This window comes from Ferdinandcohnia sp. Marseille-Q9671 (assembly GCF_976954385.1).
The window spans coordinates 57,672-115,342 of the sequence record NZ_CDRJTA010000004.1 but is presented as its reverse complement, the minus strand read 5'-3'; the positions used below and the strand labels follow the sequence as shown (position 1 = coordinate 115,342).

Sequence of the window (57,671 nt, the reverse complement as noted above, 5' to 3'; positions counted from 1 at the left end):
GTTTCAAACGTCAATGGAATATCAGGTAGTAAAAAGAATGGTAATGTTGATGGGAGTTCACCCATGTCCCCAATCGTACGTACACCGCTATTGGTCATGACTGCAATGACAGTCATAACAATAATTGCTACTAAAGGTGATGGAACAGCCTTTGTTACACGAGGGAAAAGATAAATAATCGCTAAAGCACCTGCTACCATTGCATACATTTGCCATGTTTCACCTACAAAGTGCGGCAATTGGGCAGCAAAAATAAGAATCGCTAGGGAATTTACAAATCCAGTCATTACGGAACGCGGAACAAACTTCATCAATCTTCCCAGCTTTAAAACACCCATAATAATTTGGATAACCCCAGTTAAAATTGTTGCAGCAAGTAGATATTGGAGACCATGATCAGCAACCAATGTAACCATTAACAGTGCAGTTGCACCTGTAGCTGCAGAAATCATCCCAGGTCTTCCTCCAACAAATGCAATCACAACTGCAATACAGAAGGAAGCGTATAACCCAATCATCGGGTCCACTCCAGCAATCAGTGAGAAGGCAATTGCCTCAGGTATCAATGCAAGTGCAACTACAATACCTGCAAGAACATCTCCCTTTACATTGCCAAACCATTCAGTTTTAAATGTTGATACGTTCAAATCAGCACCTCTTTCTTATTTGATTAATATTTCCTTTTGATAACGTCATGCCAAAAAAATCGAGAAACTTCAATTTCTCCTACAAAGGCTAACTACGCCTCTTTGTCGGAATATCCAGTTTTCGTTCCTGTGCAAGGCTTTCGCATTTCTATTGACTTTCAACTCTCATGAAAGTCGGTCCGTCGTGAACATAACAAAGTATATCTGAAAGTGACAATTCTGTGAAATTCTAATGTAAACGAAAACATTTTACTTTTTCTTTGTTTTTCACCTGTTTTCTTCCTATTACTATCTAACTCACTATCAGCTTAAAATCTTTCTAGAAGATTTAGGAAGTAAAAGGACAAAAAAAACAGAAGGAGAATTCCTTCTGTAAGATCGTTATTTAACAATTAAGACTGGACAATTCGCCCGCTTTGCAACCTTATGGCTTACACTTCCAAGTACAAATTCCTGTAGTACATTTAATCCCCGACTCCCAATGATAACGATATCGAAGTGATTTTTATTAGCATAATCTACAATTGTAGGACCAGGTTCACCATGAAGAAACTTTACTTCATAGTTTATACTAGAGTTCTTTGCTAATTCTTCTATCTCTCTTAATCGCATTTTTCGTTTATCAGAAGTATTAGCAGCATTCCAACTCTCTAATACATCTGATTTCGCCTTATTGTGATCGACTACATACACAACTTCAATTCTTGCATTGGGACTACTCATTGCAATCATACATGCATTTTCTGCTGCTCTCTTCGAGTGCTCAGAACCATCCGCAGCTAGTAGGATTTTTTGGTACATGAATGAACCCCCTATTATATAGCGCTAGTTATTAAATTCTTTATAGGTTCCCAATATTCCTTTAAACTGCTTTTTCTTTGTCTGAACGTTGCTTCATCTCATTTCAATAACCTATAAGCTTTGGTGTAAATAAATAACATTTATAAAATTAAATTAAAAAACGGTCCTAAATGCTCAGAATTTGTTATACTTCCAAAGTACCAGATTACTAGTTTATCATCAGAATTATAAAATAAGTTCAAATAGATTGAAGTGCAAGGGAGAAAGGTATGAGAAAAAAGGATCAATTATTATCACAACAGCTGGAGAGTGTATTAAAAGAAATTAAAGATGGCAGAGAAGAAACTGCTGCTGCCGCTACAGTTGGACATAGAGGTAGGGGATTTAGTTTTTCTGGAGCATTATTTAAGCTATTTTTTAAGTATTGGGGCATAAAAATTATACTTATTACCGCTCTACTTGTATCAAGTATAGCAGGAGGTATTTGGTTTTTTTCAAGTAGTTCATTTAAGCAAGAAAGTACGACATTCGTAGAACAGGTTCAAGAGTTAGCAACCCTAGCTACCTCAGAAGCATATGTAAAAGTAATAATAGAACAAGAGGATAACAAGATATTTGGGAAGGATATTCAGGTAAATTTCCCAGGAACAAAGCGTGAAATACTATTGGTTGTGCCAGCAACTGTAATTGCGGGAGTTGACTTGAAAGGAATATCAGCAAATGATATTACACTACATGAAAAAGATAAAGTATTAGAAATCGTCCTCCCTCCTGCTACTCTTATTCAAGAACCTGCAATTCAAATGGATAATGTACGAACATTTTCTGACGAAGGATTATTTCGCGGAAAGATTGAATGGGCAGAAGGGTTTAACCTTGCTGCAGAAGCTCAAGAGCAAATCAAAGAAGAGGCTCTAGAAATAGGACTATTGCAATCAGCAGAGACTAATGCTGAAAAAGTTCTGAAAGAGTTTTTTAGTAACCTTGGCTACTCAGTGAAAATATCCTTTGAATAGCAACAACCTTTTTACTAAATCCCCCTTTTAAAAGGGGGACTTTTCTATTGTTGCAATCCTCTTCTAAATTAAAGCTTTTTATACATACTTCCTATGCACAGCTTTCCCATCATACGTAAACACAACTGTCTTATTCTCAAGAATAGTCTCCATGTGAACAGGTCTTCCCCACAGTTGGTGAATATACGGCAACACTTTTTCAAGGTATTTCAGATCTAATTCAATGTCCTCAAACCAATGCTTAAGGTATAACTCTCCACTTTTCAAATGGTCCCCATCATTTACAGTGATATATGGGAACCCTCCATTTACCCGCATACTGACTAGTTGGTCGCGAACCTGGGTCCATTGCTTATCGATAATTTTGTAATCGCGACCTTGTTTCTGGAACAAATACATATCCTCACGTAGAACTAAATCCTTCGTTAAATAATTTCGAATGAATGAAATGTCTGATTCAACTTCACGAACTTCAAACATTTTATCTCGACCAGATCCTGGCCTCACTCCACGTTCCATCATGTCTTTCGTTGGATTATTATAGCGTTCTTCAATATCCTCAAAAATTTTCAATCCTAAATAATATGGATTAATACTTGTTTTGGATGGTTGAACAACACCTGCATTGAGTTTTGCAAACTCGATTGCTTCGTCCGAAGAAAGATCCATTTCCCTAATGATCCGTTGATGCCAATACGAAGCCCAGCCTTCGTTCATGATTTTCGTTTCAAGCTGTGGCCAGAAATAAAGCATTTCTTCACGCATCATTGTCAAAATATCACGTTGCCAATCTTCTAACTCACGGCTGTATTGTTCAATAAATAGTAAAATGTCTTTTTCTGGTTGAGGAGGAAACTTCTTTTTCCTACGGGAAACTGGCTTAGGCTTTGCTGATGTATGATCTAGATTCCATAGATCATCATAAGGAGTAGGATTTTTCTTTATTTCTTCTTCCTCATCCTCCATACTCCATGTAAGCTTTGGTCTCATAAGTGAAGGGTCGATATGCTCTTGGATTGCCAAGACAGCATCTAAAAAATCCTCAACCTCTTGTTTTCCATATAGGTGCTCGTAATGCTTCACTCTTTCAGCTGTTGCTGCCATACTTTCAACCATATCACGTTTTGTATTACTAAATCGGAAATTATTTTTGAAAAAATCACAATGGGCAAGTACATGGGCGACTATGAGTTTATTTTGAATGAGGGAATTTGAATCGAGCAAAAATGCATAACATGGGTCAGAATTTATAACGAGTTCATAAATTTTGCTTAGCCCTAAATCATACTGTAGCTTCATGCGGTAAAATTGCTTTCCGAAACTCCAATGTGAAAAACGAGTCGGCATTCCATATGCACCAAATGTATAGATGATATCTGCGGGACAAATTTCGTATCTCATTTGATAAAAATCGAGCCCAAAGCCCTCTGCTATTTCCGTAATTTCATCAATTGCATATTCAAGAGCTTTGCGGTCAGAATCTTTCACAGTTGATCTCCCCCTTTTCGTCCTTATTCCAATTTATGAGTAATTGGCCAAAATGATGAAAAGGGATTTCATTCTTACTTGTTTTTGATAAGAAAAGGCCACATCTTACTCAAAAAACTTGATAAGAAGTGGCCAAAAGCAGGTTTATTTAACTTCTTCAATACTTAATGATAATAGTGATTCTGTCTGTGGGTTAAATAAAATCATGACTTTTGCTGTAAAAGTTCGCTCCTTTGTTTGAACTTTTAACTCAAATGTATCCTTTGATTGGGTATCAGTGAGTTCTTCCCTTCCTCTATATTGATAGTCACTGATTTTACTATCCGGATAATTTAATTTTGCGACATCAACTGCAATCTTTCCCCATTTTTCATAATCCGTAGGAAGTTCTTGTTCTTGTTGTGGTGGTTTTTGTGGCGGTTTTTGCTGCGCATTCCCTATTGATCCACCGCTAAGCAAAATCAAACTGCAGATTATTGTCATGACAATTCTTTTCTTCAAGATAGCATTACCTCCTATGTAAAAATCAATTGTAGTTTACACATTTATGAAAGGCATTACTCTTTTTATTTTTACCAAATTTACCAAGTCCTGCGTGAATTCATATTTATTTTTGATACAAAATTGTTTTGGATTCTTGCCCAAGATTTACAGTGAAATATATCTCACTTTCTCCATAAACTATAATCAACTCCTATAAAGGAGGTTAAAAGCAGTGAATACTGTAGATTATGACAAAGCGCTTTATTACACACATCGCTCACAGTGGGATAACCTACTTATATTAATGGTTCGAACAAAGGATGATTTCCTTTCAAAAAAAATAGAACACTTTTTACATGCATATAATTTTGAAAAAGACTATTCCATCATCGAACGTCAGTTGTATTCGTTATTGCGTTATATAGACCATGCCTCTACAGAAAGCATGGAAGATTTAGCAGCTCATATGTAAGTGGGACTAGATTTCACTTTTAACAAAAAAGACAAGGCCTAAAAATTGGCCTTGTCTTTTACATTTGTAATTATTTGGCATTAATGCGCAACCATAGCGTTTAGGAGTCCGCAAAAGCCCTTGTGTTATTTTAGGATGGTGTGAACTTGTTGCATCACATCTGTAGAAATATCCTTTAGAACACTTTGACTATCTTCAAGAGAGTTTCCTTTAACACCAAAATAGAATTTCACTTTCGGTTCCGTACCAGATGGACGTAGGCAGAACCATGTCCCATCTTCTAAGAAATATTTTAATACATTAGATTTTGGCAAGGTGATTGTTTGTTTTTCGTTCTCGTCCACAAGAGTGCGTACACTCTCCTTATAATCCTCAATTCGAGTTACCTTTCGACCTGCAACAACTGTCGGTGGCTCACTACGGAACGTTGCAAGAAGATTATTGATCTTCTCAGCACCTTCCTTCCCTTTTAACGTTAGGGACTCAAGACCTTCGCGATAATATCCGTACTTTTCAAATATCTCCATTAGGCCTTCATACATAGTCATACCTTTGTTTTTATAAAACGCACAAACTTCAACAGATAATAATGCTGCTTGGACGGCATCTTTATCACGTGCGAAATCACCGATTAGGTAACCATAGCTTTCTTCATAACCAAACTGGAATTTATATTCACCAGTTTCTTCATATTCCTTGATCTTTTCACCAATAAATTTAAAGCCAGTTAAGGTATCAATTGTTTCCAGATCAAAGGACTTTGCAATTTCACGACCAATTTCAGAAGTTACAATCGTTTTAAGTACTATTCCGTTTTTAGGAAGCTTTCCTTGCTTTTGTTTTTCAGACAAAATGTAGTGTAATAAGATTGCACCTGTTTGGTTTCCAGTTAATACAACGTATTCACCTTTGTCATCTTTTACAGCTACTCCTAAACGGTCTGCGTCCGGGTCAGTTCCAATTAATATGTCTGCATCAATTTGCTTACCATCTCTAATCGCCAATTCAAACGCAGCATGCTCTTCTGGATTTGGAGATTTTACGGTAGAGAAATTTGGATCTGGAAGCTCTTGTTCTTTTACAACTGTAACATTCTCATAGCCTAATGCTTTTAGACCGTTTCTAACTGGATTGTTGGCAGTTCCATGCAGAGGAGTGAACACAACCTTTACTCCAACCTGTGATAGCTCTGGATTAAGTGAGATGGTTTTTAGTTTTTCTGTGTATGCATTATCAATTTCTGTACCGATAATTTTGATGAGACCTGAAGCCTTAAGTTCTTCTTCGCTACCCACTTGTAACTCGAGTTCATTTCCAATTGCATTTACTTTTTCAATTACAGTATCAGCAGCCTCAGGGGGAAGTTGTCCACCATCTGAGCCATATACCTTATAACCATTATATTCTGGTGGATTATGGCTAGCTGTAACAACAATACCTGAAAATGCATTCAAATGACGAACTGCATAGGAAAGTTCAGGCGTTGGTCGAAGCTCATCAAATACATAGGTTTGAATTCCATGTGTTGCAAGAGTTTTTGCAGCCTCCATTGCAAACTCAGGGGATTTATGACGAGAATCGAAAGCAATTGCAACACCACGACGTTTCGCATCTTCCCCAAAGGACTCAATAAAAGCTGCAAGTCCTGCAGAAGCTTTTCGCACCGTGTATATATTCATACGATTTGTCCCTGGTCCAATTTCTCCTCGCATTCCACCAGTTCCAAACTCAAGATTTTTATAAAAACAATCTTCTAGTTCCTTTTGATTTTCTTTTTTTGCCTCTAACTCATTTTTCATTTCTTCATCTAACCCAGGTGTATTTACCCATTGGTTATACTTTTCCATCCAATTCATGCTGATGAGCCTCCCATATTCTGTTCTAAAACTGTTTGTCTTTATTTTGTCTTTATTTTATCTTCTACTTATTCTAATAAAAATCCTGTTCTTTTCCAATTATTTTATGTAAGTTTGTCCTTTTTCAATAAAATACTAAAGAAAAGGCTATATAGAACAATAAAAAACCACGACGAAATCGTTCACTAAGATACGTCGTGGTTTTTTTACAAAATAATAGGCTTCAAAATGTGGAATATCTTTACAGATATGAGCCTTTCCGAAGCTAGTATTTCCTTATTCTGGATCTTGCGAATGATTTATGGCCTGCTACCCTACCAAATGCATGCGTATCTTTCATTTGCTCGCTTTACCCTAAATAAACGACTCTAGCCATTCAAGTGCTTCCTCTTCATCGGGTCCATCAACCTTGACCGTTATTGTTTGTCCTTCTTGGATGGCAGCACCCATTAACCCTAAAATACTTTTGGCATTATAGGATCTATTTTTCAACTTAAATTCCACTTCACTCGTAAACCTGCTCAAGTTTTGAACCAGTTCTCCAGCAGACCTTGCATGCAATCCTTCCTTAATTGTAACAATAATCTCTTTTTCAATCATAACGAATCACTCCCTAAGAGTTTGATGAAAGAACAGAACGACCATTATTACATTTATTCACAATCATACTTTTTAGACCTTTTCACTCTTTCCTTTACTAAATTTAATATCACCTTAATAATTGTAACGTCTCTCGTTACAATACTTCTCAAAAAAAGACGGATTCCTCCGTCTTATCTTTTAAAAAACTTTTCTTTCGTCACTCGCCAGTGTGAACAATTGTACTTGATTTCCTTATGCATCGCTGGGTTCGGTAGCATCCTTTATGTGGGATTCCAGTTCTGCCACATAGCTTTGTTGTTCATCGGTGGTCCAATTAAAACGTTCAGACATGTATTCTACAATCTGCTGCTTCCATTTATTTACCCATTCGATATCGAAAAACATGGCACCTGTACGTCGAATTAGGAAATCAATAGGTTTGGTAACCATTTCATATTGTATTCCATATTCCAGGGCTGCAAAGATAGGCAATGGGAGGTGCGCCTCAACTGCCTTTTGGCCAGACTCTTGCATAATCCCTCTTATAATATCGATGTTAGAACCATATAATCGAGTCAATCGTTCAGCCTCTCTTTCTGAAAGGTGATAATCCTTCATAAGCTGTTCGACTTTTTCAGTTACAAACGCAGGATAGTTTTTGGAGCCTCCCACATTGCCTCCAGATACGGCAATCGTCTTTGTTTGACAAGGTTTAAGTGCAATCTGTCCTTCTTCTTGTAAAAGATTTGCGACTTTGTCTACTACAATTTCAGCCATTTTTCGGTACCCAGTTAATTTTCCTCCTGCAATGGTGATAAGTCCGGAATCTGACACCCAAATTTCATCCTTTCGGGAGATTTCTGATGGGTCTTTCCCTTCTTCATAAATTAGTGGACGAACACCTGCCCAGCTAGATTCTATATCTGAATCCTTCACTTGAACCGATGGAAACATATAGTTAATGGTTTGAAGCAGATACGTTCTATCCGCAGCAGTGACAGTCGGCCGAGCAGTGTCTTTGTCATAAAATGTGTCCGTTGTTCCCACATATGTTTTCCCATCTCTAGGAATCGCAAACACCATACGTCCATCTGGAGTATCATAGTAGACCGCCTGCTTTAACGGAAAGTTGGATTGATCAATCACAATGTGAACTCCTTTTGTTAAGCGGAGAACCTTCCCTTTTTTCGAACGATCTGCCTCACGCATTTTATCAACCCATGGTCCAGTTGCATTCACGATTTTTTTAGCATAGATTTGATATTCCTTACCTGTTAGTTGATCAACAACGTTTACACCCTTTACCTTTCCGTTTTCATAAATAAAGGATTCAACCTTTGCATAGTTCACTGCTTTTGAGCCCTTTTCAATAGCTTTCTTCATAACTTCAATTGTTAAACGTGCGTCGTCTGTTCGATATTCAACATAGTAGCCCCCACCTTTGAGGCCATCCTTTTTTATAAGCGGTTCCTTTGCTAGAGTTTGTTCCACATTCAACATTGATCTTCTCTCAGCTTTCTTTACACCTGCTAAGAAGTCATACACACGAAGTCCAATCGAGGTTGAAAATTTGCCGAACGTTCCTCCTTTATGGAGCGGTAACAGCATCCACTCAGGAGTTGTAACGTGAGGGCCATTCTCATACACAATAGCTCTTTCTTTCCCGACTTCGGCTACTAAGCCTACCTCAAATTGTTTTAAATAACGAAGACCACCATGAACAAGTTTTGTGGAACGACTTGAAGTTCCTGCGGCAAAATCCTGCATCTCCACAAGAGCTGTTTTTAACCCACGTGTCGTTGCATCTAGAGCAATACCTGCTCCTGTAATTCCTCCACCTATAATAAATAAATCATGAATTTCTTTCTCCATCTCGGCTAAAATCGAATTTCTCTCTATACTTGAAAATTTTTTCATTTTATCTCCACCCCTCAAAGGTAGAAAAAAAGAGACCACAAAAGTCATTGTATATTTTCATACAATGCTCCTGCGGTCTCTCCCTGTCTCCTACCGGATTATTAACTTACTTTTAGTTTAACATATCTTTTATTTGAAAGCCATAGCTGCATGTACAGCCTTTTTCCATCCGCTATATAATTCCACTCGTCTATCTTCAGTCATGGTTGGTTTGAATGTTTGATCAATAGCCCATTTCTTTGAGATTTCAGCTTGGTCTTTCCAATATCCCACTGCTAAACCTGCAAGGTAAGCTGCACCTAACGCTGTCGTTTCATTAATAACGGGACGCTCAACGGGTACACCTACTATTCCACTTTGGAAATCCATAAGGAAGTTATTTTTCACAGCTCCACCGTCTACTCTTAACGTTTTTAATGAAATACCTGAGTCAGCCTCCATTGCTGTTAAGACATCCTTCGTTTGATAGGCCAATGCTTCCAAGGTGGCTCTCACAAAGTGTTCCTTTGACGTTCCGCGTGTCAGACCAAATACCGCACCGCGAACATCACTATCCCAATAAGGAGCACCAAGCCCTACGAAGGCTGGAACAACGTAAACACCCTCTGTTGACTCAACCTTCACCGCGTATCCTTCGCTATCCTTTGCATCGTTAAACATCCGTAGGCCGTCACGAAGCCATTGAATGGCGGAACCTGCTACAAAAATACTTCCTTCTAATGCATATTCAACCTTTCCATTCAAGCCCCATGCGATTGTTGTTAACAACCCGTTCTTCGAGGATACTGCTTTTTCCCCGGTATTCATTAACATGAAGCAACCTGTGCCATATGTGTTCTTGACCATTCCCTTTTCATAACAAGCTTGCCCAAATAGGGCCGCCTGCTGGTCACCTGCTGCACCTGCAATGGGAACCTGTTGACCAAAGAAATGGTAATCGGCAGTTTTTGCATAAACCTCTGAGGAAGGCCGTACCTCTGGAAGCATCGACTTTGGAACAGTTAAATATTCTAATAACTCATCATCCCATTTTAGGTCATGGATGTTATACATTAAGGTTCTAGAAGCATTTGAATAATCCGTTACGTGGGCTTTCCCACCTGATAATTTCCAAATTAACCAAGTGTCAATCGTTCCAAATAACAACTGACCGTTTTCTGCTTTTTCACGTACTCCTTCCACATTGTCTAATATCCATTTCACTTTTGTTCCAGAAAAATAGGCGTCAATTAGAAGGCCCGTTTTCTCACGAAATGTATCATTTAATCCTTTTCCCTTTAAATCCTCACAAATTTCTGCTGTTTGGCGAGATTGCCACACAATCGCATTGTATACTGGCTTACCGCTTTCTTTGTCCCATACAACCGTGGTTTCACGCTGATTTGTAATACCAATCCCCGCCACTTGTTCTGCCTTGATATTGGCCTCGGATAAAACCGATGCCATTACCGATAAAATGGAGCCCCAAATTTCATTGGCATTATGTTCAACCCAGCCTGGCTTCGGAAAAATTTGTGTAAATTCCTTTTGTGCAGCATGGACGATTTCTCCTTCTTGATTAAACAAAATGGCTCGTGAACTTGTTGTGCCTTGGTCTAGTGAGAGTATGTATTTATCCATTCCGATTGCACCTCCTACGTAATCCCTACTAAAATTAAAACACGTCTGTTTGCATTTATCTACCGATAGATTAAGATTTATTCCCAAGATGCACGAAAAAACACCACCTAGGAAAAGGTGGTGTCAGACTGTTGACAAACGCTCGCATACTGCGTTGCTTGCCTCTCTCGTCCGCTCATGAAGGTAACTTCTATTCGCGTCTTCTATCGACTGCGCGCCTTGTCTGACAAACGTTTTCAAGACAGTCTGGGGAAAGTAATTTCTTTTTAGAAGTACTGCGAAAAATCGTAAGACAAAGTCAGTGCTGACTTTATCTACACTCTGTCACCACCTAGGAAAAGGTGGTGTTTGTAGGTTGTTTAACCTTCGATCTTCTGAATTAGCTCATTTAATTGAACAGAAGCCATCGATTCCAATCGATGATCGACCTCACAAAATTCCAAGTCCTTTGTAACCTCGTTCGGTATAATGACGCAATACATTCCAGCACGTTTTGCTGCAAGTGCTCCATTTGCCGAGTCCTCAAAGACAAGACACTCATTTGGAGTTACCCCTAAGCATTTTGCTGTTTCTAGATATAATCTTGGGTCTGGCTTAACCTTTTCTACATCATCCGAAGTACGAATACACTCAAAATAATCAAATAAACAAAGATTCTTCAGATGAGTAGATACCCATTCGTATGTAGAACTTGAAGCAAGGCCAATTTTCAAGCCAGCCTTCTTTGCAGCGGTTAAGTAGTCTTCTACTCCAGGCAATGGACCTTCGTTCTTCATTCTCTCTTCAAATCGTTGACGCCTTATTTTAGTGAGTTGGTCTTGATCTACTTTCTTTCCAATTTGTTCTTCTAGATATAAAAAGGCATTAAATCCTGCTTGTGTCCCAATTACCTTCCCCCATACGGATAAAGGAAGTTCAGATCCGTGCTCCTGAAAGATCTCATTTAAGACGTTATATTCATTTGTTTCCGTATCATATATTAGTCCATCAAAATCAAATATGACTGCTTTTATCATCTCGTTCATCTCCTGACTATCGGAATTCTATTCCTATTATAAAGATTTGCCTAGCAAAGTCCATTTTTCAAGTTCTCTGCTGACACAAAATATTCACAGAAAAGTCTTCATTTCAAGATTTCCTGTTTTACATTCACCTCATAGGATACTATAATTTTGATATATAATAGTGGAGTGAGGGAAAAGAGTGGACACTAAAAAAAATGAAAAGGTGCTAGAAACATATTTATTTATTGCATTTGCTGCAGCATTAATCTCAACTCTAGGCAGCCTTTATTTCTCTGAAATACAAAAATATATTCCTTGTGAATTATGTTGGTACCAGCGTATTTTTATGTACCCTCTTGTCATCATTTTAGGAATTGCCATTTACAAAAAGAACTATACGATTGCACTTTATACATTTATTCTATCAACAGTCGGTGGCATGATTTCAATCTATCACTATCTAGTTCAAAAGGTCCCTACAATTGGTGAAAATTCACTTGCATGTGGAGTTGTACCATGTACAGGCCAGTATATTAATTGGTTGGGTTTTGTAACGATTCCTTTCCTAGCCTTGATTGGTTTTACCATTATTGCGATTACTAGTTTTATGACTCTTAGAAAATTGAAAGAAGGGAAATAATTTGAAAAAGCTAATTATTTTTACAGTTATTATTGTTGCTATCTTTGGCGCACTTGCTTATGTTACAACCACACAAAACAAACAACAAGCAGAAGGAAATCCCTATGGTAAGGATAATCTCGACCCAGCAACAATTAAACAATTGGATGATCCTAACTATGGGAATCAAATTCTGCCAGACGAATTAGAATCAAAGTTAGAAAATGGCGAAACAATGACTGTTTATTTTTACAGTCCAACATGTGTACATTGTCAAAATACAACACCTGTTATTGTTCCAATGGTTGATGAAATGGGTCTTGATCTAAAGAAATTAAATTTACTTGAATTTAATGATGCTTGGAACAAGTATGGAATCGATTCAACACCGACACTTATTCACTTTGAAAATGGTGAAGAAGTATCTCGTCTTGTAGGTTATCACCCAGATCATAACGAATATAAGACATGGTTTGAAGGTGCATTAGCTAGTCAGGAATGATAAAAATCCCTACTCTGATAAAAGGAGTAGGGATTTTCTTTACGCAAAGGCTGCTTTCGCCTTTATGTATTATGCCAGATATTGATTGGCAGGCTTAGAATATTTACTTAAAGCTTCTGAATGATTATGGCATTGAAATTCCTCAATCGTAAATGGGAACAAATAGCCATAGTCATTTAAGATTTGTGCATTTTTCTCGAATATATCCTCATGATTTTTTTGGAAGCCCTCTTCTTGAATCGTTTCCAGAACTGCAATAATCGCTTGAAGGCTCGAAATTACCTTAAATGCCTTATCTAAAGTCCTGTTATAGTAGACTTCTTCCTCTTTCGGCGCTAACACATTCCACTCTTCTAGCTTTCCAATATACTCATCTTTGAAATAGACTGGAAAGATGGAAGAATACATGTAATCTATTAGTTCCGTAATGTGATGCTCCTGCTCCGGAGTTGATGCTACTACTATTTTCAATGTAAACCCACCCTTATATCTCCATAGTAATAAAACTAGGATAACATAGCGTACTATGAATTTGGTAAGGTAAGTCTTTCCTCCATATCCACCTTACTCTTCCATTCATTTTAATGATTCGTTATACTTTAAGGATAATAATAGTGTGAATGAATGAAGTAATAAGTACTTTTTCAACAATAAAGATAAACGAGGTACTGCTATGTTAACAACAAGATTGGGCGAATGGTTTGAAGTCTCTGTTCCTAAAAACTGGGAAGGCATGACGATCGAACAAGTCCTTAAGAATGTATGGGGAATGCCGAAGCAAATGCTTCATCAATTCCGTATGGAAAAAAGGACAAAGGTTAATGGGGAGACTTTGCCGTGGAAAACTGTACTGACATACAATGATAGATTTCAGGTTCACCTTTTTAGTGAGGAAGATTTAGGGGTCGAACCCGAGTACAACTCAGATCTAAACATTCTATTTGAAGATGATCATATATTGATTGTGAACAAACCCGCTGACATGGATACTCATCCGAACGAACCAGGACAGCTTGGGACGTTAGCAAATGCTGTCGCCTTTCACTTTCAGGCAAGTGGTGCTCAAATAAAGGTTCGCCACGTTCACCGCCTAGATCGTGACACAACAGGGGCTGTTCTGTTTGCCAAGCATAAACTTGCTTCTTCGATTTTAGACCGCAGACTGGAGCAACGCGAAATCAAGCGGACCTATCAAGCCTTGGTTCATGGGATTATCAAACAAAAATCTGGTACCATTGATGCGCCAATTGGGCGAGACCGGCATCATCCGACACGGCGAAGAGTATCTCCATCAGGTCAAAAAGCGGTAACAAAGTATAAGCTCATCCGATCGTTTGCTCATGAAAATATGTCTTTTATTGAGCTCGAGCTTCTATCAGGAAGAACTCATCAAATACGTGTACATATGAGCCATCTAGGCAACCCGCTAGTCGGTGACACATTATATGGTGGACAACCAATTATACCGCGGCAAGCACTACATGCCGCAAAATTGAGTCTCTTACACCCTATGACTCATGAACAAATCGTATGTGAGGCACCATACTTAGATAATCCTCCCATATTTGAACGTTATCATAGCTTGAAACCATTCTAGCTGAAAATCACTTAGGTTGACTGATCAATTATCATCAGTATGGGTCTTGTACACATGCAGAAGTTGGAATTTTCCAGTATAATGAGTGAAAGCATAAGTGACATTTTCGGAAAGGAGTACACCATTGCAGGATTTAGTTATATACGTCATATTAGGCTTAGGTATCGGAGTAATGTCTGGCTTTTTTGGAATCGGTGGTGGATTTATACTTACACCAACTCTTATCCTAATGGGATTTTCTCCTGTAATTGCTATAGCTACAAGTTTGTTATATACAGTTGCAACTTCACTTTCTGGAGTGGTTGCACATTTTCGACTTAAGAATATTAAATGGGAGACATCTCTTATTTTAGGAATGAGCGGTGTCATTTCCACACAACTCGCACACCCATTTGTGATTTTTCTTGAGCGATATCAGCTTGAAAATACCGTAATTCCAATTATGTACTTAGCACTAATCTTGTATTTCTCAATATCGATACTCGTAAGTAAACCACCAACTAGGGAACAATCAAATAGTAGAACGAAGTATTCATATGTAAAAATTGTAGCCATTGGTTTATTTGCCGGTTTTATTTCCACAGCGTTAGGGGTAGGTGGAGGATTTATAATCGTTCCATTATTAATGAGCGTACTATCGTTCCAGCCTAAATATGCAGTTGGTACAAGCTTGCTAAGTGTTCTACTGATTGTGGTGGCTGGTTTTACAACCTATGCATCTACTATCCAACTAGATTACGGGGTAATTGGATGTCTGATTGTAGGTGCACTAGTAGGTGGGCAGCTGGGTGCATTAGTAACCAATGTGTATGAAGACACTCAGGTACGACACTTTTTGGCAGGACTTTACATCGCCACCGGTGTAAGCTTAGTACTCAAGCTGGTTCAGTTAGATTTTATTGGTCTTCTCATTCTATTTACCTACTGTTTTTACATGCTCGTTCACTTTTTATTTTATATCCTAAGATCCCGTTTAAAAGAAAAAGAAGCTGGATAAAGACAACATCCCTATGTGCAGAGGATGTTGTTTTTGTTTTGATTTGGATTAGAAGTTTTGCCTATTTTAGGATTCACTGTGGAGCATGATCATAAAAAAATATGAACGTATTTCCACTGTAGATAGCTTGCGGTACATGCTTTGTGATAGATTGTGTGAGCGTGTACCCTGAAATTGATCTCTACTCAGATGCTTTGCCGAAAATTAAGCGAGCATGTACCGCTAGACTGCTCTTGACTGACATGCTTTGCGACATATCAAACCAGCATGTACCGCTAGTTTGCTCTTGACTGACATGCTTTGCGAAAGGATTTTCATCCCTCATAAGAGTCGTTTTCCCCCCTTCCCTTCTTTTGGTATGATGAGAGTATCGATATTTCCAAAGAGGTGACATTGTGAACTTTTATGAAGAGGTACTAAAAAGAAAAGATGACTTGCTACATGATCTTCAAACCATTTTACGGATTGAAAGTGTAAAAGACCTTACTAGCCAAACTGACGAGCGTCCGATGGGAGATAATATTGGAGAAGCATTAGAAACAATGCTTTCCATTTCAGAAGATGCAGGCTTCTTCACTACTTCAATCGAGGGAATGGTTGGGTATGCTGAATACGCTCCATCTGATGCAAAGGATTATATTGGCATCTTATGTCATTTGGATGTAGTCCCCGCAACGGGAGAATGGACAAGCCCTCCATTTGAACCTACAATTCGTGATGGAAAGTTATATGCAAGAGGTGCAATTGATGATAAAGGGCCTACTTTGGCTGCATTCTATGGATTAAAAATTGTCAAAGAACTCGGTCTCCCTTTAAAGCATGCTATTCGTATCATATTTGGTACTGATGAAGAGAGTGGCATGAGTTGTATGAAAAAATACGTAGAGGTCGAGGATATGCCATTGGCTGGCTTTGCCCCTGATGCAGATTTTCCAATTATTCATGCTGAAAAAGGTCAAATCAATGTGAAATTGAATCTTCAAAATATGTCCCACGAAGCTCAAACAGGAGACTATTCTCTACTCTCTTTTATGTCCGGTGAGAAGGGGAATATGGTACCAGATACAGCAGAAGCCAATATTGATGGATATAGTGAAACTCTAATTCAACAATTTGTACGTTACTGTAAAGAAAAAGGCGTTGAATATTCCTATTCACAAGAAGAGCATCAAACCAAGCTAACTTTGATTGGTACCTCCGCACACGGGATGGAGCCTGAAAAGGGGGTAAATGCTGCGTTTGTTTTAGCATCATTTCTCAAACAATTTTCATTTGAGCCGAATGCAAATAATTTCATTCAATTTATTGATCAAACACTTACGAATCAATTCAAAGGTGAAGGATTAGGAATTAATTTTTCAGATGACATTACGGGGCCTCTTACCGTCAATGCGGGGATCTTTTCTTATAGCAAGTATGATTTAGCCGAGGTTCATCTTAATATTCGATGCCCTGTGCTAACAAACTACGATGAGACAATTGAGACATTAACCAAGACTGTTGAATCCTATCATTTTACAATTACTTCCCTTACAAGGAAAGAACCACATCATGTCTCAAATGATTCACAATTAGTTAAGACCCTTCAAGAGGTATATCAACAGGAAACTGGAGAAGAGCCTACCCTTTTAACAACCGGTGGTGCTACATATGCCCGCTTCATGAGTAACGGTGTTGCCTTTGGCGCTGTTTTTCCAGGTAAACCAATGACTGCTCACCAAAAGGACGAATATATTGAAATTGAAGACTTATATAAAGCTACTGCCATTTATGCACATGCAATCTATCGTTTAGGAAATTTATAAATGAACGAGGATTCCTCCCTATAAATTAGGTTGGAACCTCTTTTTTAATTTCTCCATGTTTGTCCATTTCAAATACTTTCCTCCCCTCATAATCTATAGTAACTCTAGGGTAAAGGAGGTGCGATATTATGAGCTATAATGGAGGCGGAGGCAACAACAGCGGATTTGCGTTAATCGTCGTTTTATTCATCCTATTAGTTATTGTAGGTGCGTTTTACTACAACTAATGGATGACAATTGAGCTGATCCACCACGTATCCCCTATAATATCTCCTCTTTTTTGTGCCCCATGGACGTCACACTATGGGGCACTTTTTTCTTTAAGACGAGTATCGAGCCAGTTAATAACATCCTTGAATACTTCCTCTTTATTAAGTTCATTTAAGATTTCATGTCTGCTATTTTCATATAACCGTACAGTTACATCGCTGATCCCAACTTGCTTATACATCTTTGCAGCTTGAAGGACACCTTTTGAAAAATTACCGACCGGATCCTGACTACCTGCAATAAAATACATGGGCATGCTAACTGGAATCTGAGTATTCTTCTTCCGGTCATTTATCATAGCTACACCTGTAACTAAGTCATAGAAAAATCCTGCTGTAAACACTCCCCCACAGTAAGGATCACGAAGATACTTATCAACTTCTTCATTGTCTCTTGTTAACCAGTCAAACTCTGTGCGACCCGGACTAAATATTTTATTAAAACCACCAAACGTGAGTTTATTCATGAATGGACTCTTTGTCTTCTTTCCTACTCGCTTCATTTCCAACTTAGCGATACCTATGCCAACCTTACCAATGAATCCAGGATCTCCTCCCGTTCCTGAGACAATAACTCCTGCAACTTTCCCAGCGTGTGATTGTATATATCTTCTTGTTAAAAATGAGCCCATACTATGTCCAAATAGAAAAACTGGTAGGTTGGGATACTCTTTTTTGATAAACTCCGTTAGTAGTACCATATCTTCAACAACTCGATCAAACCCATTATCCTCAGCAAAAAATCCAAATAAATTAGCGTTATCACCTGTTTTTCCATGACCTCTATGGTCATTCCCGTATACTACATAGCCTGCTTTTGTTAATGCTTTTGCAAATAAATCATAACGACCTATATGTTCTGCCATCCCATGGGATATCTGTACAACCCCTTTTGGAGTTTGAGTACCTTCTTCTGACCACTTTTTGCAAAAAATAGTTACTCCGTCTTGTGTCAATAATGTAAAATCCGTACAACTCATGATACATCACTCCTTTTTCTACTATTATATTCGTATTAGGAGAACATTAGAAATAGGCAGCCATTCCTCGTTCAACCAATCTTGGTAACAACCACCTATTTTCATTCACCTACACTTTTGATAGGATACATACATAAGCAAATGCTGTGATGTTCGTTTCCTTGTATTGTTTCAACCGAATACTAGAATTGAGGGAGCTCAAGAGATTACTTTGCAACACCATGCCATCCATGTGTATGGAAGGTGAAGCAAATTATGCGAGCACCCACCTGTGAGACTGCAGGTTGTGAAACAATATGGGGACGGCAATTGTGGCATTCCCTTCGTATTCTAAGTTGGTTTTCGTTTATCGGAACCAGCTTTTTGTTTTATAAATGAAATACTTTCTTGTTTGCGATTAGTCTGCATATAATAGAAGTAGTCTCATAAAAGTTGAAGGGAATGAACGTTATGGCTTCTTTTACAGTCAAAGGTACTTGGAATGGTAACAGAAACGGTGAAGGAACTATTACTACAAATGGTCTAAAAACAGCCGTTTCAGCCCCAAAAGAACTCGATGGACCTGGTATTGGTGCTAATCCTGAGGAATTGCTAATTGCCTCTGCTACAAATTGTTATATGATTACACTCGCTTCTATCCTTTCAAATCGTGAGATTACGTACACTCAACTAGAGGTGGAATCTGAAGGGACAGTTCTAAAAGAAGGGAATCGGTTGGTTTTTGAAAAAATAGTACATAAAGCCGTCATCTCTGTTAAACAAGCGGATGGTGAGGTAATGGAAAAAATAGAAAAGCTTGCTCACCGTGCGGAAAAAGCATGCTTTATTTCACAGACTCTTAAAGGCAATGTAGAGGTAACGGTCGAACCTTTGATAAAAGTTGTTGAATAATATTTTGAGACACCTCTTGTTTTAGAGGTGTTTTTAGTATTTCGGGAGTAAAAGCAGTAAATTTCAATTAAAAACAGTATCTTTCGGATTAAGGATAGTAACTGAACCAACCGACTAATTTTTAGTAGAGTTCCGCATATAAATTTACTTGTCTTTCGGCTATAAATCCAAATTAGTGGTCACCCTCAAATTCTTTATAAATAGCAAAAGGCAGTGCAATACACACTACCCTTCCTCAAAAAACTATCCTCTTTGTGCTTGGTAAACCTTTAAATTCGAATAAATCACTTCTAGCAATGGGGTTTCAATATTGTGTTTTTGTGCAACGTGATATAAATAGCCCTGTAATTGGTCAGCTTCTACATCTAGACCTTTTTCCATGTCACGCTGCATCGATGATTTCATTTCATATGTCATTTGATTCGTAGTATGTAAATGCTTCTCCTCGATGTCATCAGCAATTGGAGCATGAATCGCTCTCATCACGGATCCAATTTCCTTGTATAATTGTAAAATAAGCTTTTGCCCATTTTGCTCCTCTCTTATCGGTCCGATTGGTGACCTCATGAGAGTTGTAATGCCTGACAACCCTGTAATAAACATATATTTATGCCACATATCTTGAATAATATGATCACTTAGTTTAAAGTTCGTCTTAGTACCAGACAAAACTTCGGCTAACTTTTTGATTCGCTCCGTTTTTTCTCCTGAAAATTCTCCAAATAGTGCATGGTGGTTTGGGCTTGTCTGAACGACCTTCCCCTCTGAATCCAATGTTGATTCAATGAAGCATAATCCACCAATTACATTTTCTGATGAAAATTTTGACTGAATAACCTCAACATGACTAAATCCATTTAATAACGGAAAAATGATTGTTTCTTCTCCAACGTATGGTTCCATACTCTCCAAAGCAGCATCTAGATGATATTGCTTTGTGGAAAGGATAATTACATCAAACGCTCCTACTTCCTCTCCCGTCTTAATTGTCTTTGGATAAAGTGTTACGTTTCCATGTATGCTTTCAATCTGAAGTCCCTTGTCCTGTAATTGTTTTTGTCTATTTTCACGCACTAAAAAGGTTACTTCTTCCCCTTTTTCAAGCAGACGTCCGCCAAAATAACCGCCTATTGCACCTGCTCCAACAACTAGTATTCTCATATTCTTGAAACCCCTTTCATAACTTACTACTCTCATTATATAGTTTTACTATAAAAAATAGCCAGCACAAGGCTGGCTATTCTTAGTTTGATACATAATTCGCTGCAGAACGAACCTCGATTTGAAGTGCCCCGCCTTTTACATAGCTTTTTAATACAACTGGATATGGGCGATTGTTCGCGAATTTAAAATCCAAGTATGGATAAGCAACCGTTGCATCCTGTCCAAGCGGTACATAACCAACTGGCTTAGAATGGTGATGTAACTCTATAATTTCAAGACCTGCTTTAGCAACCGCATTATATAGGGTACTAGAGGTTTGACATACCCCTCCCCCATATCCAGGCACAAATTCTTTGTTCACAATAACCGTAGAAAGTGCGTAGCCATTTTCCTTAGAAGCATTTCCTACAACCGTATTAAAATAAAAATGATCCCCCGGTCCTAACACAGTATTATTAATTTCATTGGCTGACTTTTCGATATTAAAGCTTCTTCCCTCAACAGATGCATCAAAATAAGTTGTAAAGTTTCCAAGTACAACTTCATCAATTCCCTGAACTGCTTCCTGCGTGACGTTTGGACTCACTTCTTCAATCGGAAGTAACACTTGTTTATTAAAAATAGAGTCATTTAGTATACTAGTAACAAGTTCAGCTTCTTTTAAAATCATTCTACTTTGGCCTTGTTCTAATTCACCATTTGAACTAAGCTTTACGGGTTTCATTGGTCGATCAATCGAAGCAGCCAATTCACTTGCTAATTGAGTAGCTTTGGCCTTTAGCTCCTCTTCATTTTTGAAATCATCTGGGTTTAGGACTTCAACTACACTATTGTCCCTCGGGTCAATAATAGAAATTTCATGTGTAGACACTTCTTGCTTTGTTTCAATCATTTTAACAGGTGCTACTTGATGTAACTCAACATTTACTGGTTCTTTCTTTTCGATGAGACTACATCCACCCAATAACAAAACACCTACTAATAATGGCAAAGTTGTTTTTTTCCTCAATTTACTCTCTCCCATGGTTACTTATTTAGAAGTGATTTGGACAATGTAACAATTATTAAATCGAAATTACAAAAGTACTTACATAGGAATCTTATTAAGTAAAAATGAATATATTCCTATTTATTTCCAATTAGTTTTTTACCTTCTTAAAGCGGGAATATGAACAAGATGTCTGTAGAAATTAAGCGAGTTGTAGTTTTCTATAATCAAATAGTAGTAGATTCAATGAGAAGAAGGATTTATAGCACATTCATATCATTAGACGTGACAAGGCTTGTATATGTTACCACCTTTTGTAATATTTGTAATTTTATTATACGTTCTTTTTAAAGAACAAACAACTAAAAAAACCTGCAAACTACATTATTTGGTTTGCAGGCTGGTACTTATTATTCTTTTCAAAGCTCTTTTGATCTTTTTGTACAGTTTTCCATTGCCTCAATGACTGCTGCACGGAAACCATTCTTCTCCAACGTTGCAACTGCTTGAATTGTTGCTCCACCAGGAGTACATACATCGTCCTTCAGCTCGCCGGGATGTTTTTCTGTTTCAAGCACCATTTTTGCAGCCCCTAGCACCGCTTGAGCTGCAAGCTTATACGCCTTACTTCTCGGTATTCCTTGCATAACAGCTCCATCAGCTAAAGCCTCAATAAACAAATATGCATAGGCAGGCGACGATCCACTAACCGCTGGAATGGCATCCATAAGGTTTTCATCTACTATCTCCGCCTTTCCAAAACCTTCAAACAGGCGAACAATTTCAGATGTTTCTTCAGTAGTCACAGATGAATTCACACTTAATGCACTCATACCTTCACCTACTAAAGAAGGTGTATTTGGCATTGAACGTACTGTTTTAATAGGTCGTTCAAACATTTCCTCGATAAAATCTAGGCTTATTCCTGCCGCAATTGTGATAATGATAGTGTTGACCTTTACATTTTCTTTTACCTCATTAATTACTTCTGTATACAAATTAGGCTTTACTGCCAAAAATAAAATGTCTGCATGTGCAGCTACTTCTTTGTTTGAAGTCGTAGTTCTTATTTTATATGTCTTTTCTACATATTGTAGTGTTTCGTTTGTCTTTGCACTTACTATAATCTGCTGTGGTAGGACGATTTTAGATGAAATCATCCCTTGAATCATAGCTTGTGCCATTTTGCCACACCCAATAAAACCAATATTTTTGTCCATGACGAATCCTCCTATCCTTATCATTATAAAGAAACAAGAAGGATAAAAAAACTCATACTTCTTATACATAGTATGTAATATCATGGACAAACTATTTCCAAAAAGAGGTGAAAAACATGCATCGTTTCGAAAGGCTGCTTGACACTGTCTTTGGATATACAGGTTGGCATGATATAACAAATACCGGAATGAGTAGAGAACAAGAAATGGGAAATCTTTATAATGAAGAAGATGAGGACGACCCGACAGTATAGGTAAAAGGGATGTGCAACAACACATCCCTTTTTCTATGTATTCTTATAACAACAACAGCTTTCTATATGGTCATTAACCATCCCAACAGCTTGCATAAATGCATAACAAATAGTAGAACCTATAAATTTAAATCCGCGCTTTTTCAGATCTTTACTCAACCTATCACTTATGTCTGTCTTTGTAGGAATATCAGCTAACGTCTTAAAATGATTATGAATTGGTTTTCCATCTACAAATGACCAAATGTACGTTTGAAAACTTCCGAATTCCTCAACAATCTTAAAATACGCCTTGGCATTGGTTACTACTGCGTTTACCTTTAGTTTATTTCGTACGATTCCTTTATTCGTTAGGAGTTCCTCTATCTTCTTTTCATCGTAAGTAATGATCTTTTCAGGTTCAAAATTATCAAATGCTTTACGGTAATTTTCTCGTTTTTTTAATATCGTATACCAACTTAAACCTGCTTGAGCTCCTTCTAAATTCAAATACTCAAATAGCAATCGATCATCATATATAGGTACGCCCCATTCAAAATCATGGTAATTTATGTATAATGGATCTTCATTCACCCAACCGCATCTATTCAAATCTCTCCCACCTTTGACCAATATATTTGAATTATATCAGAAGAGAACAAAAATGGAGGAGTAATGAAGGAATGGTCCATTACTCCTTTTTCGGTATTTTATTCCTTAATCCCCTCAAGCCATTCCTTGTAACAATCCTTGCATAAGGTTTCTTCACGTTCACCGTCTATATTTACAAAAGCAACATAATGAAATCTTTCGTTGTCAAAAGAATCTTGGCAATAAAAGCAATTAGTCGTCATGCCATTTACCTCCTATATAGAAAATTTGTTTTTCTTATTTTTATCAATCTCCTCATTGTTTTTTCACGTTAATAATATCCAAATAGCAAATCTCGATTTATCTTCCTGAAATAAAGAAGGCAAATAGATGAGCACATGCAATTAAGTGATGGGCATAAAAAAAGAGCCAGCCTAAGCTGACACTTTCTTACATTTCTTGATAGGTATCCTTCGGAACATTTGTGAAAAATACACTTCTCTCCCCAACAGAAAAAATATCTAGTTCATGCATTGCACGGGTACACGCTGTATAAAACAGCTTTCTTTCGTATTCTCTTCCATACACTTCGTTCGATCCATTATAAATAATAACGGCATCAAATTCGATTCCTTTTGCCAAATAGGTTGGTAACACAAGAATTCCTTTATCAAATTGATACGTCTCCTGATCCATGAGACGTACATTTATATGATGTTGTAATGCCTGATAGGCATCAAGACTTTCCGAAGTAGTTTTACAAATAACGGCAATCGTTTCATGTCCAGCTTCTAGGAGCTCATTAATACGCTGTAAAATTTCCTGATGTAGAACTTCTTTTGTTGTTGCCTCCTTGTACCTTGGAAGGGATCCTGAGCGGTTAAATGGTTCAATTTCTTCTCCCCCGACTACAATTCCTTTCGAAAATTCCACAATTTCTTTTGTGGAGCGGTAGCTCTTCATCAGTTGAACCACTTCAACACTTGCCTCCTCATACAATTCTGGAGACAGCAATGTTGGAGCATTCATTGTGTGTGCGTAAATTGCCTGATTGTAATCCCCGAGAATTGTCATTCGACAATTTGGAAAAAGCTGTTTCAAGTATTCGAATTGAAAAGGAGAATAGTCTTGAGCTTCGTCAATAAACAAGTGACGAATGCTTGTGTTTGATTTTCTTCCTTCTATACGATCTTGAAGGTATAAAAATGGAGTTCCATCCTCATAGTTCAACTGACCCTGCTTCAGACTTTCAATTGTATACGAACAGATTTCTCTCCATCTATCAGTAAAATTTCGATTTTGAGTGGATGAAAACATCTGCAGGTATATCCCTTTTATATCTATATACGCGAGCTTTTTGATTGCTATTTTAATTGGTTTAAAATGCTTTCGCACAATTTCCTTCGCAATCAACTTTTCCTCACGGTCATAATCATCAAATGTATCCTCGGAAAACTCTCGCTTTTTCTGTAATTGCTTAAAGATTTCGAGATGCTCTTCCTTATCCATAAGTTCCGCTTCTCGAATTACCCAATCGTTTTTACGTTCTTTTCGTTCAACCTTAATGATTTCCTTTTGTAGCCACTCGGTAACCTTAGTCAGTCGATTTGGAATGGAGATAGACGAATCTAATGAATAAAAGTACTTTTGAATGTCATGCTTTGAAATAATGACTTTCTTTTTAAATCTAATATCTTTAAAAAGTAATCCATTTGTTTCAAGCTCACTTACATATCTATCAATTAGTGTTTTAAAATGGAGACTTGCTTTAAATGAAATTGCATGAAGTCTAACATCATAATCTGAAGAATTCATCTCTGTTAGCAAGTATTCCATTTGAGAAAATGGATCCTCTACCTTATAAAGCTTCCCTAATCGGTATTCGACATACTCTTGAAACGTTGATTGTTGCATATTATCTTCTCCAAGCTCAGGCAGTACAGTTGCAACATAACTATTAAAAAGAGGGTTTGGAGAGAACAACATGATATTGCTTGAATTCAACTGCTCTCGGTACCGATATAGTAAATAGGCAACTCTTTGAAGAGCTGCAGAGGTTTTTCCTGATCCGGCAACCCCTTGCACAATTAGATATCGACTTTTCTCATTTCGAATAATTTTATTTTGTTCTCTTTGAATCGTTGCAACAATGCTTTTCATTTGTGTGTTTGAATTATTACCTAATACCTCCTGGAGCATCTCATCACCAATTGTCACGCCGGTATCAAACATACTTTTCAATTGACCATTTTTAATGATAAATTGCCGTTTTAACGTCATTTCACCTTCAACTGTTTCAAAATTAGTGTCATACTTAGCAGGTCCTGGATAGTAATCATAATAAAGACTTGAAATCGGGGCTCTCCAGTCAAAAATTAAGAATTCTTCTTCCTTTTTGTCTAATAATGAAGCAATACCTATATATACTTTATCAGTTGTGGACTCGCCATCTTCAAGAAAATCGAAACGGCCAAAGTATGGAGAATATTTTAATCTTTCAAGTACTTTTATCTGTTTATGAATTTGACGGTGACTTCTTTCACGTTCACCTACTAACTCGGACTGCTGTTTTATACTTTGAAATGTTTCAATAACATCATCAGGTTCATCAAGATTCACGGTTACATCTTCCCAAAATGTGTTTCGAAGGCCAACAATTTCACCCTTGATACTACCTACCTTCTCCTCCAGGGCTTCCTTCTTACTGTCAATCTCCGTTAACACATCCTCAAGTCTAGCTTTTTCCTGATGCAATTCTACATTTCTTTTTTCCACGAACACCACTCCTCAAATAAGTGAACTACTGACTCTAGAATCATCCCAAGTATACTTTACAGTCTCTTTTTCTTAAAATTTAGTTTATGTTTCGTCCTAACAGTTTTTGTTATTCTTATTGCATTCCTACCACTTTTCTGAGAGCGATGAAATTTTGCAATAAGTTATTGACAAAACACTCCTTTATGGTATAAGATTAAAATAGAGATAATCTAAACAAAAACAAACGATACATATAAAAAAAGGCAGAACAGTGATATCTTATCATGTTGTTCTGTCTTTTTCAATGTTTTTTAATTGCCTTTGGCCATAAAATCCAATGTTCTTTTTATTCCTTCTTCATAAGGTGTTGAAGGTAATGGACCGATCTCCTGCTCATACTTTGTTCCGTCTAGTACCACAGGTTCCTCTGTCAAATACAGCATTTCAACCACCTCTTTCATCTGCTTATCAAATATCCCTAACATTCGAATCATTCCCTTTGTAACGGTTAAAACTGGCTTATCATACTTCAATTGGGCACCCGCTATTTTGATGATTTCTTTGCCAGTAATTACTCCAGCACCAGGGATATTCCAATGTTGGCCGTATGCCCCATCACGTAAAGCAAGTTCAACAATTGCTTTTGCTCCGTCTGGTGTATAAATATATTCACGTGCATTTTTTTGATTGCCTACAAACATCGCCTTCTTATTTTGAATCATTTTATCTAACGTATAATGGAGCATGGCACTTATTGCATTAGGTCCATAAAAATCCGGAAAGTGAGCAATTAGAACAGGAATTCTTGCTTGATTTGCTATGTTCCCAAGCTTCACTCGGATTTTCCCCTTCTTTGTATGCGGATTTTTAGGATACTCTTCATTTATCTTACTTCCATTCCCTTTCCCATATGCATAAATATTGTCAACAATAGCCAGCTTACATTTTGCAGCTTCAGCTGTTTCTACAACATTCCTCATCAAGGTAGGTTGCTTTTCATACCATTCAGCATAGGGAATGTTTATCGCATGGAAGATGACATCTACATCATTTGCCGCATTCGCCAAATCACTTTTGTTAAATACGTCTCCAGTCCGGATTTCGACTTTTTTTCTCGACTTGAAGAGTTTCTCTAATTTAACTCTCGAGCGAGCAAAGGCAATCACTTCAATACCTCGTTCAATCAATTCACAAACGATTGCGTACCCCATACCACCTGATGCACCTAAAACCAATGCTTTTTTCATATTCTCATCTCCTTACTTTTTATTGACCGGTGTTCAATTACAAATAAAAAAATAACCTCCCCTTAAAAGTAAATCGAATTCACCTTGGCATAATGGGCCAAGACTTTTTAGATCTTGGGAGATAAATTGAAACTACAATCTTTGTAATCAGATTAGTTAATGCTCACTGATGTGGGTTACAGAGATGTTACAGCAGGTCATGATGTCGAATTATTATAGCCTTATATGAATTCTTCTCACCAATTTATAGTAACGGAGGACTTCTGTCGAATAAAAGTTATACTTTTCCTTCAGATAAAATGGGTTTTATTAAATATTCTACATGTGCTTCTGCCATGGTTTTAACATTTTCAAACGTTTGCTCACTTCGAGTATAATGTGTAACAAAGCCATGAATGGATAAAAAAATGGACCAGATGTCCTGTATAGTAGCTCTTTGTTTGCTTAATTTTGCAATAGCATCTGCAAACATTCCATAGCTCTCTAGTGGTTCCTGCTGAATACAGCTTTTTACCTCATCGTCATTGATTAAAAACATCAATTCATACTGATTTTTATTGGTTAGACCAAATTCAATATATCCTAATAAGACTTTTTTCAATTTCTCTACTGGTGGCAGATCGAGATTCATGATCTGTAGGAGAACAGTATTAAGCATTTCAAAATCCTGAACAACCATTGCATAAAACAAATCAGCTTTATTTTTAAAATGATAATAGATAGCACCGTGGCTATAGTTTAATTCCTTTGCTATTTGGCGCATCGATACAGATTGATATCCTTTTTGAACAAATAAATCATGTGCGATATCCATTATCTTTTCTCTCGTTAATTCTACTTGGACTTGTTTTCTAGGTGACATTTAATAAGTTCTCCTTTTATTAACCACTGTTCAATAATACTATATTCAAAATTAAATAAGTTGTCAATTTATTCATCACATTTTTTCAAAAATGTCTATACAATATAAAAACGGACCCATAACGAGTCCGCATTCATACTATTCAACTTTACGTAATACTTGTTTCTCTTGTTGCTCTTCAACATGATTTGCAGCATTTTTCTGCTTTAGGTAGCCAAGCCCTACAACTGCAGCAACTACGAGTATCTCAAAACCATATTTCACAAATCCATTACTAAATACTGAGCTTAAGAATGGTTCCGCAACAATCATCTTTGATGCAGTCCAAGCTAAAATCGCGGCACCAATAGTAATGATAATTGGGAAACGATCAATTAGCCTTATGAACAATGTACTTCCCCAAACCATGATTGGTACAGAAATAATAAGACCAAGTACAACTAATACGAAGTTACCATGTGCAGCACCAGCAACTGCTAATACATTATCAAGACCCATTAATGCATCCGCGATAATAATCGTTCTAATGGCTGCCCAGAAGCTACCAACCGCTTTAATTTCATGACCTTTGTCATCGGTTAACAGATTATAAGCGATCCATACAAGAAGGATTCCACCTACTAATCGCAACCCTGGAATTGCAAGTAGCCAAACTACAGCTATCGTTGCTACTATCCTAATAGCAATTGCCCCTACAGTTCCCCAAATAATTGCTTTTTTCTGTTGTTCTTTCGGTAAATTTCTAGCTGCTAAACCAATTACAATGGCATTATCACCCGCTAATACCAAATCAATCGCAATAATAATTAAGAGTGCGGAAAAAAACTCTGCGCTTAAAAATTCCATCAAAGATCTCCCTTCTTTTACTATAAATATTTTATTCTATAAATTTAGGAAAAACAGTAATGCCTTTCACTAGAATAAACACTATTTTAGTGTCGCTAAATGTTTTTCATCTAAGCGTTTTTCAATCTTTTCAAGCTCTACTTTATCTCGTAAAAGCTCTTCTTTATTTTTTTTAATTAATTCTTCAAATGATGATGAACCTATTTTTCTTTTAAACATACCTCTCACCTCTCATTCTTAGCATCAAACATCCTTGAGATCTTTGCGCCCAGCTGAAACAACAAAAATGACCTTTACCATTTAGGTAAAGGTCATAAATATAGACCTCTACCGCTTTCTGGTAAAGGTCTTGCTAACAACGTTAGTTGCCAACAAAGCCGAGAGCCGCTAGACTCTGAAATGACGACTTTGCTGTAAAAGCTACTCCCCTTTAGGAGAACAATTTTTGCAATATTTATTATATAAATAATTTTACAGATGGTTTATACAAATGTCAATCATTTTATATAATATTTTTTCCATAAAAAATTTCATCCATTTCAGTAATTAGCTTTTCAGCAATAATTAATTCCTCGTCTGGTGTAAGTTTCTCTTTTGTATTACTGAAGAATAAATAATGCTCTAAATCAAACTCCTTCAGCTTACACTTTGTATGAAATATGTTTTCTTGGTAAACGTTCACGTCGATCATATGATACATTTCTTGAATCTCATCCGGAATGTAATTTTGGATTGAATTAATTTCATGATCGATAAATAGCTTATGCCCTGTTACATCTCTTGTGAATCCACGTACTCGATAATCAATCGTCATCACATCAGTTTCAAAGGATTGAATCATATAATTTAGTGCCTTCAGTGGTGATATTTCCCCGCATGTTGAGACATCGATATCAGCTCGAAACGTACTAATACCTTCGTCTGGATGTGATTCAGGATAAGTATGAACGGTAATATGGCTTTTGTCCATCTGTGCAACCACTGATCCTGGAATAGGTCCAGGAGACTCCTCAAATGCCTCATCAGGAGATTCATCCACTGGCCCCTCTGATACTAGGATTGTTACACTTGCCCCTTGGGGCACATAATCCTGTTTTGCTACATTCAAAATATTTGCACCGATAATATCTGCAACATTGGATAAGATTTCGGTTAATCGATCCGCATTATATACATCATCTATATATTCAATATACGCATCCCGCTCTTCCTGGGACCTAGTGTAACAGATATCATACATATTAAAGCTTAATGATTTCGTTAAATTATTAAAACCGTGTAATTCTGTTATCTGGTTTGGAGACAGCTTCATGTGCTTCATGTCATTTTCTCCCCTTTGTCTATATTTTTTCCATATTTTTATGTTGGTTGAATCACAGGATTCTATACATGTATTAAGGATTATTATTTTTTAAATCAAAAGGGCAAGCGCCTCAAAACTGAACGTCCACTAAAGGCTGCCACGTCCTGTGGCAACGCGGACGTCAGCACATCCTCGAAAATGCTATGCATTTTCTTCGTGCGATGATTATGCTTTCGGAGCTTTACTTTTCCTGTGCAAGTCCGCCATAACATAAGACGATTTAGAATAGAAGGCGCTCTTTGCCTTCAATGCTAAATTGACTAATGACCTCGAGGGGATAGGCGCTGAAACTGGATGTCGAAACGCAATATCCAAAGTTCAAGAATCCTCTTATCTCCAAACAAAAAAATATCCGGCAATATGCCGGATATTCATAATCTATTCTATTTAAAAGGGGGGATGAAAAAGCTTACCTTTTCCATGTCTTTATAGTACTCAATAATTATGAACAAACTATGAATAAAGGATTAAGTTTCTATTAAGCTTTGCGAAAAAGGACTTAAGCCCCATTCTAAGAGAGTGTCATCTGATTAGAAACATAATCATTTGATTAGAACATATCCAAATAGCAACATTTGAATACTTTTATAGCAATTTGCACGTATTTTTGAGTATCTCTACTATGGTACACTCATCTTTGTAACCGCTTTAATATTGAATTTTTATACAGTTCATAAATAAAAGGCAGGTAAGTGAAATGAGAGTTTATCATGACAAATTGCTAAGCAAAAAATTTAAGAGGCCTAAATTTTCTATTCACTATAAAATAGACCGAAAAACAGCACGGAACTTCCATTCCCATTCTGGGTATGAAATCGTGTGGCTCCAGAAAGGAGAAGCCACATATATTTTTGAAGAAAAAGTATTCAAATTATTCAAAGGACAAATCTTATTTTTTAAAAGCACAGATTTTCATAAAGTGAAGCTAAATGAAGGTGTACCATACGAAAGGGTTGTCACGCTATTTTCAGAGGATATTTTGAGCTTCAATCATCCTATCTTTGAACAATTTAAAAATTTCTTAGACAAGCTCCCTTCCCCCCATTATGTACTTACCATACAAGGATGGAAGGAAGAACAACTTCAGCAAATAGTAAATCATCTTATTTTTGAATTTGAAAATAACGATTTATGGGAGCAAAAAAGTGCGATTGAGATATACTTTCTTGAACTCCTTCTTTACTTAGGTAGAGAGATTCAATCAACCTTCGAACAAAACTACCATCTTTCTGTTAACCATGATTCCAGCAAGGTTGAAATGATTGAAAGGATCTTAAAAGAAATTAACGCAGTATGGAACACTGATTGGCGTTTGGACTCTCTTTCACAAAGTTTACATCTAAATAAATACTATCTATGCCATTTCTTTAAGAAAGAATTTGGCCTCACCATCCATGAATACATACTCCAAAGAAGAATCTACGAGGCTAAGAAACTATTACTCTCAAGCAGTTCACCTATTAATCAAGTTTCAGAAAAAGTAGGTTTCACTTCCTCCTCTAGCTTTATTAGAGCCTTTAAGCAACAAGTGAATATGACACCAAAACAATATCGAATACATGCACAAATACATTAGTTTACGTATTTAGTGAAAAACACCTTAAGGGAGGTGATGGTTGCAATAATTGGTGTAAATATCTGCTAGAAACCAAGTATTAACAAATGAAATGGGGGTACTAAATTGAGCAAACGTATTTTTATAGTCCTTATGTGTTTTCTTCTATTATTGCCGAGTATGGGTCTTAATGTACTAGCTGCTGAGACTATAGAGGAAACCACCGATAACCAAATGATTGACATTCCTGCAACTTCAAAGTGGCAAGGTAGCGTTGGTGGTGATGTCGGTGGCAATGACAAAATTACTGCTGATAACTTTCTTATAAAGGAAAATAATGATGGCACTGTGAACATGAGTGCATTAAATGATCGCGGGAAAATCTCGAGTAGTTCTGAAGGGATCGCATACTATTATCAGCAAGTCAGCCCGACTGATAATTATGAGATTACAGCAAAAGTAAAGGTTGAATCCTTTACTGCTAATAATCAAGTCAGTTTTGGAATCATGCTAAGGAACAATTTATTAACATCAACTGATGTAAAAACTGGGGATTACCTTGCTGTTGGTGGGATACGTCAGGATATTAGAGGTTTTTATAAACAAGGTGCAACTGATTTTCAATATCCTGATACATTAGATTTTAATGTAAGTGATCCAGCACCTGCTCAAGAATATGACCTTACAATTAGAAAAGATGGTAACATCTATCAGGTAACAGTTGGTGATGAAACCAAAACAGTTGAAGACTTTTCAGGAGAAATAAACTACGCAGGTCTTTTTGTATCCAGAAATGTAAGCGTTGTCTACAGTGATATCAGTTTAAAAATTGATGGACAAGTTGAAGTTGGTGACTGGGATTATCGAGCATTCGGCTCAAATACAAGCGAATCAAAAAATCCAGTTCCTACTGTAAATGAAGACGGTTCAATTACAATGGTTGCTACTGGTGGGAAGATTGCAAGTGGTGACGAAGGTATTTCCTTCTACTTTAAAGAACTACCAGCTAATGCAAACTTTACCATCTCCACAACAGCCAAAGTTACTAGTATCAATGGCAATAGTAGCATTAGTACACCAAACCAAAAATCATTCGGTGTGATGCTGAGAGATCAAATTGGAGAACATGGTGACGGTACTACACAAACATCTAATTACACTGCTGTTGGAGCGTTAGACTTAGGTAGTACAGACTCTGGTGGGATGAAGGCTTTCTATAAACAAAACGGGCAACAAAATAAACTATCAAAATTCCCTGGGGTTAGCTTCCCTGCTCCAAATGAGGAATATAATCTTGAAATCCAAAAGTCTGGAAATGTATACAAAGTAACGACCAATGGTATTTCAGAAATTATTACAATTGACGATCTATTTAGTGACTTTATCTATGCGGGACTTTATGTAGCACGTGATGCAGAAGTAACGTTCAGCAATTTTAACATTGCTGTAGAAACGAAAAAAGTTGATAGATTAGAAATCAATACTGATAACATGAAAACTGAATATTTGATTGATGAGGAATTGAATCTTGAAGGATTAGTTGTAAATGCGATTTATGGCAATGGCGAAGTCGTACCTTTAGCTGAAGGTGATTACATTATTACTGGATTTGACAGCAGTACAGCTGGTAAAAATACAATCACAATCAATTACGGTGGAGCAAAAGCAACTATCGATTTAACAATTAAGGCATTAACATTACTAGAGCTTGCAATCAAATACTTCCCTGCAAAAACAGTTTATTACCCTGGTGATACGTTTGATCCAGCTGGTTTAGAAGTAGTAGGTTCATTTGATAACGGGGAAACATACCAACTTTCAGATGAACAGTTACATTTCACTATCAATAATCAGATTCTGGATGATACTTTTGAATTTAACGAGCCTGGTATAAAAACAATTTCCATTGTACCAAAGGATTATCCAACAGTAACCGCAAGCTTCGAAGTGACAGTAAAAGATACAGAGCTTTCTAAGCTAGAAATTAAGAAGAGTCCTGTTAAAACTCAATATTTTATTGGTGATGAGCTTGATCTATCTGGGCTAGTTGTTTATGCAACATATAAGGATGGATCACAAGTAAGAGTGATGGACGATGAATACACAACTTCAGGCTTTGATTCTAGCACACCTGGAGATGTGGATGTAATCCTTACTCATAAAGGAGTTAGTCTCACTTTCCCACTCAATGTAAAAGAAAAAGAAGCAATTGGCTTAACAGTCACTGAGTATCCAAAAACTACTTTTACAATCGGTGATAACTTTGATGCTAGCGGATTACAGGTAGCCAAAGTGTATGACAACGGTGACAAAGAAACAGTAACAACTAACGATTATACGATAGACTCGAGCTCTTTCGATAATCAAAAGGTCGGAGCATATCCTATTACCGTCACAACGAAGGTAGATATGGGTGTTAGTCCACTTACCTATCAAGTCACAGTCAGAGAAAAGACTGAGTATCCATTTAACTTCATACGTTTCGGACAATCCACTTCGGATGAAAGAAATACAATTGAGGATTTAGGCAATGGTACAATTCGTCTAGCTGCGATTGATGGTGGCGGAAAAGTAACGGGTGACCATGACGGTATCTCATTCTATTATACTGAAATTGATGCAAGCAAAGATAACTTTGAATTATCTGCTGATATCAAGGTAGTTGAATATGCTAAAAACCCACATGATGGTCAAGAATCCTTTGGAATTATGGCACGCGATGCTATATTTGAGGATTTTGAAAATGGCGACCAAAAAGGTGTCTTTGCAAGTAATATTGCTGCAATCGGAGGTTTCTCTGGCGGAACAAGAGATGAAAACGGCACACAATTATTTGTTAGAACAGGTGTTGCATCGTCTGACGGTTCCGGTAGCCAAGGAATCCAAAAAGAAATGCTCAAGAAAGAAAAACCATCAGCCGAGAACACACATCCAAATAAAACCTACCGTTTAACATTAAAGAAAACCAATAGTGGGTTTACTGGAATACTAGATGATGGTGAAAAAGTAGTTGAAAAAGACATCTATGCACCAGAAATTCTTACTATTCAAAATGGCAAAGCATATATCGGTTTCTATACGGCACGTGTAGCTACGATTGAAGTGAGCAACATTGACCTCAATGTTACTGCTACAGAAACAGATGCACCTAAAGGAGAAGAACCTGTTAAAGAAGTTACTCCTGAGTTTACTGTCGTTTCATTGGAAAAAACAGCAGATCCAAATTATCGATTAGTTGTCCAATCCAATGTAAATGGTTCCGTTACAATTAAAGAAGGCAATGAAGTACTTGAATATGACGTACCAATGGTTGCTGGTCAAAATCTTGAAATACCTACGACAATTGCTAAAAACAAAAAAACGAACTTTAGCTTTGTCTTCATACCTGACGAAACTCAAAAACTAACAAACTATGATAGAATTATTCAAAACTTCACGGTCGAAATGAAGACATTTGAAGAAGATGGGAATATCTATGTTGCACCAACTGGAACTAGTGCTGGTGATGGTTCAAAGGATAACCCACTCGATTTAGATACAGCAATTGAGTTTGTCCAACCTGGCCAACACATCTATGTGATGGAAGGTATTTATGTAAGAGATAGAATACTTGAAATTAAAAAATACAATGATGGATCTGAAGATGCGGTTAAGTACTTATGGGCTGACCCGGAAGCCAAAACAAGACCTATTATTGATTTCGATAAGAAAACTGAAGGTGTTGTCCATAGTGGTAATTACTGGCATGTAAAAGGTCTTGATTTTAGAAATTCAGCTGGTAATACAAAAGGTTACACAGTCGGCGGTAGCCATAATGTGATCGAAAATGTAAAGACGTATGCAAATGGTGATACTGGATTACAAATTAGCCGTACAGATGGTTCCAACAACAAGGAAGACTGGCCATCTTATAACCTAATTTTAAATAGTGAATCCTTTGACAATCGAGACCCATCTGATAATAATGCAGACGGTTTTGCTGCTAAGTTAACGGTTGGTGAAGGCAATATCTTTAGAGGTACAGTTGCACACAATAATATTGATGACGGTTGGGACCTGTATACAAAGGTAGGTACTGGGGCAATCGGTGCTGTGACTATCGAAGATAGCATCGCTTACAATAATGGTTTCTTAACAGATGGAACTGTTGGAGCTGGCGATAAGAATGGATTTAAACTTGGTGGTGAAGGTGTTCATGTACCTCATGTCATTAAAAATAGTGTTGCATTCGGCAATGGAGCAACAGGATTTTCAAGTAATAGTAATCCAGGTGTAATTGCTGAGAACAACTATGCATTTAATAATGCTGGCGGTAATATGGCCTTCACAACTTATGGCCACATCACTCCTGACTTTACGATTGATGGCTTTATTTCGTTCTATACGGAAGGATCTACTAAAGCAAAAGATAATTATCAGCATCCAGGTTCTGATAAAAATTTTATGTTTGATGGAACACAATCATTAAATAAAGCTGGGGTAGTGCTTCCGAATGATGTAATTGAATCCTTGTCAACAATTAAAGACTTCCAACTTGGTCAAGATGGAAGTGTTAACTGGAATGGTGTTTGGGAAACATACGATGAATTTATCGCTCAGTACGAAGAACCAGCAACTGAGCAACCGGGTGAGGAAACTCCAGGTGAGCAACCAGGTGAAGAAACCCCAGGTGAACAGCCAGGTGAGGAAACTCCAGGTGAGCAGCCTGGTGAAGAAACTCCAGGAACTGAACAGCCTGGTGAAGATACACCAGATAAAGAAAAACCCGAAACTGAAACACCTGGAGACAAGTCACCGGACGCAGAACAACCTAAGGAAGATAATAAATTACCAACTACTGCAACTTCTATGTATAACTGGCTAATGATTGGTGTCTTATTAACCATTAGCGGTGGTATCTATGTTGGCGCTATGCGTTATAGGAAGAAAGGCTTAGATTCCTAAAAATAAACTTCTTTTTGGTAAAGAGAGGGTCTTCCCTCTCTTTTTTTATACCTCTCTTCTCCTCGCTTTCCTTCTGTTTAACAAACCATTTTCTGGATTACATTCATAATCATTTGATTAGAACCTTCCCTAATAGCAATATTTACAAACTTTTAAAGCAATATGTTGCTATTAGTAAACATCACCTCGTGTTACACTCACTTTTGTAACCGTTTTATAGACTGAATATTTAGGTAGTTCTCTTGACCTACTAGGAGGTGTTTTGAGTTACATTTTCGATAGTTTACTAGACAAGATAAGAAAGGAGTTAAAATGAATGTTATTACTAAAGCGTTTTAGTTATCTCGCATTAGCAGTGATTCTTACCTTTACGAGCCTTTTTTCTTCAGCATCTCCTATAATAGTTAAAGCTGAAGAAACAAATGAGCCTACCTTCCTTTTTGAACAAGACTTTAATAATGATAGTACTGGAGAAAACCCAACAGGGTTTGATGTTTCTGAAAGTGGAGGAACAGTAAATGTAGTAGATGTACCTGACACTTCTAACAAAAGTGTATTTTTAGAGGATACAAGCGATTCAACAAATGTAATAATTAGTAAATCCTTTGATGAACTTGTAAATGTTGTAACTGTTCAAATGAAGTTTATGCAACCGAAATATACAAGTTCGACCAAAGTTATGAGATTAAAAGGTGACGGAACTCCTGTTATTATTGAAACAAAAAACGATAGTATTACATATCGCACGGGAGATACCTATGAACCATTAGTTACAGTAGAAGAAAATGTGTGGTACGACATCAAAGTAGAGGTTGACTTACAAAATAAAAAAGCAAATGTGTACATTGATGGAGAGCTAAAGTTGGAGCATGCTTCATTAAATCAGCAAGCTTCAAAAATTAACTTCTTTGAGTCATTTACACCAAATAGTGGTACTGATGGACACTATGTTGATGATATCAAAATCTCAGGATCCTTACCTCTTGTGGCTCCGGAAGAACCTGAAGAGCCAACAGAGCCTGAAGAACCAACTCCCCCTTCCTCAGACGATAAAGATGGTGTATATGAAGCTGAGGATGGGAAACTAACTGCAGCAATTATTGATAATAAACATACTGGTTTTACAGGAACTGGTTTTGTTGATATGGTACCTAACGCGCCAGGTGGTTCAATTGAATGGACTGTGGAAGTTCCTGTCGATGGTGAGTATAACCTAGATTTTCGTTATGCCCATGGAGGAACTGACGAACGTCCAGCAGAGATTAAAGTGAATGGTGAAGTTGTTGTTCCTAAGTTAGCCTTTAATCCAACGGGTGGCTTTGCAGTTTGGACTTATACTTCAACGAAAGCAACACTTAAAGCTGGAAAAAATGTCATTATCGCTACCGGCGTTGGAGCAAGTGGCGGTGCAAATATTGACCATCTAAAAGTATCTATGGAATATGATGAAATTTTCGAAGCCGAGGATGCACTACTTGATGAGACTGGTGTCATTATCGATAACAAGCACCCAGGTTTTACAGGAACTGGATTTATCGATTATAGTCCGAATGCTCCAGGAAGCTGGGTCGAGTGGACTGTTAATGTCCCTATTGATGGAGAGTATTTCCTTGACTTTAGATATGCTTCTGGAGGAACTGATGCTAGACCAGCAGAAATCAAGGTAAATGATAAGGTGGTAGCTGAATCATTAGCATTTGACCCAACTGGTGCTTGGACAAACTGGGTTTATACGTCGACAAAGGCAACATTAAAAGCTGGTGAAAATAAAATTCGTGCTACAGGTGTTGGACCAAGTGGTGGCGGAAACATTGACCACTTAAGAATTCATAATAAAGAGAATGCCTCTGGAGATGAGGATATCGATATTGAGGATACTGAATTATCCGAAGTCGTAAGTGGCCTCTATTTAAAGAAACTGAATGAATTGGGAATTATTGTTGAAAGGCAAGCAGCTGACAATGATCCAATTACAAGACTAGAATTCATGTCCTTAATCAACAGCAAGCTTGGTTTCGTTAAAGAAGAACAATTTAAAGGATTGAGCTCCGATACAAAGGTTTGGGAAGTATCACTTAATGAATGGTATTCCTATATCGTAGCTGCAGCGGAAGAAGCAGGCTATATGGATGAACTAGTTGATGGCGGTAAGATTAAGCCTAATCAAACAGTAACGAAGCAAGAAGCAGAAAAAATTAGTAAGAACCTAAATGGTACATTCAGCCTTCCTTCTGAAAATCAACCTCTAACTTGGGGTGAAGCAAAAAATATAGTAGATTCACTATCTACCGAAAATCAAAGTAACACGGTTCAAATTGCAGATGTTCATGCAATATCAAGTACCCTACTTGCTGTTACATTAAACAGCTATTTCGATGAATTCGATTTTTCAGATATTGAGGTAGTTGCTGCAACAGGTGCTTGGTCAACATTAAGTCCTACTTTTAAAAATCTTAGAATTGATAAGGCTGCAAAAGGCAAAAACAAATTTGGACAAACGGTACTCATGTTAAATAGTTTAGATGAGTTAGATATAAATGCTGAATATATAATCGAGCCTGAAAAGGAAACCTTTAAAGGTGATCTGAACGACGCGATTCGAAAAGCGAATAATCTATTAACTTGGCAAATGGAACATGGTGGTTGGACTAAGAACTGGCCACATATCTATGAGCGACCATGGGATGGGAAAGAATCTCGTTCAGAGTGGGTAAATAATAACGGCCAAGAACTAGGAACCATTGATAATGATGGTACTATCAAAGAAATCTTATTCTTAGCAGAGGTTTACCGAGAAACAGGAGATCAAAAGTACAAAGAAAGTATTGAAAAAGGAATTGAGTTTTTATTCAAATTGCAGCACGACACAGGTGGATTTGCGCAAGTCTACCCAGAAAGAGGAAATTACTCAGATTATGTCACCTTTAATGACCAAGCAATGATCAATGTGTTAGAAATGATGGACAATATTGTAGCAAAAAGATATCCTTTCGATTCAGATGTAGTAAGCGATTCCTATATCCAAAGTATCAAGCTCTCTATTCAAAGTGGGATTGATTATATTTTACAAGCACAAATAGAAGTGGATGGAAAATTAACAGCTTGGTGTGCACAGCATGATCCATACACATTTGAACCACGTGGAGCACGTGCTTATGAGCACCCTTCCATTTCTGGTTCGGAATCAATAGGAATTATTACCTTCCTTATGTCCCGACCACAAACAGAAGAAATCAAGAATGCTGTTCGTTCTGCTCTTGAATGGTTGGATGAAGTTAAATTGGAAAACACCCGTTATGTTAGCGGTGATCCTAATAATGTCTATTTTGTTGAAGATCCAAATTCAACTGCTTGGTATAGATTTTATGAAATTGGAACAAATAAAGGGATATTCTCTGGTCGAGATGGTGTGATCAAATATGACATCAAGGAAATTGAAGAAGAAAGACGAAATGGCTATTCTTGGGGTGGTCATTGGGGAACAAAATTATTAAGTGTTGCCAGAGAAACAGGGAACTTTACAAATAAAGTATATGTTAAGACTGTAGGAAGCAAATCCGAGGATAAATATGGAAGACTTTTAGCAGAAAATGAAACTAAACTAGTAAAAAGTTTAGAAGAACAGGTAAACCAAATTGAAAATGAAATCTTTGTAGCTCAGGACGGAACTGGGGATTATTCAACAGTTCAAGCAGCAATTGATTCAATCCCAGCTAATAACACGACTCCTGTTACGATTTTTATTAAAAATGGAATCTACAAAGAGGTTGTCACAATTCCAAACAATAAACCATTCATTACAATGATTGGTGAAAGTGCAGACCAAACAATTATCACGTATGATAATTATGCTGGTAGGGACAATGGAGTTGGTGGGACTCTTGGCACTAGTGGTAGTGCAAGTGTCTACCTCCGAGCAAATGATTTTAGAGTTGAAAATGTAATCTTTGAGAATTCATTTGATGAAAACTCAACTGATGTGAGCGGCAAACAAGCTGTTGCAGTATACGCAGCAGGTGAACGACAATACTTTAAAAATGTGAGATTTATTGGTAACCAAGATACACTTTATGTACATTCTGGAAGCCAATACTATAACTCAGTATATGTGGAAGGTGATGTTGATTTCATCTTCGGAGCAGCAAGTGTGGTCTTCGAGGATTCTATCATTCATTCACTAGATCGTGGTTCAGATTCAAATAATGGATATATTACTGCGGCAAGCACCTTGGATACAAACCCGTATGGTATTTTAATTAAGGACAGTAAACTTACTAGTGATGCCCCTGCAGGTACTGTTTATTTAGGTAGACCATGGCCTGCTGGTGGCAATCCAAGTGCTAAGGGCAGTGTTGTGTTCATGAATAGTGAACTCGGTCCACATATTAAGGCAGAAGGCTGGACGTCAATGAGTGGGTTAAATCCAGAGGATGCACGTTTGTTTGAATACAAAAACTTTGGACCTGGTGCTGCTATCAATGAGTCAAGAAAACAACTAACAGATGAGGAAGCCGCTGCTTGGACAGTGAAAAATGTATTAAAAGGTTGGGACCCTACAGAAGCTGAACCTGAAGAACCAGGCGACGTTGAAGAACCTGGTGATGGCGAACAACCTGGTGACGGTGAACAACCTGGTGACGGCGAACAACCTGGTGACGGTGAACAACCTGGTAACGGCGAACAACCTGGTAACGGCGAACAACCTGGTAACGGGAACAACCCTGGCAATGGGAATAACCCTGGCAATGGGAACAACCCTGGTGATGGGAACAACCCTGGCAATGGGAATAACCCTGGCAATGGGAACAACCCTGGTAATGGGAACAACCCTGGTAATGGGGATACACAAGGGGACAATACACTTCCAACTACTGCAACATCCATTTACAACTGGCTTGTATATGGCATTCTAATAACATTGGTTGGTATTAGTGTAGGGGTTTTCCATTATCGGAGAAAAGGAGTAACTTCTTAAGTTTACTTCACAGTTCATATGAAAAAGAGAGGGTCTCCCCTCTCTTTTTTTATGCATATAACTTATTCTCTTCGTCTTTCTTAAAAAAGCTCTTCATCGCATGGAAAACGTCTGCTTTTTGTTTTAAGATGAAATACTTAAATTTTTCATCCTCAATGTTTTTATAGGCTGACATAAGAGTTGAGTGCCTGTTGTATTGATTTACCTCACCATAACCAAACATATTTGAAACCTTCATCAATTCACTTACAAGCTTCACACATCTAGCATTATCTGAGGTCAAATTATCGCCATCTGAAAAATGGAACGGGTAAATATTGTATCGTGCTGTAGGATATTTATCATCAATAATTTCTAATGCCTTTCGATATACCGAGGAACAAATCGTCCCTCCACTCTCACCTTTAGAGAAGAAATCCTCTTCTGACACCACTTTCGCTTCGGTATGATGAGCAATAAACTCAATCTCAACCGTTTCATACTTTGTGCGAAGAAAACGAGTCATCCAGAAGAAGAAGCTTCTAGCCATATATTTCTCCCAGATTCCCATACTTCCACTCGTGTCCATCATTGCAAGGACAACAGCCTTCGAATCTGGTTTCACAACCTCATTCCAGGTTTTAAACTTCAAATCTTCTTGAAAAATCGGATGGAAACTAGGCTTTCCTGCCATCGCATTTCGTTTATATGCTGACATCATTGTCCGCTTCTTATCAATATTCCCCATTAATCCAGTTCGACGGATATCATTAAACTCGATGTTCTCAACAACATTTTGGTCCTGTTCTTTCCGTTTCAGATTTGGTAGCTCCAATTCCTTAAACAATGCTTCCTGAAGTTCCATTAGCGAAACCTCAGCCTCATAATAGTCTTCTCCCGCTTGATCGCCTGCACCTTGCCCTTTACCAGGACCCGCTTTCCCAGCACTCTGTCCTGAACCATCTCTTGCAATTACGTCACCAACCTGGCTGTCCCCATCTCCTTGGCCAACGTGTTTATTTTTATCATAATTATAACGGATCTTATATTCATCTAAGGATCGTATCGGAATCTTAACAACATCTTTTCCGTTTGACATGATAATACTTTCTTCCGTTATCAAATCAGGTAAATTGTTTTTAATCGCATCCTGCACCTTTTCTTGGTGCCTTTTCTGGTCATCATGGCCTTTGCGATGGAGGGACCAATCTTCTTGGGAAATGACAAAGTTCTTTGAGTTACCTTTCGACATAAGCTTTCCCCTCCTAAATTTTTTTTGTAAAACCATTCACATTTTCACCTTGTCTTACATACATTATTTTGACGGTTTTTGAAGGTCATCAGAAATAGAAAAACTGTACGAACACTACATTAGTTTGGAAATAAAAAAGAGACCAACTACTTTCTACTTGGTAGCAAAAATAAAGGAATAGTAGATTACTCTATACTATGCAAGAATATTGTATTATTGACAAAAAATTTCGTAAATTAGGCTACGAGACTTTAAAAATAGACAAGTTCCGTAGCAATAAGGAAAAAACTTATATTATTCTACTATAAGTTTCATAAAAGACTCTAAAAGGGTTTGCTTACAAAACGGACAAGTTTTTTATTATTGAATCCTAACTTTCTAAAAGTGAAAAACAAGGGATTAGACCATTCATTTTGGCCTAACCCCTTCACTTTATTCAGTATTCATCACCATCTATTTAATGTGGGGATGAATCCCTCCGCCAATACGCCAAGGCGTACTTTTTTTGTTATCGATTCAATAAGCTTCCTACATAGCGAAGTAGCTCGTTTGCCGATGTAGAATTATATCCATGTTCGTCAATCAGTCTTGCTACAACTTCATTGACCTTTTTCAATTGTTGCTCATCTGGTGTTTTTGAAGAGGTTGTAATTTTCACTACATCCTTTAGATCAGCGAATAATTTCTTTTGAATCGCTTCACGAAGGCGTTCATGTGAATTATAATCAAACCTTCTTCCTTTACGTGCATAGGCTGAGATTCGAATAAGAATTTCCTCTCTAAATGCCTTTTTCGCGTTTTCAGAGATTCCAATTTGCTCTTCAATGGAACGCATTAGTTTTTCATCTGGATTCATCTCTTCACCCGTTAATGGGTCACGCAACTTATTTTTATTACAATATGCCTCAACATTATCAAGATAGTTATCCATTAATGTTTTCGCAGACTCTTCGTATGAGTACACAAATGCTTTTTGAACCTCTTTTTTCGCAATATCATCATATTCACGTCTCGCAATTGAAATGAAGTTCAAATAACGTTCACGATCTTCATTTGAAATGGATGGATGGTGCTCAAGTCCGTCCTTTAAGGAACGTAAAACATCCAATGCATTAATTGATGGGATTTCCTTTCGAATAATCGTCGAGGAAATTCTGTTTATGACATAACGAGGATCAATACCACTCATTCCCTCATCTTGGTATTCCTTTTTAAGTTCCTCCACATCTACTGCATTAAAGCCTTCCACACTTTCACCATCATATAGTCTCATCTTTTTAATTATATCGATATCGCCTTTCTTAGGCGCTTTTAACCTTGTTAAGATTGTAAACATGGCTGCTACTCTAAATGTGTGAGGAGCTATATGAACATCTCGAACATCACTTTCATTAATCATTTTTTCATAAATACGCTCTTCTTCTGAAACACGCAAATTATAAGGTACAGGCATAACAATAATCCGTGAATGCAATGCCTCATTTTTCTTGTTTGCAATGAAGGAACGGTATTCTGTTTCATTCGTATGAGCAACGATTAGCTCATCTGCACTAATTAACGCAAATCGGCCCGCTTTGAAATTCCCCTCTTGTGTTAAGGAAAGTAAATGCCAAAGGAACTTTTCATCACATTTTAACATCTCTTGGAATTCCATCATTCCTCGGTTCGCTTTGTTTAACTCTCCATCAAAACGATAGGCACGTGGATCAGATTCTGAGCCAAATTCTGCAATCGTTGAAAAGTCAATACTACCGGTTAAGTCTGCAATATCCTGAGATTTTGGATCTGACGGGCTGAAAGTACCAATTCCAACTCGCTTATCCTCCGAGAAAAAGATTCGCTCAACCCTTACATCCTCAATGCGGCCACCGTATTCTTCTTGTAATCTCATCATATTCAATGGGGATAAGTTACCTTCAATTCGAATTCCGTATTCATCAAAGAAGTCTTCTCTCAAATGTTGTGGGATAAGGTGAAGTGGATCTTCATGCATTGGACACCCTTTTATGGCATATACTGCACCTCTGTCCGTCAGTGAGTATGTCTCTAATCCACGCTTTAGCATTGAAACCAATGTGGATTTACCACCGCTCACAGGTCCCATTAGCAATAAGATTCTTTTACGAACATCTAAGCGTTTTGCAGCTGGATGAAAGTATTCTTCAACAAGGCGCTCCAGCGGCTCCTCAAGTCCAAATAGTTGATGGTCGAAGAATTTATATTTTCGTTTTCCATTTATCTCTTCAACACCTGCATCCCTAATCATATTATAAACTCTGGAATGAGCAGACTGAGCAACCCATGGCTGTTCTTTTAAAATCTCCAAGTATTCAGAAAAGGTGCCTTCCCACTTTAAACGTTGTTCCTCTTCACGAAACCTCTCTATCTTCTTTAGAATATCCATTAATTAGGGGCCTCCTCCATCTTTGATGTTCTTTGCACGGTTTACTAAAATGTATGCGAGGATGTCCTCTAACATGCTTTAATCTTACAAATTTCAGCATGTCCAATTCTGAATAATTTGAATAATTACCGTAATCTTCACTATTGGACAAATTGAAAATTATTTTTGATGTTTGCGTATAGATAAGCATGTTTAAAGGGATAGTCATAGTGTATGTGCCTATGTTTGAAAGGTTCGAAAATGTTTACATTTTGCCATAGATTGCATTCACACAAAAATAAAATTGGGTTATAATACAAGTATAGTGTGTTTTTTTGAAATTACTTGATCGCTATGGATACATAAAAGGAGGAAGAGCACATGAATCTCATCCTAGTTTTAGGAGTATGTCTTGCCTTTTTAGTAGCCATTTTCACTGGTGGCTATGAAGACAAACCAACTGTAAACAAAAAATAATAAAAATGACCTTTACCAAGTTAGGTAAGGGTCATTTTTATTTAAGTGAGTCCTGGATAATTCTGTTGTCTTAATGCCTCATATACGAGGATTGCTGCAGTATTGGATAAATTAAGGGATCGCACATTCTCCGTCATTGGAAGTCGTAATGCACGGTCGATATTTCTTTCAATTAAATCCTTCGGCAGACCAGTCGTCTCCTTGCCGAATACAAAGAAATAATCCTTTTGTAACTCACGATAATCAAAGGACGTATGTGCTTTTTTCCCGAACTTTGTGATTAGAAAAAATTCTCCATCCTTATATTTCTCAAAAAGCTCATCTAGAGAATCATAGTAATAAATCTTTACATACTCCCAATAATCTAGTCCAGCTCGCTTAAGCATTTTGTCATCCGTTGAAAAACCAAGGGGACGAATTAAATGTAAGGTTGTATCAGTTGCTGCACATGTTCGTGCGATATTACCTGTATTTGCAGGTATTTCTGGTTGGTATAATACGACATGTATTCCCACTTTCATTCACCTCAATCGTTATTATACCAAAAACAGAATCGCAATGCGTGTTCAAAAAAGACAAATCCTTGTTTCAATCTATTTAAAATTTTTCCGTACCTTAGTTATTGGTAATATGAAAAAACTTATATTTTATATTTGGCGTGTAAGCTGTTGAATCATAGTACGACCAATATCTCATACGACTATTTTGTGATTGCGCATTTACAAGTGGATTGCCTTCCACATCCTTTGCAACAACAATTGTATTGTGATTAAATCGGCCATCACCCTCAAAATCATAACAAATGATATCTCCTAATAAGAGCTCCTTTGGGGACGAGACCTCTTTTGCCTGCAGGCCTTTTCGTGAGCCACTTAAATACCATCTTAAGGCATTCGCAACAGACCAACTATAGCTCCAATTATTATTTTGCATCCACCACCCTTTTCCACGGTCCGGATACCCATACATAGGTGCTCCCCCTGCATGTAAACACTGAGAAATAAAATTCGTACAATTATCATTGAATTTTTTGTATTTCGGATTGTAGTCATTCCACCATCTTTCCGCATACTGAACGGCTGCTAATCGGTTATATTTAAAATTTCTAACGTCTTCATTTTCTACTTCACGATTCATTGGTTCATAGGCTGCCTCTGTTAGCTTTGGTAGTTCTTCATCATGAACCAGTTTATTTAAGGTAAATGTTGCTTTTCTTTCTTCACATTGCTCCTCAAGGTATAGGTTTTTATTTTGACGAATTAAATATTGATTGTGAACAAGATAGTGGAGATGTTGTTTTCCATCCTCATTAGATACTTTAATGATTTGACCAGTTGTATGGCATTTTACAATTTCAGCAGATCGTTCCGCGAGGAGTTCTTTTTTACGATGTATAAGCTCAAGGTCCTTTTCAGGTAATTCAAAAATTGAAGCATTTCGTTTATTTCCAACTAGCAACTGGGCTTTGGCCTCAATTACATTTGCTAAAGTAGCTTTCAATATGTAACACCACCTTCATGCTGTCATACTACACAATATGAAGCCTTGTGGGAAAATATTTATTTTATGCTGATTTTGGGGAAGTAAGTTCTTATTTGGGATGCCTGGTGGAGTTTTTTTTCATGTGGTTTTTCGGCATGATGGGTGTACTTAACGTTTATTGCTAAGATACCGGTGATGTAGGATAGTGAGTGTAGGTTTCGGTTTCCTGGATCTTGCGCATGCTTTATTTAGTTATTTTATTAAAATGCATTCGCAAACCTCATTTGCGAATGCATTTATCTATTTTTGACGAAGAAACCATTCATATGTGGAAGATTAAGGAAAACATATAGAGTCTCCAGCTTCTTTTTTCCTTTTCCTGGATCTTGCGCATGCTTTATTTAGTTATTTTATTAAAATGCATTCGCAAACCTCATTTGCGAATGCATTTATCTATTTTTGACGAAGAAACCATCCACAAGTGGAAGATTATGGAAAATGAACTTGATTTCCAGCTTCTTTTTTCCTTTTCCTGGATCTTGCGCATGCTTTATTTAGTTATTTTATTAAAATGCATTCGCAAACCTCATTTGCGAATGCATTTATCTATTTTTGACGAAGAAACCATTCGCAAGTGGAAGATTATGGAAAATGAACTTGATTTCCAGCTTCTTTTTTCCTTTTCCTGGATCTTGCGCATGCTTTATTTAGTTATTTTATAAAAATGCATTCACAAACCTCATTTGCGAATGCATTTTTCGTATCTTGGCTTTATAAACCATTTATATATGGAAGAATAAGGGAAAACAAATGAAAATTCCCAGGTTTAGACCTTTTCCTTGATTTTGCGAAAAAGGTTCAACATAGCTTTTAATTAGTCAGAATTTTAAGCCCTTTTTCAATTTCCTCTAGCACCTGTTCGTCCATTTCTCGTGTACTTGCTTCTTTTAAAATTTGAACAGCACTTTCATCCCCTATTTTCCCGAGGGCCCATGCTGCCGTACCGCGGAGGACCGGTCTTGGATCTTCCCTTAATACTTTTGTCAGTTCAGGTATGGCGCTACTGTCCTTAAAATGTCCGAGTGCAATGATTGCATTTCGTTGTATTGGTTTTTTCCCTCTCCACGATCCAGAAAGCTCACCAAAGGTTTCTTTAAACTCGCGATTGCTTATCGATAAAATTGGTTTTAACAATGGCTTTGCGACCTCAGGATTTGGTTCCATCTCCTCGTGAAAATGAAAATCAACCCCTTTGTTTTTCGGACATGCTGTCTGACAGGAATCACAGCCATATAATCTGTTCCCAATCTTGGTACGGAACTCATCTGGCAAGAAATCCTTTGTTTGCGTTAAAAAGCTGATGCATCGTTGAGCATTAATCTGTCCCCCCTGAACGAGTGCGCCAGTTGGACATGCATCAAGACATGCGGTACATGATCCACATTGGTCTTCAATTGGGGTATCAGGAGTAAATGGGATATTCGTAATCATTTCTCCTAGATAGACATACGATCCAAACTCTGGTGTGATGATTGCACAGTTTTTACCACTCCAACCAATCCCCGCCCGTTCCGCTACTGCGCGATCAGATAGTTCACCTGTATCAACCATAGACTGAACTCTCGCATCTGGTAATTTTTCTAAAATATACGCTTCTAGTTTTTGAAGACGGTCACGAAGAACATGATGATAATCTTCTCCCCATGATGCTCTAGCAAATAGACCACGACGTTCACTTTTAGTGCTTCTTGGTGCATCCTTAAGCTTTGATGGGTACGCTAAAGCTATTGCTATAATGGATTTTGCACCTGGCAATAACAGCTCTGGGTTTGTTCTTTTTTCAACATCTTTTTCCTCAAACCCTGATTGATAGCCTAGTTCTTGTTGCCGAACTAATCTCGCTTTTAATTCTTCAAAAGGAGATGCACTTGCAAACCCTATTTTATCAATTCCGATTGTTTTACTGTATTCGATAAGTTCCTTTTGAAACTGTGATATGTTCAATTTGTTGTCCTCCTTTCTATTTACTAAACCGTTCTATTTAATGAGTTACTAGGATATATGGTACACTATTCTTAACAATTTTTGGAGGGATTAAAAGATGGAAATTCTTCTTTCACCACAATTGAAAGAACTTGTTCCTACAATGAAAGTAGGAATTATTACATATAATCAAATCGAAGTTGGTGAATCTCCACAAATGATTCGTGGTAGACTGCAGACTTTTCAAGAGTCACTCTTTTTCGATTTAGAAGATAAACCTGTTACAGACGTTGCTGGGATTGCTGAATGGAGATCTATCTTCAAGCAGGTAGGCACAGACCCTAATCGCTATCGACCATCAGTTGAAGCCATATATCGTCGGATTCAAAAGCAAAATTTTTTACAGTCCATTCATTCTGCAGCGGATTTAAATAATTTCTTTTCCATCCAATACGAAGTACCAATTGGTATATATGATGCAGATAAAATAAATGGTGACATTGTGATTAAAGTGGGACAAGCTGAGGATGAATACGAAGGGATTAATGGAAGAGTACTTTCAATGAAGGATAAAATTGTTTCAAGTGATCATTCTGGTGCTTTTGGTAGTCCCTATGTAGATTCCAAACGAACTGCCGTTACTCTTGAAACAAGAAATGCGATACAGATTGTATATGTAAAGCCTTCCCTGCAAAATGAAAACTGCGAAAAATTAATTTCGTCTCTTGGAGCCATGTTTACTCAAGTACATGGTGGGACTGCTACTTCCTTTTTAATATCATAATTCGTTTCTTGTAAAAATAAAAAAACGCAACACTTCGTTTATCAATGAAACGAAACACTGCGTTATATATGTATGGAGCGGGTGATGGGAATCGAACCCACGACATCAGCTTGGAAGGCTGAGGTTTTACCATTAAACTACACCCGCACATTACTTATTAATTTTATTAAATATCCGATACGTCTTTTTGGCCTTACATGCCTCTTCCTCTACAAGCTACTTCCTGAAGTGAATCCGTCGAGGCAACTCGCAGATTATTCATTGAAGCCTTGCTCGTGGCTGAGGTTTTACCATTAAACTACACCCGCACATTTAATAAATATTCTATTACATTTGTTAACGAATTATGAGAACATTATAACAAGTGTGTAAAAACATTGCAAGTCGTTTTGTAATTTTTTGTCGAAGTTTTTTTCTTTTTTTATTACTTTAGTTATTATACATACCTCGATGTTATATTGCAATAGTTTTATTAAAAATTATGGTTCTTATTTTACTTGTTGGTTTTCCCTTTTCTTATCGTTAATACGAAATAGACTATATACTAGTATATTCGGACTAGCCTTCTATTAGCGGCAGTCCTATTTTTTATTTTCCTCAGAAACATAAAAAAGTCTTTGACTTTATCTAATTATAGGAGTAGATTCTATTTATCTATATTCAAATAATCAGATGTTCTATTATTCAGAAGGAAGGATAAATATGCTACATAAAAAATCTTTTTCGGGCAGGTACGAAGGGTATTCCTTTCAATCTTTTCAAAAGGATCTTATTTCTGGCGTCGTTGTTGGGATTATTGCCATACCACTTGGAATGGCATTTGCAATTGCCTCTGGTGTAAAGCCTGAATATGGAATATATACAACTATTATTGCCGGGATTCTAATCTCACTTTTTGGAGGCTCAAGGTATCAAATAGGAGGGCCAACAGGTGCATTTATCCCCATTCTATTTGGTATTGTTGCTACCTATGGATTTGAAAATCTATTAATTGCTGGTTTTATGGCAGGTATCATCTTGTTCCTCATGGGAATTTTTAGGCTAGGTTCCTTAATCAAATTTATACCACGTCCTGTGACTATTGGTTTTACAACAGGTATTGCGATCATCATTTTTGTAGGTCAGTTGCCTAATTTTCTTGGACTTGATCAAGTTGAGAAACATGAATTTTTTTTGGATAATATGAGAGAGATTGTTGTTCACATAGGCGAGCTAAATATGTATAGCATTTTAACGGCTACAATTTGTTTGGTTGTGTTACTGGGAACGCCACGATTTTTTCCAAAAGTTCCTGGATCTCTAATTGCGTTACTTATTTCAACTGGAGTTGCAACCATTGTTTACCCATCACAGGTTGCGACGATTGGATCAACCTTTGGAGATATTCCTAGTAATTTACCAACCTTTCAGTTTCCTACTATTACTATCGAGAGGATTACACAGTTAATTCAACCAGCATTTGTAATTGCTATGCTAGGAGCAATTGAATCTCTTCTTTCAGCTGTGGTTGCTGATGGAATGACCAACAGTAAACATAATAGTAACCGTGAATTAGTTGGGCAAGGAATTGCCAATATGGTTACCCCATTGTTTGGTGGTATTCCTGCGACAGGAGCGATTGCAAGAACTGCAACGAATATTAAAACAGGAGCTGTCTCTCCTTTCTCAGGTGTTATTCACGGGATTATCGTTCTACTAGTTTTGCTATTATTTGCACCATATGCTTCGAGAATTCCTTTAGCTAGTATGGCTCCTATTATTATGCTAGTGGCTTGGAATATGAGTGAGCGCCGCGTTTTTTATCATGTATTAAAAACGAAAACCGGGGATTCTCTTGTGCTAGTGGTTACCTTTTTACTAACGGTATTTATGAACCTAACAGTAGCTGTAGAAGTGGGGCTTATTTTAGCAGTTATTCTTTTTACAAAACGAATGAGTGATATAATAGTAACAGAAAAAGCCTTACCAAATCTTGAGACGAAACAAAACAAGGTAGAGAGCCATGTTGTAACAGCTTCTCATGATTGTCCACAAATTAGTATTTTTAACGTTGAAGGCCCTTTGTTTTTCGGAGCAGCACAAGCGTTTGAACAGCAAATCATGAGTACAATTAATTACAAACCAAAAGTGTTGCTGTTGCGCCTTGGAAGGGTTCCCTTTATGGACACAACTGGCGAAGCTCGTTTAGCAAGCATTGTAAATGACTTTTCTAAACATGGGATCGTATTAATATCGGGGATAAAACCACAGCCAAGAAGTGTTCTTATAAAAACAGGTTTGTATACCGCTGTCGGAGAAGAACATTTTTTTGAACATACAGGTGATGCAATTAATTATGCGCTTGAGCAAATTAATTACAATAAATGTCTTGGATGTAGACATTTTGCCTTTAAGGAATGTAGCACTCTTTCAGGTGCAGAGGTAAATGTGGTGAAAAACAGAAGTATTTCTCTAAGTTAGAAAGCTTTTTTTGAAAGTGAGGTAATGTAGTGAATCTAGAAATGCAGCAATTCAAAGCAGACTTTTTTAAGGCTCTCGCACATCCATTACGCATACGAATTTTAGAGCTTCTTGCAGAGGGCGATAAAAATGTAAATGAAATTCAATCTCTTATCGGGAGTGAAGGCTCAGCTGTGTCACAACAATTAACAGTCCTACGCGCAAAAAATATAGTGTATGGAACAAAGGATGGCAATCGCGTCATTTACTCATTAAGAGATCCAATGATTATTGAACTTCTTTCGGTTGCAAAACAAATTTTTAATAATCACCTCGTTGATACTATTTCATTACTAGATAAGTTCGGTGAAGAGGTAAGCGAGAAAAACGGCTAAAATAGGTTCGCATTTTAGCCGTTTTGTTACTATTTACTTTACTAATGGGAAGCCGAACCCAGATGCTATATCATCACCTGTTCCAGCATATTGTCCTGCTGTGACATCATTACTTTTAGCACGATTTTGAAGCTCTAATCGCAGTTGTTGGTTTGTCATGCTAGGGTTTTCCGCCCAAATTTTTGCAGCTAAGCCAGAGATATGAGGAGTAGCCATCGATGTACCGCTAATTGTATTGTACGAACCATCACTCCATGTAGATTCTATTGCACGCCCAGGTGCTGACAATTCTACATCTCTTTCACCAATTATAAAATCACCATCTGTATCCGGATTTCCTCTTGAAGAAAAATCAGCTACCCGATATGAACCATTTTGTTGAACATTCTCCAACGCTGCCACTGCAATTGCATTGTGTAGACCACCAGGAAAGCCAATTGTATTTGGTGCTGGTCCTTCATTTCCAGCGGCTGCAACTACTAATGCACCATTATTGACTGCATATGTGACTGCATCAGCAATCAAAGAATCCTTCGAACTTGATCCCAAAGACATTGAAATAACGACTTTGACTCCGTTCTTTTTACCTTCATCAGCTGCATGACGTATTGCCCCTGCTATGTCATCCGAATACCCAAAGCCACTGTTTCCTAATACTCTGTATGCCCAAAGCTTTGCATTAGGCGCTACACCATAAATTCCATCTCCTGTGCCGCCATTTGCTAAGACCGTTCCAGCTACATGTGTTCCATGACCATTCTTATCTGTACAAGACCCATTTATTAATGGAGATTTATTTTGACTAAAATCTTTACACTGTTCAACATTTGCTTGTAAATCAGGGTGATTGATATTTGTTCCTGTATCTAAAACAGCCACCCTAATATTGTCACCTCCATCTGTTGCAGCAATAGATGAGTCATTATAGATAACCTCAATCCCCCAAGGTGTTCGGTCAGAAGGTACAATTTCCCCACCGGCTTTAGGTTTTGCAGCAATTGATACTGTATCGACTAGCGAAACCTTCACATTCTTATTCTTTTGTAGTGCAGTGAATTGTTTTTCATTAACGGTTGTTGTGAAACCCTTGGAATCAAAATCCCACCTGGCACCAAAGCTAGACATTAACTTTGATTTGTCAGTTTTATTGAGCGGTTGAATTAATACACGTAGATTACTGTTTGAGGGTAATTCTTGTTTTGGAGCAGCAAATACCCCGACTGCAAAAATGGAATAAAACATCACAGCCATTAGCAGAACTGATACAATCTTTGAAAGTGATCGCAATACCATCCCTCATTTCCTTTAATATGTAGATAATGAATGGAATCAGTTATTAGGATTTTTACTCTGAACACAGATTGGAATTGTAGATATATTGACTGGAAAAATAAATTTTTATAGCTTACACCACCTTTCATTGTTTGAAAATTAACAATATTTACTCCTTTATTTTAACAAAACAAACTAGCTTTTACATTAGTACAAAAGAACGTTCTTTAGATTAAACAGGATAATAGAATCTTATTTTAACAGGGTAAAAGATACTATTTCTTATAACTCTGGTCCATGACTTAGGCATATTGGTTGTAAAAGAGAAAAACACGTGCGGTTCTCAAAATGAGATTTTACCTAAACAGCTTTCAGGAGAAAAAAAAAAGCACTCGTTACCATTGGTCATCGAATGCTTACAATCATCTATCACATGCTTGATAATAAAGAAAGAATTCTACCACAAGTCTACAGATAGAAAAAAATAGCTTTATTGTGGTAAAAATTCTTCTCCAAAGTTATTAATGATGAATTCTTTTTCTTCAGCTTCGTTCATTAATCCATAAGCTTTACCTATCGTACCATTTTGATAGTTCCAGAAATAATTATGGTCATCATCTGCCCGGCTAAAATCACCATTCTTCCATCTTTCTGCAATAGCTAGCAAATCATCTTTCCTAGAAAAATCACTTTTTAATATGATGTTATAGATGGAATCAATTGAATCAGGAATCATAGGCTTTGCGCCCCATTTATTGTCCGCCTTCACCTTTTGATGTGTCATTTGATGCATCACGCTAATGACCTCGTGCTCCTCTGGAGTTGAATCCAAGCCCAAATCAACAGTGACCCCACCAATTTTCTTGGTCTGTTCCTTAAATTCTTCTACCTTACTAACCTCTTCTCTCCCCGAGGTTTTTTTCGCTTCATCAGCACTTTCAAACGTTTTAAAAACACCATACATAAGTCCAATTGTACCGACTATTAATATACTAAAAATAAGAATCCACTTTTTCATTATGTCCTCCTCTAGAAAGAAAACCATTTTATTACTTTTTAGTATGTAGCATCCAATTCATATCTTACCATAATATAGGTACTTATAAGGTATGTTTTGCATCTAGTAACGCATATGTATAGCCAAAATAGGAAAAAATACCTAAAAATGAGTCGGAGGTATTTTTTATTGGGTGTTGGTACACTGGCTTATCTACTATTAATAATTATTGGATTAGTAGCTCTATGTTTAGCATTGTGGATAAGTAAGTCCCTTCGGTTATTTATCCTATATTTTACTGCTGTCGGTATTACTCTTTTATTTGATTACATCGTTTATGTTTGGGGAAAAGCATATAAATATCATACTGGAATTTTAGATAATAAATTTGATACACATGTAGGAGCTTTAATAAATGGACACCTACTGCCCTCATTTGCGGTTTTATTTATTGCATTGAGGCTAAAGTGGTACTGGGGTATTCCTCTGGCAGTATTTTTTACATTAATTGAAATCCTATTTACCAAATGGGGCTTATTTGAGCACTTTTGGTGGAGCCCTTTGTATACAGTAATTGGTATATTTATTTATTTTCCTATAGCTAGACTTTGGTGGAATTCGCTACAAAAAAAGTGGATACGATTCGGAACCAATTTATTATCATTTTATGGCATTTATACAACTTTATCTTTTTCACTATATGGCATTTTACAGTTACGTTCCTTCCAGGTAGAATGGGTTGAAAAATTCCACCGTGATAGCACCGCATTTAATACGATTACAGGTCTTGTGTTCGGCGCAGCCCTTGCTTGGATTAATCTCAACAAGCCACGTAATGCCTGGTACCTTTTTGTTATTGTTAGTTTTATTGTCTATGATTATCTATTAAAATACATTGGAGTTGTAAAAACCTATAATTTATTGATGGATTCTAGTTTAAGCCTTCTATTCTTCTTAGTTGGCCTACTGTTTGTTAGGTATGCGCAGTCAAAACTCAAAAAATTTAGATAGAACAATGCAGAAGCTCCTGTCCCCAATCTTTACTGTGGACAGGTAGCTTTTTAAAGTCTTTTCGTCAAACAAATAATCCGATTTGCTTCTTGAAATCCATTTTTTAAATGGAAGGCCAAACTGTTGCTGTTCTCTAGTTCAACATCACTAGCAAATTCTGTACAGCCTTTACTCTTCGCCCATGTTTCACAGGCTTGTAGTAACTGCTTAGCTGCACCTTTCCCCCTATGCTCTTCCATCACATAAATACCTTCTAGATAACCTACAGGACTGCTTTGTGTACCTTCTACATAATCCACTCGTAACTGACACTGAGCAAATCCAATATATTCTTCTTCAACTTTAGCTAAAAAGGCAACTGCATTCTCATCCTGAACCAATTCTAAAAATTCATGGGTAATTTCATCTTCCTCATTGTCAGGCCATAATAATAAGGCAAGTTTAGCAAGTTCCTTTGTTTCTGTTTCCTTAGCTTTTACTATCAAAATGGGCTCCCCCCTATAGTCACCCTCGTCGATTAAAATCCCGTTCAATGCCCTTCTTCCAGCTTGAATCAATATTCTTTCCGCTTCGAAGTTTACTAACAGCCTCGCTCACCATTTCGTAATTCAATCGAGTTCCTACTTCATCTGCATGGTAATTTACTGCGTAATCTTCATCTATCCCAAATTGTGCGGCAGTTGAGATTGCATCGATATTAGCTCCCAAGAACATAAATTCCCAACCGTATTTCTCCTTTTGTTGCTGTACCATTTTTTTAATGTTAGCAGCTGTATATTCTCGACTTGCATTTTCCATGCCATCCGTTGTAATGACAAATAAAACCTTTTCTGCTTGTTCTTTTTCACTTGTATGTTTTTGTACATTACTAATTTTTTGTATGGAAAAACCAATCGCATCTAGAAGTGCAGTTGTTCCACCAACTT

49 protein-coding genes, 1 tRNA gene and 1 other RNA gene (2 of these 51 cut by a window edge) are annotated in these 57,671 nt (G+C 37.2%); 19 read left to right on the top strand and 32 right to left on the bottom strand.

Translation table 11 applies throughout. The features are described from left to right. Both ACWNMY_RS15865 and ACWNMY_RS15860 read right to left on the bottom strand, forming a co-directional pair. Positions 1–647, bottom strand: the 5' end (the start) of a protein-coding gene (locus tag ACWNMY_RS15865; RefSeq protein WP_449539232.1) for a SulP family inorganic anion transporter. Its footprint begins 832 nt before the window's first position; only the first 647 of its 1,479 coding nucleotides appear in the window; the start codon lies at positions 645–647; its stop codon lies off the left edge, out of view. 381 nt (positions 648–1,028) lie between these two features. After that, a complete protein-coding gene (locus ACWNMY_RS15860; RefSeq protein WP_449539231.1) occupies positions 1,029–1,448 on the bottom strand; it encodes a universal stress protein in 420 nt (139 codons plus the stop codon). Positions 1,449–1,717: 269 nt separating this feature from the next. On the opposite strand from ACWNMY_RS15860, the gene ACWNMY_RS15855 reads away from it, so the two are divergent. Then, the gene (locus tag ACWNMY_RS15855; protein ID WP_449539230.1) at positions 1,718–2,464 is read left to right on the top strand and encodes a DUF4230 domain-containing protein; all 747 of its coding nucleotides are present in this window, start codon (positions 1,718–1,720) and stop codon (positions 2,462–2,464) included. A 78-nt stretch (positions 2,465–2,542) separates the two neighbouring features. On the opposite strand, the gene ACWNMY_RS15850 is transcribed toward ACWNMY_RS15855, so the two are convergent. Together ACWNMY_RS15850 and ACWNMY_RS15845 are read right to left on the bottom strand one after the other, a co-directional pair. After that, the gene (locus ACWNMY_RS15850) at positions 2,543–3,952 is read right to left on the bottom strand and encodes a SpoVR family protein (protein ID WP_449539229.1); all 1,410 of its coding nucleotides are present in this window, start codon (positions 3,950–3,952) and stop codon (positions 2,543–2,545) included. A 144-nt stretch (positions 3,953–4,096) separates the two neighbouring features. Beyond that, the gene (locus ACWNMY_RS15845; RefSeq protein WP_449539228.1) at positions 4,097–4,453 is read right to left on the bottom strand and encodes a DUF3889 domain-containing protein; all 357 of its coding nucleotides are present in this window, start codon (positions 4,451–4,453) and stop codon (positions 4,097–4,099) included. Positions 4,454–4,667: 214 nt separating this feature from the next. Between ACWNMY_RS15845 and ACWNMY_RS15840 the strand changes: the two genes are divergently transcribed. Then, complete coding sequence (locus ACWNMY_RS15840) at positions 4,668–4,907, top strand: YhdB family protein (RefSeq protein WP_449539227.1); 240 nt, start codon at positions 4,668–4,670, stop codon at positions 4,905–4,907. Positions 4,908–5,032: 125 nt separating this feature from the next. Here ACWNMY_RS15840 and ACWNMY_RS15835 read toward each other — a convergent pair whose 3' ends face one another. The 5 genes from ACWNMY_RS15835 to ACWNMY_RS15815 form a co-directional block, all read right to left on the bottom strand. Then, positions 5,033–6,763, bottom strand: a complete 1,731-nt coding sequence (locus ACWNMY_RS15835) for a phospho-sugar mutase (RefSeq protein ID WP_449539226.1) — start codon at positions 6,761–6,763, stop codon at positions 5,033–5,035. A 354-nt stretch (positions 6,764–7,117) separates the two neighbouring features. Beyond that, on the bottom strand, positions 7,118–7,363 hold the full coding sequence (locus ACWNMY_RS15830; protein ID WP_449539225.1) for an HPr family phosphocarrier protein: 246 nt from the start codon (positions 7,361–7,363) through the stop codon (positions 7,118–7,120). 234 nt (positions 7,364–7,597) lie between these two features. Then, positions 7,598–9,262: a glycerol-3-phosphate dehydrogenase/oxidase gene (locus ACWNMY_RS15825; RefSeq protein ID WP_449539224.1), complete on the bottom strand. Its 1,665-nt coding sequence runs from the start codon at positions 9,260–9,262 to the stop codon at positions 7,598–7,600. Between the two features lie 129 nt (positions 9,263–9,391). Further along, complete coding sequence (gene glpK, locus ACWNMY_RS15820; protein WP_449539223.1) at positions 9,392–10,882, bottom strand: glycerol kinase GlpK; 1,491 nt, start codon at positions 10,880–10,882, stop codon at positions 9,392–9,394. Between the two features lie 359 nt (positions 10,883–11,241). Then, on the bottom strand, positions 11,242–11,898 hold the full coding sequence (locus ACWNMY_RS15815) for an HAD family hydrolase (protein WP_449539222.1): 657 nt from the start codon (positions 11,896–11,898) through the stop codon (positions 11,242–11,244). 187 nt (positions 11,899–12,085) lie between these two features. Between ACWNMY_RS15815 and ACWNMY_RS15810 the strand changes: the two genes are divergently transcribed. Beyond that, positions 12,086–12,526: a disulfide oxidoreductase gene (locus ACWNMY_RS15810; RefSeq protein WP_449539221.1), complete on the top strand. Its 441-nt coding sequence runs from the start codon at positions 12,086–12,088 to the stop codon at positions 12,524–12,526. Position 12,527: 1 nt separating this feature from the next. Then, positions 12,528–13,007, top strand: coding sequence for a thioredoxin family protein (locus ACWNMY_RS15805; protein ID WP_449539220.1), 480 nt, complete (start codon positions 12,528–12,530; stop codon positions 13,005–13,007). 69 nt (positions 13,008–13,076) lie between these two features. On the opposite strand, the gene ACWNMY_RS15800 is transcribed toward ACWNMY_RS15805, so the two are convergent. Beyond that, positions 13,077–13,478 (bottom strand): DUF5365 family protein, encoded by a 402-nt coding sequence (locus ACWNMY_RS15800; RefSeq protein ID WP_449539219.1) that lies wholly within the window; start codon positions 13,476–13,478, stop codon positions 13,077–13,079. A 202-nt stretch (positions 13,479–13,680) separates the two neighbouring features. Between ACWNMY_RS15800 and ACWNMY_RS15795 the strand changes: the two genes are divergently transcribed. The 4 genes from ACWNMY_RS15795 (at position 13,681) to ACWNMY_RS15780 (ending at position 17,633) form a co-directional block, all read left to right on the top strand. Then, positions 13,681–14,604, top strand: a complete 924-nt coding sequence (locus ACWNMY_RS15795; protein WP_449539218.1) for an RluA family pseudouridine synthase — start codon at positions 13,681–13,683, stop codon at positions 14,602–14,604. Between the two features lie 124 nt (positions 14,605–14,728). Continuing rightward, on the top strand, positions 14,729–15,601 hold the full coding sequence (locus ACWNMY_RS15790; RefSeq protein ID WP_449539217.1) for a sulfite exporter TauE/SafE family protein: 873 nt from the start codon (positions 14,729–14,731) through the stop codon (positions 15,599–15,601). 395 nt (positions 15,602–15,996) lie between these two features. Next, on the top strand, positions 15,997–17,406 hold the full coding sequence (gene pepV / locus ACWNMY_RS15785; RefSeq protein ID WP_449539216.1) for a dipeptidase PepV: 1,410 nt from the start codon (positions 15,997–15,999) through the stop codon (positions 17,404–17,406). A gap of 128 nt (positions 17,407–17,534) precedes the next feature. Continuing rightward, entirely contained in the window at positions 17,535–17,633 is a 99-nt protein-coding gene (locus ACWNMY_RS15780) for a YjcZ family sporulation protein (RefSeq protein ID WP_449539215.1), read from the top strand. A gap of 74 nt (positions 17,634–17,707) precedes the next feature. On the opposite strand, the gene ACWNMY_RS15775 is transcribed toward ACWNMY_RS15780, so the two are convergent. After that, complete coding sequence (locus tag ACWNMY_RS15775) at positions 17,708–18,655, bottom strand: alpha/beta hydrolase (RefSeq protein ID WP_449539214.1); 948 nt, start codon at positions 18,653–18,655, stop codon at positions 17,708–17,710. 138 nt (positions 18,656–18,793) lie between these two features. Here ACWNMY_RS15775 and ssrS point away from each other — a divergent pair. After that, positions 18,794–18,977, top strand: a non-coding RNA gene (gene ssrS / locus ACWNMY_RS15770) — 6S RNA. Between the two features lie 128 nt (positions 18,978–19,105). Then, positions 19,106–19,546, top strand: coding sequence for an OsmC family protein (locus tag ACWNMY_RS15765; protein WP_449539213.1), 441 nt, complete (start codon positions 19,106–19,108; stop codon positions 19,544–19,546). A 243-nt stretch (positions 19,547–19,789) separates the two neighbouring features. On the opposite strand, the gene ACWNMY_RS15760 is transcribed toward ACWNMY_RS15765, so the two are convergent. The 3 genes from ACWNMY_RS15760 to proC form a co-directional block, all read right to left on the bottom strand. Continuing rightward, entirely contained in the window at positions 19,790–20,707 is a 918-nt protein-coding gene (locus tag ACWNMY_RS15760) for a ketopantoate reductase family protein (RefSeq protein ID WP_449539212.1), read from the bottom strand. A gap of 82 nt (positions 20,708–20,789) precedes the next feature. Further along, complete coding sequence (locus ACWNMY_RS15755; RefSeq protein ID WP_449539211.1) at positions 20,790–21,719, bottom strand: VanW family protein; 930 nt, start codon at positions 21,717–21,719, stop codon at positions 20,790–20,792. Positions 21,720–22,117: 398 nt separating this feature from the next. Continuing rightward, complete coding sequence (proC, locus tag ACWNMY_RS15750; RefSeq protein WP_449539210.1) at positions 22,118–22,918, bottom strand: pyrroline-5-carboxylate reductase; 801 nt, start codon at positions 22,916–22,918, stop codon at positions 22,118–22,120. 116 nt (positions 22,919–23,034) lie between these two features. Between proC and ACWNMY_RS15745 the strand changes: the two genes are divergently transcribed. Further along, positions 23,035–23,172, top strand: coding sequence for a hypothetical protein (locus ACWNMY_RS15745; protein ID WP_449539209.1), 138 nt, complete (start codon positions 23,035–23,037; stop codon positions 23,170–23,172). Positions 23,173–23,205: 33 nt separating this feature from the next. On the opposite strand, the gene ACWNMY_RS15740 is transcribed toward ACWNMY_RS15745, so the two are convergent. The 8 genes from ACWNMY_RS15740 to speD form a co-directional block, all read right to left on the bottom strand. Then, positions 23,206–23,763, bottom strand: coding sequence for a DNA-3-methyladenine glycosylase I (locus ACWNMY_RS15740; protein ID WP_449539208.1), 558 nt, complete (start codon positions 23,761–23,763; stop codon positions 23,206–23,208). A 98-nt stretch (positions 23,764–23,861) separates the two neighbouring features. Next, positions 23,862–24,005 (bottom strand): hypothetical protein, encoded by a 144-nt coding sequence (locus ACWNMY_RS15735; RefSeq protein ID WP_449539207.1) that lies wholly within the window; start codon positions 24,003–24,005, stop codon positions 23,862–23,864. Between the two features lie 187 nt (positions 24,006–24,192). Further along, positions 24,193–26,517 carry an RNA polymerase recycling motor HelD gene (helD, locus tag ACWNMY_RS15730; RefSeq protein ID WP_449539206.1) on the bottom strand — a complete coding sequence of 775 codons (2,325 nt, stop codon included), beginning with the start codon at positions 26,515–26,517 and terminating at the stop codon, positions 24,193–24,195. A 293-nt stretch (positions 26,518–26,810) separates the two neighbouring features. Then, the gene (locus ACWNMY_RS15725; RefSeq protein ID WP_449539205.1) at positions 26,811–27,746 is read right to left on the bottom strand and encodes an SDR family NAD(P)-dependent oxidoreductase; all 936 of its coding nucleotides are present in this window, start codon (positions 27,744–27,746) and stop codon (positions 26,811–26,813) included. 277 nt (positions 27,747–28,023) lie between these two features. Beyond that, complete coding sequence (locus ACWNMY_RS15720; RefSeq protein ID WP_449539204.1) at positions 28,024–28,608, bottom strand: TetR/AcrR family transcriptional regulator; 585 nt, start codon at positions 28,606–28,608, stop codon at positions 28,024–28,026. Positions 28,609–28,746: 138 nt separating this feature from the next. Further along, positions 28,747–29,454 carry a TerC family protein gene (locus tag ACWNMY_RS15715; RefSeq protein WP_449539203.1) on the bottom strand — a complete coding sequence of 236 codons (708 nt, stop codon included), beginning with the start codon at positions 29,452–29,454 and terminating at the stop codon, positions 28,747–28,749. Between the two features lie 81 nt (positions 29,455–29,535). Further along, positions 29,536–29,673, bottom strand: coding sequence for an FbpB family small basic protein (locus ACWNMY_RS15710; protein ID WP_449539202.1), 138 nt, complete (start codon positions 29,671–29,673; stop codon positions 29,536–29,538). 283 nt (positions 29,674–29,956) lie between these two features. After that, the gene (speD, locus tag ACWNMY_RS15705) at positions 29,957–30,766 is read right to left on the bottom strand and encodes an adenosylmethionine decarboxylase (RefSeq protein ID WP_449540463.1); all 810 of its coding nucleotides are present in this window, start codon (positions 30,764–30,766) and stop codon (positions 29,957–29,959) included. Between the two features lie 748 nt (positions 30,767–31,514). On the opposite strand from speD, the gene ACWNMY_RS15700 reads away from it, so the two are divergent. The 3 genes from ACWNMY_RS15700 to pelA all read left to right on the top strand — a co-directional run bounded on the left by ACWNMY_RS15700 (position 31,515) and on the right by pelA (position 42,291). Beyond that, positions 31,515–32,393: an AraC family transcriptional regulator gene (locus tag ACWNMY_RS15700; protein WP_449539201.1), complete on the top strand. Its 879-nt coding sequence runs from the start codon at positions 31,515–31,517 to the stop codon at positions 32,391–32,393. Between the two features lie 105 nt (positions 32,394–32,498). Then, positions 32,499–37,316, top strand: coding sequence for a bacterial Ig-like domain-containing protein (locus ACWNMY_RS15695; RefSeq protein ID WP_449539200.1), 4,818 nt, complete (start codon positions 32,499–32,501; stop codon positions 37,314–37,316). Between the two features lie 316 nt (positions 37,317–37,632). Further along, on the top strand, positions 37,633–42,291 hold the full coding sequence (gene pelA / locus ACWNMY_RS15690; RefSeq protein WP_449539199.1) for a pectate lyase: 4,659 nt from the start codon (positions 37,633–37,635) through the stop codon (positions 42,289–42,291). A gap of 49 nt (positions 42,292–42,340) precedes the next feature. Here pelA and yhbH read toward each other — a convergent pair whose 3' ends face one another. The 4 genes from yhbH to ACWNMY_RS15670 form a co-directional block, all read right to left on the bottom strand. Further along, a complete protein-coding gene (yhbH, locus tag ACWNMY_RS15685) occupies positions 42,341–43,522 on the bottom strand; it encodes a sporulation protein YhbH (RefSeq protein WP_449539198.1) in 1,182 nt (393 codons plus the stop codon). Positions 43,523–44,030: 508 nt separating this feature from the next. Then, a complete protein-coding gene (locus ACWNMY_RS15680; RefSeq protein ID WP_449539197.1) occupies positions 44,031–45,926 on the bottom strand; it encodes a PrkA family serine protein kinase in 1,896 nt (631 codons plus the stop codon). 497 nt (positions 45,927–46,423) lie between these two features. Further along, a complete protein-coding gene (gene trmL, locus ACWNMY_RS15675) occupies positions 46,424–46,903 on the bottom strand; it encodes a tRNA (uridine(34)/cytosine(34)/5-carboxymethylaminomethyluridine(34)-2'-O)-methyltransferase TrmL (protein ID WP_449539196.1) in 480 nt (159 codons plus the stop codon). 94 nt (positions 46,904–46,997) lie between these two features. After that, complete coding sequence (locus ACWNMY_RS15670; RefSeq protein WP_449539195.1) at positions 46,998–47,882, bottom strand: amidase domain-containing protein; 885 nt, start codon at positions 47,880–47,882, stop codon at positions 46,998–47,000. A gap of 473 nt (positions 47,883–48,355) precedes the next feature. Here ACWNMY_RS15670 and ACWNMY_RS15665 point away from each other — a divergent pair, with 473 nt between their 5' ends. Further along, positions 48,356–48,586: a hypothetical protein gene (locus tag ACWNMY_RS15665; protein WP_449539194.1), complete on the top strand. Its 231-nt coding sequence runs from the start codon at positions 48,356–48,358 to the stop codon at positions 48,584–48,586. Positions 48,587–48,734: 148 nt separating this feature from the next. On the opposite strand, the gene queG is transcribed toward ACWNMY_RS15665, so the two are convergent. Further along, positions 48,735–49,868: a tRNA epoxyqueuosine(34) reductase QueG gene (gene queG / locus ACWNMY_RS15660; RefSeq protein WP_449539193.1), complete on the bottom strand. Its 1,134-nt coding sequence runs from the start codon at positions 49,866–49,868 to the stop codon at positions 48,735–48,737. Between the two features lie 97 nt (positions 49,869–49,965). Here queG and ACWNMY_RS15655 point away from each other — a divergent pair, with 97 nt between their 5' ends. After that, entirely contained in the window at positions 49,966–50,631 is a 666-nt protein-coding gene (locus ACWNMY_RS15655; RefSeq protein ID WP_449539192.1) for a B3/B4 domain-containing protein, read from the top strand. A gap of 73 nt (positions 50,632–50,704) precedes the next feature. Here ACWNMY_RS15655 and ACWNMY_RS15650 read toward each other — a convergent pair. Next, a tRNA-Gly gene (locus tag ACWNMY_RS15650) sits at positions 50,705–50,778 on the bottom strand. A gap of 555 nt (positions 50,779–51,333) precedes the next feature. Here ACWNMY_RS15650 and ACWNMY_RS15645 point away from each other — a divergent pair. Then, the gene (locus ACWNMY_RS15645) at positions 51,334–53,091 is read left to right on the top strand and encodes a SulP family inorganic anion transporter (RefSeq protein WP_449539191.1); all 1,758 of its coding nucleotides are present in this window, start codon (positions 51,334–51,336) and stop codon (positions 53,089–53,091) included. Between the two features lie 29 nt (positions 53,092–53,120). Continuing rightward, positions 53,121–53,465, top strand: a complete 345-nt coding sequence (locus tag ACWNMY_RS15640) for an ArsR/SmtB family transcription factor (protein WP_449539190.1) — start codon at positions 53,121–53,123, stop codon at positions 53,463–53,465. Between the two features lie 33 nt (positions 53,466–53,498). Here the strand turns inward: ACWNMY_RS15640 and ACWNMY_RS15635 are convergent, their stop codons facing one another. Together ACWNMY_RS15635 and ACWNMY_RS15630 are read right to left on the bottom strand one after the other, a co-directional pair. Next, on the bottom strand, positions 53,499–54,758 hold the full coding sequence (locus ACWNMY_RS15635) for a S8 family peptidase (protein WP_449539189.1): 1,260 nt from the start codon (positions 54,756–54,758) through the stop codon (positions 53,499–53,501). 469 nt (positions 54,759–55,227) lie between these two features. Then, positions 55,228–55,755: a DUF6241 domain-containing protein gene (locus tag ACWNMY_RS15630; RefSeq protein ID WP_449539188.1), complete on the bottom strand. Its 528-nt coding sequence runs from the start codon at positions 55,753–55,755 to the stop codon at positions 55,228–55,230. A 168-nt stretch (positions 55,756–55,923) separates the two neighbouring features. Here ACWNMY_RS15630 and ACWNMY_RS15625 point away from each other — a divergent pair, with 168 nt between their 5' ends. Next, positions 55,924–56,745 carry a hypothetical protein gene (locus ACWNMY_RS15625; RefSeq protein WP_449539187.1) on the top strand — a complete coding sequence of 274 codons (822 nt, stop codon included), beginning with the start codon at positions 55,924–55,926 and terminating at the stop codon, positions 56,743–56,745. 50 nt (positions 56,746–56,795) lie between these two features. Here ACWNMY_RS15625 and aac(6') read toward each other — a convergent pair whose 3' ends face one another. Both aac(6') and ACWNMY_RS15615 read right to left on the bottom strand, forming a co-directional pair. Beyond that, positions 56,796–57,230 carry an aminoglycoside 6'-N-acetyltransferase gene (aac(6'), locus tag ACWNMY_RS15620; protein ID WP_449539186.1) on the bottom strand — a complete coding sequence of 145 codons (435 nt, stop codon included), beginning with the start codon at positions 57,228–57,230 and terminating at the stop codon, positions 56,796–56,798. A gap of 19 nt (positions 57,231–57,249) precedes the next feature. Then, positions 57,250–57,671, bottom strand: partial view of a vWA domain-containing protein gene (locus ACWNMY_RS15615; protein ID WP_449539185.1) — the 3' portion only. 214 nt of this gene lie beyond the right edge of the window; 422 of the gene's 636 nt are visible here — the last part of the coding sequence; its start codon lies off the right edge, out of view; the stop codon is at positions 57,250–57,252.

Excerpts from the sequence above, each read along its gene's own strand:
- ACWNMY_RS15760 (WP_449539212.1), bottom strand. The coding sequence starts at position 20,707 with ATGAGAATACTAGTTGTTGGAGCAGGTGCAATAGGCGGTTATTTTGGC.
- ACWNMY_RS15645 (WP_449539191.1), top strand. The coding sequence starts at position 51,334 with ATGCTACATAAAAAATCTTTTTCGGGCAGGTACGAAGGGTATTCCTTT.
- ACWNMY_RS15765 (WP_449539213.1), top strand. The coding sequence starts at position 19,106 with ATGGCTTCTTTTACAGTCAAAGGTACTTGGAATGGTAACAGAAACGGT.
- ACWNMY_RS15735 (WP_449539207.1), bottom strand. The coding sequence starts at position 24,005 with ATGACGACTAATTGCTTTTATTGCCAAGATTCTTTTGACAACGAAAGA.
- ACWNMY_RS15700 (WP_449539201.1), top strand. The coding sequence starts at position 31,515 with ATGAGAGTTTATCATGACAAATTGCTAAGCAAAAAATTTAAGAGGCCT.
- ACWNMY_RS15745 (WP_449539209.1), top strand. The coding sequence starts at position 23,035 with ATGCATCGTTTCGAAAGGCTGCTTGACACTGTCTTTGGATATACAGGT.
- ACWNMY_RS15720 (WP_449539204.1), bottom strand. The coding sequence starts at position 28,608 with ATGTCACCTAGAAAACAAGTCCAAGTAGAATTAACGAGAGAAAAGATA.
- ACWNMY_RS15825 (WP_449539224.1), bottom strand. The coding sequence starts at position 9,262 with ATGAAAAAATTTTCAAGTATAGAGAGAAATTCGATTTTAGCCGAGATG.
- proC (WP_449539210.1), bottom strand. The coding sequence starts at position 22,918 with ATGGACAAAAATATTGGTTTTATTGGGTGTGGCAAAATGGCACAAGCT.
- ACWNMY_RS15830 (WP_449539225.1), bottom strand. The coding sequence starts at position 7,363 with ATGATTGAAAAAGAGATTATTGTTACAATTAAGGAAGGATTGCATGCA.
- ACWNMY_RS15630 (WP_449539188.1), bottom strand. The coding sequence starts at position 55,755 with ATGAAAAAGTGGATTCTTATTTTTAGTATATTAATAGTCGGTACAATT.
- ACWNMY_RS15715 (WP_449539203.1), bottom strand. The coding sequence starts at position 29,454 with ATGGAATTTTTAAGCGCAGAGTTTTTTTCCGCACTCTTAATTATTATT.
- ACWNMY_RS15665 (WP_449539194.1), top strand. The coding sequence starts at position 48,356 with ATGGAAAATGAACTTGATTTCCAGCTTCTTTTTTCCTTTTCCTGGATC.
- ACWNMY_RS15635 (WP_449539189.1), bottom strand. The coding sequence starts at position 54,758 with ATGGTATTGCGATCACTTTCAAAGATTGTATCAGTTCTGCTAATGGCT.
- yhbH (WP_449539198.1), bottom strand. The coding sequence starts at position 43,522 with ATGTCGAAAGGTAACTCAAAGAACTTTGTCATTTCCCAAGAAGATTGG.
- ACWNMY_RS15780 (WP_449539215.1), top strand. The coding sequence starts at position 17,535 with ATGAGCTATAATGGAGGCGGAGGCAACAACAGCGGATTTGCGTTAATC.
- glpK (WP_449539223.1), bottom strand. The coding sequence starts at position 10,882 with ATGGATAAATACATACTCTCACTAGACCAAGGCACAACAAGTTCACGA.
- ACWNMY_RS15655 (WP_449539192.1), top strand. The coding sequence starts at position 49,966 with ATGGAAATTCTTCTTTCACCACAATTGAAAGAACTTGTTCCTACAATG.
- ACWNMY_RS15680 (WP_449539197.1), bottom strand. The coding sequence starts at position 45,926 with ATGGATATTCTAAAGAAGATAGAGAGGTTTCGTGAAGAGGAACAACGT.
- ACWNMY_RS15860 (WP_449539231.1), bottom strand. The coding sequence starts at position 1,448 with ATGTACCAAAAAATCCTACTAGCTGCGGATGGTTCTGAGCACTCGAAG.
- ACWNMY_RS15855 (WP_449539230.1), top strand. The coding sequence starts at position 1,718 with ATGAGAAAAAAGGATCAATTATTATCACAACAGCTGGAGAGTGTATTA.
- ACWNMY_RS15725 (WP_449539205.1), bottom strand. The coding sequence starts at position 27,746 with ATGAAAAAAGCATTGGTTTTAGGTGCATCAGGTGGTATGGGGTACGCA.
- ACWNMY_RS15835 (WP_449539226.1), bottom strand. The coding sequence starts at position 6,763 with ATGAATTGGATGGAAAAGTATAACCAATGGGTAAATACACCTGGGTTA.
- speD (WP_449540463.1), bottom strand. The coding sequence starts at position 30,766 with ATGAAGCTGTCTCCAAACCAGATAACAGAATTACACGGTTTTAATAAT.
- trmL (WP_449539196.1), bottom strand. The coding sequence starts at position 46,903 with ATGAAAGTGGGAATACATGTCGTATTATACCAACCAGAAATACCTGCA.
- ACWNMY_RS15710 (WP_449539202.1), bottom strand. The coding sequence starts at position 29,673 with ATGTTTAAAAGAAAAATAGGTTCATCATCATTTGAAGAATTAATTAAA.
- pelA (WP_449539199.1), top strand. The coding sequence starts at position 37,633 with ATGTTATTACTAAAGCGTTTTAGTTATCTCGCATTAGCAGTGATTCTT.
- ACWNMY_RS15815 (WP_449539222.1), bottom strand. The coding sequence starts at position 11,898 with ATGATAAAAGCAGTCATATTTGATTTTGATGGACTAATATATGATACG.
- ACWNMY_RS15775 (WP_449539214.1), bottom strand. The coding sequence starts at position 18,655 with ATGAGTTGTACGGATTTTACATTATTGACACAAGACGGAGTAACTATT.
- ACWNMY_RS15795 (WP_449539218.1), top strand. The coding sequence starts at position 13,681 with ATGTTAACAACAAGATTGGGCGAATGGTTTGAAGTCTCTGTTCCTAAA.